Raw genomic sequence first — 49,085 nt, 5'->3', positions numbered from 1 at the left:
GTACGGAGACACGGTGTGCCGTGGCTGCAAGCGCTTCCACCACGAAGTGATCAACTGGAACGGCTACGACGACGCGCAGAAGCGCGCGGTATGGCTGCGCCTTGAGCAGTTGCTGGTGCAGGTGATGATGGCCAAGCTGGAGGTGTTCGACAAAGGCTTGCTGCGCCAGCAGCTGGAACAGCGCTCCATCCGCTTTGTCGAGCAGCAGTCGGCGTATTGCTGGGCGTACCAGTTGATTGCCCGTGGGGCGCGGATGATCCGGGACCTTGAGGCCTATGGCATGGTCTTGCTGCCAGAGTTCCGTGACTGGGAACTGCCGCAATTGCGCGATGCCATCGACCGCGAATTCTTCCTGCTTTCAGAAGCGCATTACCAGCGCTACATCGCGCCAAGTTTCCTGCGTGATGCCTTGCAGTCGGGGCAAGGCTGAAACTATTTGATAAAGCTGCTGGCCTCTTCGCGGGCAAGCCGGCTCCGACAGCATTACCACTGCTCTTGATGGCGTGATGTACCTGTGGGAGCGGGCTTGCCCGCGAAGAGGCCAGTGAAGCGACCGAATCAGTCGCCGGTGTATTCACACCCGCTGGTGCAGGTTTCGTGGATGCGCACCTTCGACAGCTCTGGCATCAGCGGTTTGACCTGCTCCCAGATCCACTTGGCGATCACTTCACTGGTGGGGTTTTCCAGGCCCGGGATGTCGTTCAGGTAGTTGTGGTCCAGCTTGTCATAGATTGGCTTGAAGATCGCCTTGACCTCGGCGAAGTCGCGAATCCAGCCGGTGTGCGGGTCCAGCGGGCCGGTCAGGTGCAGGCCGACCTTGAACGAATGGCCATGCAGGCGGCCGCATTTGTGCCCTTCAGGGACGTGGGGCAGGCGGTGAGCCGATTCGAATGTAAATTCCTTGAAGATTTCCACTGGTGGACCTGTATAGCTGGTGGGATAAGGGCTTGAGCGGAAATTGGTGTTTCAATGTACTGCTCAATGTACTGATTGGTCGTCGCTGGGGTCGAAAGAGGTCATCCACTGGGTGATATCCGACTGGCGCCAGGCAACCGAATTGGGGCCTATCTTAACCTGTTTTGGGAAGGTGCCTTCACGGATTCTGCGATAGACGGTGTTCCGGCCAATGCCGGTCACGTGCAGCACCTCGTCGAGGCGCAGGAAGCGGTCGATGTTTTCTGCGGGTCGCATGGGTGTCTCCTTTATAGAAGGGTCAGGCCGTGAAGTGGTGCCCGACCTTGGCCGCCCGGGCGGCTTCCTCGGTGCGGAACATGAGCTGGGTTTTGCCGGGGCGGCCTTCCGATTCGTACTCGGCCTCTACCCACCAGTGGCCGAACTTGCGGTACGGCTCGCCGAGGATCTTCGTGACGTAGCAGTCGATCAGGTTCATGGATGGTCTCCTGGCTCAGTCCCAGCTGAGCTTCTCGGGCGTTGGCGGGATTGTTTCGAGGCTGGCAAGGTCGAGCAGGGTGAAGTACCCGCCGTCCTGAGGTCTCCACCCAATGGTGTCGATGTAGATCACGTTTCCTAGCGATGCCGGACTGGGAAGGGGCGTATGGCCAACCACTACGGCGCGAACTCCATCAATCGGTTCGTTATCGCGAAGCTCAATGCGGCTGCGCGACCACATGCAGGTGTTCTGTGTCAGGCGCAGTTGCTTGGCTGTTTCTGGAGATTCCAGTGCGGTCCGCAACTGGCCCCAGGACGGGAATGGGCAGTCAGCGTGCACGACACCGACCAGGCCGCCAGGTGTCTCCACTTCGATGGCGATTGGCAATTCGCGGAACTGGGCGGCGAACTCTCGCTGTTCATCCCATGGCAGCCCAGCGAACCAAGAGCCACCGTTGTATACCCAGTTGTCCACGTCGCAGGTATCGAACCGGCAGACGTAGTCGTCGTGGTTGCCGCGCACTGTGTGGAACCATGGCTTGGCCAGCCAACTGAGCACGTCGCGGCACTCCGGTCCACGGTCTACCAGGTCGCCCACGCTGAACAGCCGGTCAACTACTGGGTTGAAGCCGGCTGCGTCCAGCGCGGCCTGCAGCCGTGTGAAGTGCCCGTGAATGTCGCCGACCGCGAAATCGCGGCCAGCAGTGTTTGCGGCGAAGCGCTTGATGCGCACCACCTCGATGGTTTCGAGCATGTCAGCTCCTACAGGGAATTGAGGTCAGGCCGTAGCCTTGGCGATGGTCTGCTCGAAGCGCGCGGCCAGTTCGGCGTTGACCTCGGCCTTGGCCAGGCTGTCCTCGGTGCCCTTGGCGCGGTGAAGGGTCTCGTACTTGCGCAGCTGGGCGGCGGCATCGATCAGGTCGGCCAGTAGCAGCGGCGCACAACAGATGAAATTTGCCATTTCTTTCGATAGGTAAAAGTCGGAGACCGAGTTGCCAGCACTGTCCTTAACTTGAAACGTCGTAGGCTCTGATAGAAATCCCTGATGGGCTTCAATTTTCCAGGGCAATAGATTTAGTGAGCTCATATAAATACCTGTACGCCCGCGCATGTCGGCGGGCTTGAGTAGTAGAGGGAGGGGTTACAGTAGGTGGGCGCCGGCTTCGAGCAGGCCGTCGCGCTCTTGGCGAAGATTGTCCCGCTCTGTGGCCAAGCGCTGGATCTCGCGGTGTAGGTATTGTGCGATGGTTTCGCCGCATCGAAGATCGCCGGGAATGGCGCGGCCTTTCAGAGCGGCCTCCAGTTCGTACAGGGTGAATTGCTCGATCATTGCTCCACCTGCTTGCGGTAGCCGGCGTCGTAGAGCCTCAGCCCCATATTGATCTGCCCGGGTGTTGGGGATTCATGACCGGCATCCAGGCACATTTGTCGCGCAGCGCGCTGGCGTTCTTCCGCCGCCCTTTGTTCAGGAGAGCTGAGCGGCCGGAAATCGTACTCGCTGAGATGGCCGCAGTTTTCTTCGCCGCCATCGCGGTAGGTGACCAGAAACAGCTGTGCGCCCATGGCGGTGATGGTCACTTCCTGAAATCCAGGCCGAGCCCAATCTTCTGTGGAGCGTTTGTTCTTCATTTCGATCTTCTGGCCAATTGGCGGCAGGCCTTCGCCATCCCAGCGCGCCGGCCGCGGCGTGATGTACTGCACCTGGCCCCGGGTGAAGTTGTGCCGCGTCTCGCCCGCGCCACCGCCATATGGATAAGCGCGATCCTCGGCGCCGACCACAGCGTACTGGTCCATGTTGATCCACGCCTCGGTGATGCCGTGATGGGCGACTAGGCCATGGCCGTCTGCCCATTCTGGCGCTTTGCTCCAGTCGATCTTGCTCACAGCTGATACCTCTTATCAATCCAGCGCTCAGGCGCCAGAGCGGGTGTAGGTTCGGGTTGGGTTTCATGCGGGGAGAGCTGGCGCTCGTTGCCGGCCTGGTTCGGGCCACGCAACATCCAGTCAGGTATGCAGCTGAGTCCGCCAGCGTTGCCTGCGGCATATTTCCAGCAGGTAACTGATCGCTTGTCGTCGTGGAGCACATCTATGCTCGGCGTGAGCTGCTCCGCGCTGGCGCCGGTGGCCAGCAGCAGGAGGCAGAGGGCGAGGCGGGTCATCATGGCCACTCCTTACTGGTCCGCTCGCATTGGGCAGCCAGCTTCAGCAGGTTGATTGTGGTGGGCCGGAATCCATCAATGTTGGGGTATCCCTCAAAGCGATGGCCGTTTGGGTAGGTCTCGAATGGCCCGTGCCAGCACCAGTTCATCTGCCAGTCCTCCCAGACGGTGTAGGCGTCCTGTCCTTCGCCCCAATAGTCCACGCCGCCGCCCACGCTCAGAACGTGTCGCACACAGGAGCCCTGGTCATACGCCAGCTCCGTCGGCTCCTGATCACGCCAGGCCTTGCGGTACACCGAGGGCAACAACTCGACCAGGCGCTTGCTGAGCTTCTTTTCGATGCGGGCTTTCATGGCCACCCTTTTCTTGGGCATGACGATTCCTTGGCCGCCATATCGCGGCAGTGAGTTGTACAAGATTATGTTTTCGTACAAGAAATTCGGCCGGTTGTCCGATTCAGCGCGCTTTTCAGAACATTGTTTTTGCGGTCGAGACAACCGGGGCTAAGGTGGGTTGACACAAGCTGATTAGACGAAAGTCGTAGGAGGCCGACATGAGGATTCGCGGTGAAGTTTTCTGGGGGTGGGCTGATCCAACGCTTCACCACCGTGCTCACGACGAAACCCTCAGCGATGGAACGCACATTGATGTTCAGGTGCGCCTGTCGCGAACGGGTAACACGCAGATGTTCATTGGGGTGTATGCCGAGAGTGGCATGGCCCTTCACGAAGAGGCGTTTGATTCCCGGCCCGGTGAATCCATGACAAGGGCTTTGGCCTGGGGAGTAGGGCGAGCTCGCCGAATTGCTACAGACACTCTCCCAAAATTCGACAAGGTCGCCTGCTCGGGATAGGGGAGATTGGCTGCAACGGGGTGGAGTACAGATGTGCTCCGTAGCGGTCTAGCCTTGCGCGCGCATGAAGGCCGCCATGTCGCCCATCTGGTCGACGATGAAGCGTTCTTCTTCTGCTGCGGCTGCGTTGAACCTTTCTCGGCGCCTCTTGCAGAGCAGGCAATCGACTTTGGCCCAGTCGCCTGATACCTCGCTGGTCTCGCCCAGCCAGGTACCGCAGGGCGCCTGCTCAATGTCTTCCAGGTCGGTGAATGGTGCGAAGTGCGTCTTCACGTTGCCTCCGGCTCTGCGCTGGCGGAAAGGAAGGTCTCAAGGTGTCGCCGCACGCGCAGAACATGATCGCTATCCGAGAAGCCGCCAGTTGCAACCTCAAGGAAGTCGCGCAGCAGCGCATCCCGCTCGGCTATATGCTGAACTGCCGCCTTTACACGTGATGGAATGTCGGCGTGACTGTAGCGGGTCTTCGGTGGCTCTGGCCCCCTGAGTGCGATTGCAGTTTCGCTAAGTAGCAATCCTTGTTGCTCGACTAGTGCGACGAGCTCTGCGTTTTCTTCCCGCAGCCGCTCAACCTCGGCGGTATCGACAGTCGGCCCAACTGGAATCATCGGCAGCCCAGTCGCCGCCGCATCCCGCTCTGCCTCTTCTTTGGTCCACCAGAAGGCAGTACCAACCATCCAGGCTATAGGTTCGGGGTGGGGCTGCGGGGCTGGCTGGTCGAATTGTTTGAATGCTACCCAGAGGCCCTGGACGTACTTATCTGCATAGCCTTCGCGGTCGTCGCCACGGGCGAGCCAGGTGCCGTCCAGGTAGCCGAGCACAGGATGCTTGGTGCTGAGAACCCATTTCTGGAATCGCTCACGGCGCCCTTGTGGGTGCTGGACTGCAAGTTCGGTGTTTCTGGATCGGTTTTCTGTGGGCATGGGGATACTCCGTGATTAAGCGGCTGGCGATTGATCCAGCAGGAAGTCCATCTGTGCGGCGCCTTCAATCCAGGCTGTGTCCAGACGCTGGCGGGCGAGGGCGGCGTATTCAGGATTCAGCTCGCAGATCACCGACTGCCGGCCTTCCTGCATAGCGACCAGCGACGTGGTGCCGGCACCACCGAAGGGGTCCAGCACCAGCCCGCCGCGCGGGGCGCTGGCAAGGATGCACGGACGGATCAGCTCGGGCGGGAACGTGGCGAAGTGAGCGCCTTTGAACCCGTTGGTGGCCACTGACCATACGCTCCGCTTATTGCGGGTGGTGTCGTAGTCGATGTCTTCACGATCTGCGCGGTGTTGGCCGGTCTGGCCGTGGTCGCCGTCGGAGTACTTCGTCTCGCGGGCGAAGCTGTTGCGCTTGCTTCCCACCGTCCGAGGCTTTGGTTTGCTGCCGTGACCCCAGCCCACGCCGTTGTTTCGCGGTACCGTGTTTCCGGAAACCGTTCGGTTGCCGCCGGCTGAGTTGTCGAATGTCGAGCCTTGGCAGTAGGCGCCGCCACGAAAGGTGTTCGCCGAGCCCTTGCCCGTCAGGTTGGCCGGCTCCCTGATCGCTTCCTGATCGAAGAAGTACTTCGGCCCCTTGCTCAGTAGGAACAGATATTCGTGGGCCTTGGTGCACCGATCACGCACGCTTTCAGGCATCGGATTCGGCTTGTGCCAGATGATGTCCTGCCGGAGATACCAGCCGTCATCCTGCAGCGCAAAGGCCAGGCGCCATGGCATGCCCATCAGGTCCTTCGGCTTGAATCCGCCATGATTTGGCTTCTTCGCCTTGCGTGCGCTGGCAGCAACCTGGCGGGCACTGAGCGATGAAACGCCCAGGCCCATATCGTCGCGGCCGTGTGCGCCCCAGCTGCCGGCGTAGCTGTCGCCCATGTTCACCCACAGCGTTCCATCGTCGCGCAGCACACGGCGCACCTCGCGGAACACCTGCACCAGATTTTCGATGAATTCGCGCGGGGAGGCCTCCAGGCCGATCTGGCCGTCGACGCCATAGTCTCGCAGACCGAAGTAGGGTGGGCTGGTGATGCAGGTGTGCGCGGACTGATCTGGCAGCGTCCGCATCATTTCGATGCAGTCGCCGACCAGTATTCGGTGCTGCTGGGTCATGGCTTGCTCCATGCGTGTAGGCGCCGCCCTCGCCGGGGAGGCGTTATCGTTGAATAGGGGAAGGCGCTGGCGGGCAGCGCGGAGTGATATGCTTCGCCGCTTACCAAACAGGGAGAGCGGTAATGGGGTTGCGCGAAAGGCTTCGAGCGTTCCAGCTATGGTTTAACCCGAAGCGCAGACGGTGGGCTGGCGTTGCGCTGATCGCACTTGGCGTGGCCGGGATGTTTCTCAACCCAGAAAGCCGGTGGACCCTGGTGTTAGGAACTGGGATCTACTGGTTCTTCACAGCGTTGCCACCTGTCCTCGGCGGAAAGTGTTAAGGCTCTGGCGGGCAGCGCCTGAGGGTCAGGCGGCGTATCGAGTACGTAATGCGGCGGCGATACGAGGGTCCGACTGCATTTCGGCGTAGGCAATTGCAATCCGGTGCTTGTGCTCTCGCCATGACTGGTGCGCTTCGGAGGCGCTGGCGTGATAGCCGAGAAATTCGTGACGACCAGTGAAAGGGTTCCTGCACTGAGCCACGAACCTCTGCCGCGCCTTGTGCCAGGAAACTCCGATTGGCAGGTCTCCACGTATCGCCCGGCTATCGACCATGAATCTGTTCAGGTCGGGCGGGATAAACGCGCAAGTATCCAGTGAATACACCTTGTTGCCTGGAAAAAGCAGATCTTTGTCCAGGTGCTTGCCTTCATAGTCTTGTGCGGACATCCAGGCCCTGAAGGACGAAAAGATGAGCCAATCGCTGGATGCCGAGCAGTCGTGATAGGTGGGGTTTCTGTTCTGAAACTTCTCGCTATAGCAGCGCTCCAGCATTCCGGTCCATGTCTTGTAGAACGGGCAGGTCCATACAGATCGCCGGCGTCCGCCTACCGTTTCGGTAAGGCAGACCTGATAGTCGGCGTCGTTTGCTCCGACGCCATAAACCAGATTCAGGGCTTTGCTCATCGCACTCTCCTGATTTGTGTTGGCAGCGTCATGCCTCCGAGGGGCCGGATGCGGCATGGTGGCAATTTGGTTTGGGATGGGGTATTACGGGTGACCGGCATTGGGGCCGGCTACAGAGCGGAGTCAGGTATGTCGGTCAAAATCAACCGAAGCGGTTTAGACAAACTGATGAAAAATGCAAAGGAGCTGCAAGCCACTAAGCAGGTGAAGCTTGTGGATTTGATGAATCCGACTTTCATAGCTGCCCACAGCAATTTTGAAGATCTTGGCGCGCTGTTCGCAGCCTCCGGATTCAAAGTCGATTCCGCTGAAGATTTCGCCGCGATCCCTGACGCTGAATGGGACGCCTTCATATCGGAAAACACAGACTTCGATAATTGGTTGGAAATGCAGAAGGCTGCGCATGCAGAATTTGCCAAGTCAATTCTCAACAAAGGACTGTGATCAAAAAACAGGCCTGATTACCTCGTCGCCCGGGTCTTGCTGAATCATCAGCATGCTCTTCCGGTCGAAGGCCAGTGCCAAGCGTGGCGATATGCTGATCTCATGCCGCGGCGGGGTGAGAAACTTCGCCGCGTGCAGCCTGCCCAGCGCATGGATGCCGTGGATCAGCGCCTCAATCATCTGGCTGCAGGTGGCGTCTGCCCAGCCGCAGATGGCGCGCAGGTGCTGTCCGGTTCGCTTCCTGGCTGACAACCGAAGTGGCTCAGTCCGCGCCACAGATCGGTGAGCATCGATTTCGTGGCGCGCGATCCTGAACAGCGCGTGATGCCCGAGCGCTTCGATGTGATGAATCATCAGCGTCATCGCCTCGCCCTGTTCCTCGATCCCGGCCCACTCCATCAGTTCCAGCAGGGCCTGTTTAGTCCCTGGTCGAACCTTCAAGCGCAGGTCTTCTTCCTTTAGGCGCTCGGCCTTGGCCCTGCGCTTCTCGTCACGCTGCTGCTGCGTCAGAGCCATCATCGCCTCCATTGCGCACAAAGCGGGTGCCCGGGGCGTACTCCAGCAGGTCACACACCCGATTGATGATCTTGAGAGCCGCGTCGAACACCTTGGCGTCGTCCGGCTCGCGGGCCAGGCGCTTCATGTTCGGCTGGTGCTCAAGGCAGACCTTGTCCACTAGGCGCCGGGCCAGCCTGCGCAGATGGTCGGCGCTGTCGTGGAAGCGCAGGCTCAGCGCGAAGGCCAGAGCCACTTCATCCGCACGGTACTGGCCGCCGCTGCGGGTGTTGTATAGCTTCTTGACCGGCCGATTCATCCAGGCCGGCAGGGTTACGACTCCAGAGGGGGCTTTCTGCATTTCGGTGCTCCGTGAGGCCGCTGGGCGGCAGGTGGAAATGTTCTTGCCGCCTGCGCTGGCGGACCAGGTTGTTGATCCGCCTCATGCCGCGCGCGCCGTTTCGATCTGCTCGGTGACCTCGACCAGTTGCTGGGTCAGGTTCTCGATGGTGGCGGCGCCGCGCACACGTTCGGTGCGGCCCCATTGGCAGCTGCGGTTGAACAGCAACTGCAGGTGCTGCTCCAGTTCCTTCCGGCGCTGGAGGAGGTCGGCGGTGGCGGTGAGTGGCATGTTTATGCTGCTCCTTGCATCAGGCGGTACTCGCGATGCAGTTGTGCGTGGCACCTCGCGCAAAGCCAGACCACTGACAAAGGGTCTTCGTATTGGGCGTGATGTCCTTGGATGTTGGTGGTACTGAAGCAGTCGGGCGCCATGCAGCATGGTGATTTCCATAGGTCGCCACGCTTCACTGCGTTTTCTACCTGCAAATGAGCATCGCGCTTAGCCCGGTTGCGCTCGATGTAGGCAAGCTTTGCCGCGTTCGATCGTTTACGGCCAGAATCGCTTGCTGCGTAACGAGCACGAGCGTCCGCCCGCTTAGGGTTTTGAAGACGGCTGCGCTCGTACTCACGGTAATGCTCGCGATTCTGCGCATAGTTCAAGCGCACCTTGGCCTTTACGCAGTCTTTGCAGACTGCGCGCCTAGGATAGAAATCGCTGACCGCTTTCTGAGCGCCGCACTGGTTGCAGTGCTTCATGGCGCCTCCGATTGGAGTTAGAAGGGGATATCGGAATCGAAGCTATCGTCTGGATCTGGCTGCGGCTGGTTGCTCTGCCGAGGATCCCGGCGCTGTTGCTGCCGTTGCTGTTGAGGCTGGCGCTGTTGCTGCTGCCCGCCGCCCTGGCTGTCCGGCCGACCGCCCAGCAGCTGCATAGTGCCGTTGATGTCGACGTGCACCTCAGTGCTGTACCGCTTGATGCCGTCCTTTTCCCATTCGCGGGTCTTGAGCTTGCCCTCGATGTAGCACTGGGAACCCTTGCGCAGATACTCGCCAGCGATTTCGGCGACCTTGCCAAACAGCACCACCCGGTGCCATTCGGTCTTCTCGACCTTCTGCCCGGTCTGCTTGTCTGTCCAGGCCTCGCTGGTGGCAAGGCTCAGGTTGGTGACCGCGTTGCCATTGGGCAAGTAGCGGACCTCGGGGTCCTGGCCGCAGGTGCCGACCAGGATGACTTTGTTTACTCCGCGGGCCATGTTGTCTCCTAGCGCTGCAGTGCTTTGCGAACGAACGGGTCGAGGTCAGGTTGGTTGAGCAGCCAGCGGCGATAGTCGGCCGGCAGATCGCTGAACTTGGTGCCGCGGTGCTTGCCGAAGCCGATCACGGTCGGGATGCGGGCGTCTTCGGAGATACTCCAGAGTTCTTCCCAGTCGGCCACCGGGCGGCCCAGTTCGGTAGTTAGGGCATCGAGAATCTTGACCAACAGCAGTCGGCAATTCTTCACATCATCCAGGGCGGCGTGTGCATTGCGGAGCAGGCCCGGAGCTTGCTCCCGGTAGTGCAGGTAGATCATCGCCGATTGGGAGTGGCTGTCGGCGTCGGGCCACAGTCGGCGGCTCAGGGCTGCGGTGCAGATGCGCTTGAGCTCTGGCTTGCCGATGACGCCCCAGTCGTAGTCGACGTTGTGACCAATCAGATACTCAACCTCGGCAGGCAGCGCGAATTCGGTGTGGTCTGGGCAATCCACCAACTCCTCATCAAGGATGTGGCTGGTGGCCAAGGCGCCGAGCTCAATCGGCTTGCCCGGTTTGTAGCGCTGCAGGAATTCGCTGGCCACTGGCAAGCCCGGGATGGCTGCCAGTTGCAGCCAGGCTGCCTCAACCAGTTGAGGCTCGTTGAAACCTGTGGTTTCGCTGTCGAAGATGAAGGCATTCATGCCGATTGCTCCTGAGGTGTGAGTTCGTACTTGCGCTGGTCCTTCGCGGCGTTCAGCTGCGCAAGTAGGTGAGGGGACTGCTCGAGGACGCGATAGGCTGCCGAGAACACGCTCTGTAGCTCCTGCATCGTCTCTGTGATCGGGATCTTCGACAGGGCGTCGTCGAGTGCCGCAGCCTGGAGATCAGCTTGAGACTTGCCATCGTTCAGCCAGGCCAGAAGGCGCCGGCCGGTATCCGGACTGACAACCTCCGGCTGATCGAAGAGGCGGGTACGGTCCTTGGTGGCCACGGCAACATTGCCGTCGTGGAGGAGGTCGAGCACCACGGTGAACTCGTAGTCAGAGCCGTCACGCTGCTCCGACTTCATGCCAAGCTTGAGGATTTTCTTGCCTTCGCCCTGGACCGTCTCGGTTTTGCTGCGCATCGTGCAGATGATGTGCAGCGGGCTGGTCAGTATGGTGTCGACCAGCTTGCGGTGGCGCGGCGTCGTCTCGTTCCAGGCCGACCAGGTGTTGCCCTTGTAGCGCTGCTTGGCGATCGTGTCGTTGATCTCCAGGCAACCGCCGGAGCCGACCCACTCATGCGAGTAGCTATCGATGATCAGCGTGGAGTAGCCGCCAGCCTCCGCAGCCTTGATGGCCTCGATGTACCGCTCCGGCGAGTACGGCGCGCTCAGCCCCATGACGTCGAAGTCGGTCAAGTCGGCATACAGCGAGGCGCTTTCGTGCTCGGTGTCGATGACTGCAATCGGGCCGCCCAGGCCGATGGCCAGTTGCAGCGCGGAATAGGTCTTGCCAGATCCAGATGGGCCGGTAAGTGCTAGCCGTAGCCTTGCCTGCTTACGTTCGGCTTTCTTGAACATTGGGATGCCCTCAGTTCGGTTGGTTGTCCCACTGCCGCTCAATGCGAGCGGCCTCTTCTTCGTACTCTTTTCGCTCGTCGCCCTGGTACCGCTCAGGCGAGAACGATCCGACCGTCATCCAGTCGAGCTGGGCGGCCAGGCGGGGTGTTGTGTTCATGGTTACCTCAGGATGTGATGCAGCCGGCGTAAGCGCTGGCGAGCATCCAGATCGTGCAAAGGGATAGGGTGATGAAGCTTCCGCGCCAGAGAGCCCAGCGCCGAGCTTGCTGGCGGCTCATGGCCGCACACGGATGGCGATGCGGCGACCTTTCATGGTGACGCCAAGGCTGCGCGTCAGGCTTTGTACCGACGTTTCGCGTGGCAGACCGACGGCCTCGTTGAATGGGATGCCGAAGCTGATCACTGCAAGCGTGCGCTCAATCTGCTCCAGTTGCTCATCGATCAAGGACTTCACAGGTGCAGTGCTCATGCGACTCTCCCGCTTGTGGTCATCCACTGCTGGTGATCAGCGATAACGAAGCGGTTCAGCCGCTCCTTGTAGTGGCGCTGCTCGGGCAGGTCTATCGCGCCGGTGAGGCCAGCCAGATCGATAGCGGTCTCCAGTTCAGCCCTGAGCACGTCGGTGAAGCGATCGCGAGCCCATTCGAGGCGCGATTCAATGAAGTCCACAACGTCTTGCCTGGTCTTCCTGTTCATGCTGTCCTCCGGGCGGCGCCTGAGCCGCACATGGCTTCCATCTTGTCGAGAGCAGCGGCGATCACGCGTCGGCTGCTCGCCTTGCGGTGTTCTTCCTGCTCGAGGAGCATTGCGAGCCATGCCTGATTGTTCTCGGCAGCCTGCTCGGGAGTGACTCCTTCAGCCCAGTGCACCTCATACTCGCCGGACATTCGACGATCCAAGGCGCGACCCTGGGCGCTGTCCGCGTACAGTTCATGCTCGCGACTCATGGCCGCTCCAGGTGGTGGGTTACTCGGTGGGTGGGGTGAGGTGTGGCTGCCAGTGCGTCACGCGATGCTCGAAGCGCGAGCCATCCCCGTAGCGCCAGTCGATGCCATTCCAGAAGAGGAAGCGGGCGCCGTTGAAGGCGCTTTGCGCTTTTCGCGCTGGTGTGTAGGCGATTACCCAAGCCTTTCCGCCACCCTTGGGCAGCTCAGGCATGTGCTCAGAGCACTTGATCCAGCCTTTGCCCTGCGCCTTAATCGCGGACATGGCGACCGCATGGCCGGCCACCGCCTTGTGCTCTGTCACAGCGGTTACGCTCACGACCGTGAGAGATGTTCCGCCTTTGGCAGTCCACGATCCGTCAGGGTTCTGCTTCACGTCGATAGGGGTGCTCATGGATTCACCCTGGCGACGAGCATGGCGTCGGCCAGCTTGTAGGCCGCGCTGGCGGTTTCGTTCTCGCAACCACCCACGCCCAGCAGGCACGGAGCGCCTGCGGTTGATATGAGGCCCTGCAACGCCTTGGCCGCGAAGTAATCTCGGATGGTCAGGCCGAAGCAGGTGCCGTGGCCGCCGTAGTCGCTGGCCTGGACTGGAAACGCTGGCTGCTCGCCCTGCGCGGCAGGCTGGCACTCGTAGCAAATTCCGCCGACCTGCTCGGATTCTTCGATGCAGCTCGAACAGCGCAGGCAATGGCCTACGCCAGATGGTTCTGGTGGCTGGTACATGGGGTGTCCTCATGACCGCATTGGCCAGGAGCCAGGCGCGGGTGACCAAACCCACCGTGAAAGGTGGCCTGGCGCCTGCCAATGCGGTCGATGTGAAGGGAAGGGGGCGAAACGCGAAAGCCCGAGGATTGCCCGGGCTTTCATCAAAGGTGTTGCTCTCTGAGGCAGTGCCGAGCTGGAAGGCCTCGGCGCGCTGTCATACCTGGCAATCTACCTACTGCGCCTGCGGTTCTTTGGTGCAGGCCCTGCACAGGGCTTATTGGCATGCCTGTGGTCTTCGGTAATGCAGCAGCTGACGGGTTACCGGCCCGGCAGGATGTATGGGTTCTCCATGGTTCGCACGCTGGAATCGCAGCGGCACTCAAGAAGGGGATGCGGGATACATCGGGGTGTGATCTGGCCGGCTCGGTGCCGGGGTCATTTTTTCGACTCAGCATTACCTGGTCGCCGCTGGTGCTACCCCGACATACGTCAGGCGGGCTGACCACTTCCAGTTGTGCGCTTGCCTGCGCTTTCAGATCACACCCCGATGCAGCCTGGTGAGTGGGTGAGGGCATCGGATAGCTTTGTGTTTCCTGGAATCAGTGGTTAAGCCTCAAGTTTTTAACATTAAGGCCGACCTACTAACTGCCAATCACTCAAAGGATTCTGAAACATGGGATTTCTCGACATTGTTGCCGGCCTCGGAAAAGCGGCAGGCAAGGCAATGAACGATTCGATGATCAAGAACACATTGTCGATGTGGGACAAGGTCAGAAGCGCTCCAGAATCACGGCTCATGGATTACTACGAGCAGAACAATACTCGTGAGAAGAACAACAGCATGAATCGAGCTATGGCTCTGGCAGCAATGGCCGGCTCGTATCAAGCTCGTCAACTCCTCGAGAAAGACGAGAGCGCCCGCCGCTCTCTTCGGAACATCCGAGAAAAAATCTCGCTGGAGAACTCGTCTTCGGCTGAACGTCTGCGCAATGCGATTGATCAGCTGCTAGGTTGAGCGCGTGATGCGCTGAGTTTAAGTTTGATTTGGGCAGCTGTGGTCATGCGTATGTGATGCCGGCTGCCCCTCGTTGAACCCCTGTCTAGCTTGGGCTAAAGGCTGGCCGCGTATTTTTCTCAGGGTGGTTGATTAATCGACGCTGATTTTTCCGCAGCCGGGCTTCTGGATGGTCTTCAGCATCTCGCGCTGCAACTCACCGATCGCCCAGGCCGCCGCTACAACGGCCACGTCGCGGCACATGGCGCCCTTCACGTCGAAGCCTTCAACGCTGATGCCTTCCTTGGTGATGGTCACGCGCCCGAATTTACGGATCTTCAACTCATCGTCAGTTGCGTACATGCTGCCCTCCAGGGCGGTTGATTTCCCAGATACCACTCATGGAATGGCACCTGGTGAAATCCCGGCCTCGCTACTGGCGACAGGCCGGGGTATTGCGTCAGCGATGTCATAGCCATTTTCCCGCCGCTGATTGCAGGTCAGGCTTCGTCGTCGGTGTGGGCTTCGAGCTTCCTCCTCATGGCGGCAATCAGTGCCTATTCGCCATGGATCGCAGGTCCTTACAACATGCACGCTGCAGCTCTGTGTGCCCGGGTGATTAGGGCAGGGTGCATGAGGTCCGGCGCCCCTCAATGCCGAAGCTCGGGGCGCTAATTCAAATCGGTGTTTCTCCCTTCTGCCGCCGGGATCGCGGGGCGCATTGCTTGCCGGGTCGTTCGCGCGGTTCGAGCCTTTCGCTCTCGATCAGCCGTACAGGTTGTTCCTGTCGTGGGCGGGCTATCTGACCCGTCTGATCGCCGGTCGCCGGTAGAGGCAATGCGGTCTGTTGGTGTTTCGGTGTTGCGCTGGCTTGTTAAAGAGCGGTCGGCTTGAGGGCCTGTCGAGGGGCTGTGTGGCGCCTCGATGGAATGAACGATAAGCCAATGCCTAACTCTTGTAAATAGGTAATGCCTAACTTTTTTCATGGGTGCCTAATCCGCTCTCCGGGCTTGCATCGTTCGATAGCTCGGGTAAGCTCTGCCTAATACTGGATGTATGTACAGTCAACGGAGGAAGGTATGGCCAAGCAGAAGAATTCGACCCCACAAGCGCGCCAAGAGATGACCGCCCTTGAGCGGCTGGGCCTGCGGGTTTCGTCGATGATCAACCACCCGATCGCGCAGTCGCAGCGCTGGGTGACAATCCATCGCCTGGACACGGACGGAGACATGGAATGGGAGGAGGTGATGGGGCTGCTGGCCGAGACGCCAGAGCTGGGCCTAACGTTCAACGACGATGGGAGCGTGACGGTTCGGTGGGAGCCGCAGAGCGCAGACGATTGCGATGATCTGGTTGCGGATAGGGCTTGGGAGGAGGAAAGGCTGGAGGAAGAGGCGCCTTTCTGACAGCTGTAAAAAAGCCCGCGCTTGGCGGGCTTTATCGGGCCAGATGCGGTTAGCCCTCTGCAGGTTTTTCTTTCGGTTCTGGCTCCAAAGACTTCTTCATTGCGCTCACGGTCGTTTGTGTGAGCCCCTTGTCAGGGCCAAAAGCAGATTTTACGGCATCATCGGCGGCCACCATTTTTTTGACTTTATCGGTGCTGCCCTCAATTGCCTCTAGCTGCTTGTGAAGCACCTCAAGCAATTCGTTGCTGGCGCGCTTGTACCTTTTCAGTGCCCAGTCCAGAGCTACAGACGAGTCGGCCTCATCAAGCTCCTTTTTTGCAGCATCAGTTGACTCCCTAGCATTGCTCTCATCCATCATGAGGCGGGTGTCAGCTTCAGCCGCACGCACGATGGCCTTGCACTGCTCAATGAAAGCAATCGCCAGGTCGCGATCAGATGGCGCGTAATTCCACTGGCGAGCCTCAAGGCCTGATATCGACTGATCAAGCGACTCCATAACTGAAGTGGAGCGCTTGAAGTATTCGGCAAAGGTGATCCCGTCCTCTTTCCGAGCGTTCAACTGGCGCTCTGTCTGCGTAGAAGATTGCTGGATGGACTGGACGGCCGCAGTCGTTTCCAAGCCACTCTGATATTTGTTCCAGCCAAACCAACCACCACCTGCGATCAAAACGGCGAGCACGCCTGCGATTACTGCTTTCATCCAAAAAAACTCTGCCCGTGAATTAAGTCGCCATCCTACCACTCTGGCCATCCGCCATCACGCAGGCATGAAAAAGCCCGCCGAAGCGGGCTCTGTAAGTGATAGCTAAAGCAGAAATTGTAAGTTAGGCAGCCATCGCCTTGATGTCATGCACAAGCTGGGACGCCGTCTTGAAAACCAGAACGCTTGCGCTTTCAGCCAGCGCGGATGCTGCCTTCCCCAGGTCTTGCGGATTGGCAGATTCCAAGATAACCAGCCGTCGCGCCTGTGGCGATGCATTCTTGAGATCAACCATTTTCCCAAGGGTGCTGTATACCGAAAGCCAGTGTGGCTTGTCGTCCTGGGCGCTCACCGTCTGGATTATTTGTGGATTCCCAGATTCAACATCGAGCGCGAACTGGAACTTCAGACTGTGGCCGCTAGCTCCCTGGACCTCGAAGTCACGCTTGACCCTCTTTGGGAATCCCGCGCGGAGCGCTTTCGAGACAATTCGCTCAAACTTCGAAATAGGAACCGGGCGCCAAGCATCACAAGCTTGGCTTATCTGGCTGGCAGCCTCGATGAACCTGGCCATGTAGTAGGGGACATCTTGCTGGGAGCAGGATGCGTGTAGCTCTCCGCTGTCCGAAAGCGCAACATGACAATCCGCCGCAATCGCTGCCAGCTTGGCTGCTTTGTTTGCATTGGGGCTTACGCCCATTGTCATGGCGTGGAAAAGGGTGTCGGCGTTATCCGTAATGCGTACCCGACCCTGGCCTATGTCTTGGACATAGGCACCGATCAAGGTTCCGTCGAACGATAGGGAAATCGGGCTTTCCAGGTAGACGAGACCGCTGTTGATATGCGTGCACGTCAAGCCGAAAGCCTCACTCATCTGTGTGCAGTTCATATCAACCTCATTTGCGGTTCATCGTCGTCCGTCGGCAGATTCAGGGGCGGCGCCCCAGTGATATTGGCACGAGCAAGAAAGACCTGCCACAGACTTGAGACGGGCTGCGCTTCCAAGGGCTCGCTGTAGCCATAGGAGGCTTCCGCTACCGGGATGTGCATGTGAGGGTGAGAGACTTTCTTCATGAAATGCTCCCTCCCTATGCCCACCTTGTTCATGTGGTTTGCTTGGCCGTTCTCGTCTACGCCAAAAACTCTTGCGTTGTTGACGAGCAAAGTCATGTAGACCTTGTCCGGAACGTCTTGGATCAAGCTCGCTTTGTAGTCGAGCTGCAAAAATAAGCCTTCTGGCCGGATGCTTCCAACCCGAAGCGCTGTTCTGAATTTGAATGTTGCTGGCCACAGATTTACAGACGTGCGCACCCACTCAATCGAATCGCCGGCGTCCCAATGCTTCTCTGCTTCAAGGCCGGCCATGGCCTCCTCGTAGGATATTTTTGATGGCTTAGCCATTCATGTACTGCTCCGCGTAAGCATTCCTTGGCCCTCATGCGGGCAAGCCATTTCAAGGCTGAGTTCTGTCAGCCGTCCTTTTGTCGCGCGATCTGTCCCACCTTTACCTCATCCCCATACCCCTCCAACCGATCCTCCCCAGCCCGGCGGATCCTCACTCTGGCACCTCGCAAGGTGTCTTTACCCGGACAATTAGCCCCAGGTGGGTTTCCTCTGCATATCCGGCAAGCCTTTCCTCGGCGTCCTGAAAGGACCGGCACATCCTCAGTACGGCTTGAGCATCTGGGTCATTCCCGGACAGGCTGATGCGCTCAGCAATCCGTTTCAGCTCGACCGCCGACCATTTCAGGTCAGAGGCCAGGCCCTGGAGGTCGCGGCGTAGTTCTTGGTTGGGCTTGGTTAGGGGCATGGCTATACCAGATGTGCGTTCCAGACCAGCAGCACCCTGGCCTGGATGTAGGTCATGTCCCGTCGGATCAGTCGATCCTTGTGCCGCGGGTTGTCCGAAATCATCTCGTAGTGCTCCTCATCAGCCACCTGCAGGCGCTTGATGTAGAGCAGGTCATCCCAGACGAATAGGTAAACCCCATCCCCCACGAAGTCCCGGACGTTGATGTTCACGATCAGCGGGTCGCGGTGCTTGATGGTGGGCTCCATCGACTGGCCCCAGCCTGTGACCACCTTCAGGTGGTAATGCTCTTCGAACTCGACGCCGATTTCCCGCAGGTGACTGGGGCTGACGCGAATGTCCTTGAGCATTTCCGGGTAATCGTGCGGGAGCTGGCCGCCACCCATTGCAGCGCGGATATCGTAGTGGGCGATCCGGACTTCATCTCCGACCAGGCCAGGGCGGGTGAAGTCTACGGTAATCACATTTCCCTCATCGGTCGCTTCGGCGGCTGCAATTAACTGCGCGCGCGCAGAATCCGACAAGTTCTTGCCTTGCTTGGCGAGCATGGCGCGAACCATGTCGGCAGCTGAGGTTGGCGCCGGCTCTGCGACAGGCTCCGAAGTGACGTCCTGGATGCTCTCGTAGGAGAAGCCAGGGCGCAGCCCCCAGTGCTCAGGGCCCACCACGTCAGAAAAGTAAGCGATCACGTCCATCAGCTTGGACTTATCGATCCGGCCGTTTTTCACCCAGCCCTGTACCGACGGAGGCTTCACCTGGAAGTCGTCTGCGAGCTGTTTCTTGGATACGCCTTTGGCGATCCGCGCAGCATCAATGGCTGCACCTAATTCTGGTCCGGTAAGCATTGCCTAATTAGGCCTATCGCCAGCGCGGTTAGGCAATGGCTTGTACGAAATAAGGTAATGCCTTATATTCATCGGTAAATCTCCAGGAGAGAACTCATGAAATCAGCAGAAGCAGCCAAAGAAGCATCCCGCGTGCTGGGCAGCCAGGCGGAATTGGCGCGCCGGCTGAATGTTGCGGCACCAACCGTCAACCAATGGTGTTCAGGAGAGCGCACGGTCCCAGCCAAGCGCGCGCTACAGATTGAGGCGCTTACGAATGGCGCTGTGAATCGTGCCGACCTGTGTCCTTCGTTCCCGTGGAGCCAGATCGACAGCAATCCGACCCACGCGCTTTCCGCCGCTTAATCACTTTCAACCACAAAGGAACCAACCGTGTCGTACTTCGACCCCGACCACCTGCACAACAAGCCCACCAAGGTTCGCTTGGATGAGGCTGCCGACGATCTGCTCTCGGCCATGGCTCGATTCAAGCGCACCCAAAAGGCCGTTCTCGCCAGGGAAATTCTGGAGCGCGGTCTCGACCAGATGATGCAAGAGCTTAACGCGAAGACTGACGTGGCCTGAAGTGGCCGAGGAGGCCCTGTGCCAGAAAGCAAAGAGCTGGGAATCCAGCTCGACGGGAAGGGCAATTCGGATCTGGCGTATCTCGCCAGGCAGAAGGGCTTAACCCCTGAGCAACTGGCGGCACGAATCATCAATGAGGCTCTCGACCGCATGACGAGAACAGAGCCTGGCCGAAGCAACGTTCGGTCGTTTCGCAAGGGCTAATAAGCCCCTGAGGGACTCATGAGGAACTGCCGTTGAAAGAACTATCACCCAAAACGCAGACGCAAAAAAACCGGGTGGCCGCCCGGTTTCTTGTACTGCATTCGTAACGCTTGTGTGAGGTCATCATATATGCATCAGACCATCCAAAGCAATACCGTGGCTCTCGCGCCACAAAATGCGAACCACGATTTCGTGGCGCGGACAGTAAATCTGTTCAATTTCGAGGGGTTCGACGTTCGCGTCGTGCTGGTTGATGGTGAACCATGGTTCTCCGCCAGCGACGTTGCCGCGCGCCTTGGCTACGCGAATCCTCAGAAAGCAGTGCGCGACCATTGCAAAAGCCCGCGCCCGGTGGGGGTGAACGATTCGTTCACCCTTGGGCCTTCGGCAAACATCATCCCTGAACGTGACGTTTACCGGCTGGTCATGCGCTCCAAGATGCCTCAGGCCGAGCGCTTCGAGGAATGGGTGGTTGGCGAGGTTCTGCCCAGCATTCGCAAAACCGGTGGCTACAGCGCGCCGGCCAAGCCAGCCGACCTCAGCAAGCTGGAAATCCTCCAGATGGCCCTGGAGTCGGAGAAAGCCCGCGTCCTGCTCACCGTCCAAGTCGAGGCTCAGGCCAAGAAGATCGACCACCTGGAGAACCTGTTCAAAGAGGGCATGAGCCACGTCCAGTTCTGCAAGGGCCTGAATGGGGTCAACGTGATGCAGGTTGGCCACTTCCTCGAAGGGCGCAACTGGCTCTACAACGAGAGCAAGTCCGGCACCCGGTACCGCGTCGCCGCCTACGCCCGCGACAAGTACATGACCGAGCACCAGCAGGAGATCACCCCGCACGGGAAAGAGGCGTTCATCAGCTATACGCCGATCCTGCTGCGCAAGGGCGCCGCACGCCTGTACGAGCTCTACCTGGCCGGCGAGCTGCCCATGAAGAAGAACTGGGACGGCCTGCACACCCACGACAAGGCTGTGCGGGGTGCAGCATGACTCCTGAGGATATCCAAAAAATTCGCCAGATTTTCGAAAGCATCTGCGCAGAAAAGATGGAGTTCTTGCATCGAGCGCACAGGGCCGAGAGGGCATCGGTTATCTGGAAAGCTTTTGCGCTCACAGGCTGGTCGATTTTAGGAATGTCTCTGTTGCTTGGAGTACTGCCATGAGCATGGAATTGATGGTCAAGGCCATGAAGACCAAGGTCGGCAATCCGCTGCGCAAGCTGGTGCTCATCAAGCTGGCCGACAACGCGAGCGACCAGGGCGAGTGCTGGCCGTCGTATCAACACATCGCCGACCAGTGCGAGATCGACCGGAGCACCGTTCGCAAGCATATCAAGCACTTGGAGGCTCAAGGCTTGGTGCGTATCGAAAACCGCGAAGGGCCGAAGGGAAACAGCTCGAACCTGTACCGCATAACCCTGTGCCGACCTGTAGGCCCAAACAGCACCCCTGTAGGCCCAGAAAGCACAGGTGTAGGCCCACAGCCTACAGGGGGTGTAGGCCCAGAAAGCACCAGAACCAGTCACTCTTTTGAATCAGTCACTGAACCAGTAGAGCAGACGGTCGCTGCCGCTCCCTCGGCGAAGAAGAAGGCTCCGAAGTTTGATCCGATAACCTGCAAGCCAACCAACGTCAGCGAGCAGACCTGGGCCGACTGGTGCCAGCACCGCAAAGAGATCCGCAAGCCACTGACCGCCACCACCTGCGAGAAGCAGGCCAAGACGCTGGCCGGCCACCACGCGCCCGACGCTGTGATCAACCAGTCGATCAGCAACGGCTGGACCGGCCTGTTCCCGGAGAAGGTGTTGCCAGGTACTCAGGCGAACGGCAGTAGCCGCCACCACGGCTTCAACGACAAGGACTACACCAGCGGCCTCAAGCGCCGGGAGGATGGCAGCTATGCGCTCTGAGAAAGTCACCCCGATCAACCAGTCATCCCTTGTTGATCGCATCCAGCCAGCCGAGTGCGAGAAGCACGGCGCCTTCGAGCAGAAGGTAACCATGCTGCTGGGCAAGGCTCTGCGCAGCCACTGCCCTGAATGCGCTCGCATTGCCAAGGAAGAGCGAGAGGCCCGCGCAGAGGCCGAGCAGGCCCTGAACGTGCGCCTGGCGATCTCCCGCAAGCTGGGAGACTCGCTGATCCCGAAACGCTTCGCGGATCGCTCCCTGGCGAACTACAGGGCAGAACACAAGGGCCAGGCCGAGGCGCTGCGCTTCTGCCGGCACTACGTGAAGACCTTCGACCAGATCGCCGAGAACGGGCGCTGCATGGTGCTGCTGGGCAAGCCAGGCACCGGCAAGACCCACCTGGGCGCCGGCATGGCCAACGACTTGATGCGCAACACCTCGCACTCGGCCGTGTACCGCACTGTCGGCTCGATCCTGCAGGCGATCCGTGCGACCTACGACCGTTCCAGCGAGGCGACCGAGGCAAGCATCCTCGCCAGCCTGATCGAGCCATCCCTTCTGGTACTGGACGAGGTAGGCGTGAGCAAGGAGCAGCCGAGCGACTTCGAGCTGACCACCCTGTTCGCGATCATCAACGGCCGTTATGAGCAGGTGAAGCCCACGGTGGTCATTTCCAACCTGGACGGCAGCCAGCTGCCAATGGCCATGGGCGAGCGCTGCGTCGATCGCCTGCGCGAGGGCGGAATGATCGTTGTCCCGTTCGAGTGGGAATCGCACCGCGGCAAGGAGGCCATCTGATGCGCGCTCTCAAGGAGTTCATCTGGGCGGCGGCCATGGTCTCGGCTCTTCTGGCTGGCTACTGGTTCGCAACGGATATGGGCCGAACCTTTGCCCTGGTCTGCGTGCGTATCGTTGGCGAGCAGCGCGGGCTGGAAGCGGCGCTTGAGGAGTGCAAATGACCCCTGCACAAGAAATCACAGTCGCCCAGCTCAAGAGCCAGGGCTTTGCGCAGATCGTGGAAGGCCGGGAAATCGTCCGCATGACCAAGGGCGCCGACCGTCGCGTCGTCATGGCCGATGGCAGCCAGAAGCGTGGGTATCACGTTGAATTTGAGCGCGCCGGGCAGCCGGCCGGGGAGGGGGTGTGATGCGTACCTATCTGAAAGCTGTGCTGATGATCGTCCTAGCTCCGTCGGTGATCGTTCTGGGTTCCGTGATGGCCTATCTGTGGTGCGAGTTCGCCATGTCGCTGGATCTACCAAAGCCTGTGCGCTTCGGGATCTATATCACGCCGGTGGTGCTGCTCGCCGCGATCCCGGTCACCTGGGTGCTGAACCGGATTGAGGGGCGCAAGTGATGACCATGACAGATCGAGAAATGCTGGAGCTGGCCGCAAAGGCTGCTGGCTACGTTGTGCGCTGGTACGACGACAGTCTGGCTTACGGGCCGACCTTCGGGATTGAGGTGGAGCCTGGCAACCCATCCGGGTTCGAGCCTTGGAGCCCTCTTGAAAACGACGGCGATGCGCTGCGCCTCGCTGCGGATCTCTGCATAAACATCGAATGGTTCCCCGGGCAGAAGTTTGTTCAGGCCTGCCGGTTCGGGATTGGCGAGATTATCGGATGGGTTGATGAGCGTGGAAGGTCTGGATCGCTTCGGCGAGCAATCACCGTAGCTGCCGCAAAGATCGGCAAAGCCATGCAGGAGAAGCACTGATGGGCACCAACAAGATGCGCGAGCAGTTCGAACAGTGGGAGTGTGATGCTCCCCAGGGCCCGCAGACCGACCCAATGTGGCTCATTTACGACGCGGGGTCGAACACCTACGGTCTCGACAAAATCCAGGATCGGTGGGAGGTGTGGCAGGCCTCCCGCGAAACAGTTGTGGTTGAGCTGCCAAAGCCTCACTACGAGTTTGAAGGAGATGAAGCGCCAGAAATGTTCGCTTCGCAGGTTGTCGCCGCAATCAAGGCTCAAGGCCTGAAGGTGGCGCCATGACCGAAAAGATCAGCGTCAACAGCCAGGCCAAGCTTTCCGAGGCCGTGACCATGCTCACCCGCCTGTTCCGCGAGAAGAAGTTCGTCGTGGTCACCATGCGCCCTGGCAAAGACCGCACCCTGGACCAGAACGCCCTGTGGTTCGCCATGTACGACCGCGTCGCCAAGAGCACCGAGATGGGCGACATCGAGGATGTCCGCCGGTACTGCAAGCTGCACTTCGGCGTGCCGATCATGCGTGCCGGCTGTGCCGAGTTCCGCGCCGGCTGGGCGGAGTCGTTCATCCACCTGCCGTATGAGGTGAAGCTTCGCCTGATGGGGCCGTGCGCGATGTTCGGGCCGGATGGCTTCCCGGTGACCCGGCTGTTCGACCGGGCCCAGGGCTGCGAGTACACAGACCGCATCGTGGCCGAGTTCGCGCCGCAGGGCGTGGTGTTCAGCGACCTGCTGAGCGAGGAGGCGGTATGAATAGCCAGGAAGCAAATCTCAAGCGGAACAAGGACCAAGGCATTTTCGCAGCTCCCGGCTGGCGAGGGCTGTATGGCCATGGCCTGACGCGGCGCGGGGTGCAGTGCGTGGTTCTCGCCGCAACAGGAAAGAGTGGAAAGCAGATCGCTCGTGAGCTCGGCATTTCGCCGGGAACGGTCACCAGCAGGATGGCGGACGCCCGCCTGCACCTGGGAGCCTCCAACCGTACAGAATTGGTCGCTAAGGCAGTGGCGGCAGGAATCATCTACGCATCGGAGGCCGAGCCATGCGCGTAGTCAGCAAGAAGGTGCGCGAGAGCGCCCGCGGCCAGGACTGCACGGTCAATGATCAGGAAGAAAGATGGCGTCCGGTTCTGGGCTTTGTAGGCCTCTACGAGGTTAGCAACCTGGGCCGCGTCCGCTCGATCAGCAGATACGTGAAGTTCGGTCGTGGCGAAAAGTTGATTGAAGGCCGGATCCTAGCTCAAAGCATGAGCGCAGGGTATCCAGCGGTTTGCCTCTGCGATGGTCCCGATCAATCCAAAAGGAACATCCACCGGCTGGTCGCAGAGGCTTTCGTTCCAGGTGAGGGTGAGGTTGTCAGGCACCTTGACGGGGATCAAATGAACTCAAGGGCTGAGAACTTGGCCTGGGGCTCTCACAAAGACAATGAGGCAGACAAGGTTAGGCACGGCACAAAGCTTGAGGGGGTATCCCACCCGAACGCCAAGGTAACGCCGGATCAGGTTCGTCAGATCCGCAGGCTTTACGCTCAAAAGAACTCCCAGCTGGATATCGCCAGAGTGACAGGAGTTAACCGCGGCACTGTTGGAAAGATCGTTCGCGGAGAAGCGTGGGGGAGCGTCGTATGAAAATCGCCAGCAAGAAAATCAGAGAAAGCGCTAGGGGACAGGATTGTACGGTCAGGTTGATAGGCACCTGCAACTTCAACCCGGAAACCACCGTGCTGGCCCACCTGCCGTGCGGGCAGAAGGGCATGGGCATGAAGGGCTTCGACACCGTGGCCGTCTACGCCTGCAGCGCGTGCCACGACGTGCTCGACGGCCGCGGGAAGGGAGAGGTGGACTGGTCCGACATGCCTCGGGCAATCGCTGAGACTCATGAGGCCCTGATTCGGGCCGGCATTTTGACCATCAAGGGGGCCGCATGACGGAACTGACACTGCCGTGGCCACCGGCCGCATGCAGCCCGAACGCACGGGTGCACTGGACCAGAAAGAGCAAGGCGGCCAAGTCCTACCGGGCAGCCTGCCACCTGCTGGCGAAGCAGTCCGGCATCCAGGCGCCGGAAGGTGATGCACTGCTCATGCTTGAGTTCGTGCCACCAGATCGCCGCCGGCGTGACGACGACAACCTGCTGGCGATGTTCAAGGCTGGCCGTGACGGCCTGGCTGATGCACTGGGCATCGACGACAACGTGTTCGCAACGCAGATCAGGGTGAGCAAGGAAACGACCAAGGGCGGCGCCGTGCGCGTCCGTATCCAGCCGCGGGAGAAAGCAGCATGACACCAGCATGGGGATTCCTGATTTTGGCCGCCCTCATGGTGGTGGGTGGTGTTGCGTTGTCCTGGGCTGGCGCAGTGCGCCGCAAGAGGTATGCAGAAGAGTTCCTGGTGCGCCGGGCGGAGAAGAGGGCAAAGGCATGCAACTGAACAGCGCGCGTCAGGCGTGGCACGACTGCCTGTACACGGCCTGGGATAGCCAGGGTTCATTCATCGAACAGCTCGGCCTGCTGGGCACCATGGTGCAGACCACGGAGAAGCAGCGCAAGGCGAGCCATGCGGTGCACCAGGCCCTGGCCGGTGGTGTGCAATCGGCGATCGACAAGCTGAAGCCGCACGTCAAGGCATTCGGACACTTCATGTACGCACCGCGCCTAGACGTGGATGACAAGGAAACGGCGGAGGAGGTCGTATTCCTCATGGTGCAGCAGCGCTCTCCACGCATGACCGCTGTCAAGCGCGATAAGCTGGAGTACGTGGTGAAGGGGGTCATGGCCCGGTACCGGTACATGCACCAAGGCGGACAGTCGGCCAACGACGATCCGCTGGAGTCGCCAGAGGGTTTCCGTGCATGGATGGTGGCGCACTACGACGTGAAGCTTGAGTCGACCAACTGGGAGAGGGATTGGGCCGGATTCGTCCGCCTGGCCTTCGATTGCTGTGAGGATCTGGACAAGGAGGCACTCAGCCCGGTTGCCGCCGCAATCTACGAAATGAAAAGGGCCGCTTGAGGCCCTATTGCGTTCCCGTTCGGCTGGTGATACCGTATCGCCATTGTTACAGTTTTGCCTTCGGCAAACACCAATCAAAAGCCCGGCCAAGTGCTGGGCTTTTTTGTGCTCGCAAGAAACGCAATTGCAGCCGGGGCAGGCCCTCATGGGACAGCCTGGACACTGCTAGCCGGTAGTGTGGTGATACGGAAAACACCGGCAGCCCGCGCATCCATTCCCTCACTGTGCTGATGGATGGCGCGAGACTTGACCGGCGAGACTGGTGCATCAGGGTGCCAGCGCTGGAAGGGTCTTCGGCGGACAGGTGGGGAAAGACCCACGCAAAGCGGGTAGCGCAGGTCGCTAGACAGCCCTCCAAGCTGACGATCGGGGTTCGATTCCCCGTATCCGCTCCAATTTCGTTATGTGCTGCTCCGCACGTTTGCCCTGGCCCTCTATAGGGCCTCAACCGGGCCTTTTATTCCAAGGACACCCCTTATGGCCGAACCAACAAGCGCCGCTGCCAGCGTAGTGCTGGGCAAGTACGGGTTGGTGATGGCTGCATTCATCGGCTCGATCCTCTCACTGGGATTCCTGAAGGACCTAACCCGATTCCAGGCCGCCACTGCGGTCGCCACCGGATTCGGCTTCTCGGTCTACCTGACCCAGCCCGTTACCGCCTGGCTCGCACCAAAGCTGGAGCTTGCGGTTACTGATGACCTGCTGTGCGGGGTAGCGTTCGTGCTTGGCCTTACCGCCATGAACATCATCCCCGCGATCAAGGCTGCCATGGGGTCGTTCGTCACGGCGCGAGGTGCCTGATATGAACAACATCCTGGTTTCAGTGCTGACGGCCCTGGACGTGTTCCTGTGCGTCATGGTCGTGCTCGCTGCCTGCGATTACCTGCGCAAGGTCCGCCCAGTGGATCAGCCACTGCTGAGCATCGCCTTCTACCTGGTGGCCATCGGTGGGTTCGGCGCATTCGTCACCGCCTTGCAAGGTCATTGGGTCAACCCCTTCGGTGTGGTGCTGCATGCCGGGGTAGTTGCTTATGCCTGGGCCCGCCGCGGCCACGTCTTCACATAAGCCGCGCCACAAATTCGACATGCGCCGTTTCGTGGCGCGAGGAGTCCTCATGCCTGCGCCGTCCACGTTCCACCACGCAGGAGACGGCCGTGGCCCGCGGCGGGTATTCGTCAATGGGATAGAGGTAGAGCGCGCTATCTGGTGCGACACCGCTGCCGGGGTGTGCGTCTATGCGCCTTTGCCGATCAAGCCGAAGCGGCCGGCATGTGAAGAGGTCTACACCCGCAGGCTGCGCGGGATCGTCACGGTGCGGCAGGCATGAACCGGCCAATGCCGCCGGCCGACCTGCTCGAATCGCCATTCCTGATCCTCAGGCCTGCTCCAGAACTGTGGGAGTGGGTACAGCGAGAGATCCTTGCCACCACTGGCAGCATCCACAACGAAGAGCATGCCCATCTGATCGATGCGAGCATCGGTGTCATGTGGGCGTCTTCCAGTTTCGCGAAGAAGGGCAGGTCGGTGCTGGGGCAGGCTGAGCAACTGATGATCCGGGCTGGTGGATGGCAGAAGGCAAGACAAGAGCAGCAGATGCGGGACTGGTTCGGCGAAGAGCCTGAGTTCCTCATTACCCTGGCTGGTGACTACTGCGCCCAGTGTACCGAGGCCGAGTTCTGCGCCCTGGTCGAGCACGAGCTCTATCACATCGGCCACAAGGTCGATAAGTACGGCGCACCGGCATTCGGTGATGACGGCATGCCCAAGCTTGAGATGCGTGGCCATGACGTCGAAGAGTTCGTCGGGGTGGTTCGCCGGTACGGCCCGAGCCACGACGTACAGCAGCTGATCGACGCTGCAAGCCGGCCGCCCGAGGTGGCCAAGATCAACATTTCGAGGGCCTGCGGAACCTGTCTGCTCAAGTTGGCCTGATGTGAGACAGGCATGAGACGGAATCCAATCTATGGCAGCCCTGAAAAGCGATGTGAAAGCCTTCATCGTTCAGGCTTTGGCGTGCTTCGATACGCCTACCCAGGTCTCACAAGCCGTTAAGCAAGAATTCAACATCGACGTGACCCGGCAGCAGGTGGAGCAGCACGACCCAACCAAGCGTGCTGGGGCCAACCTGGCAGCCAAGTGGCGGATCCTGTTCGAAGACACCCGCAAGCGCTTCCGTGAGGAAACGGCGGAGATCCCCATTGCCAACCGCGCTTTCCGCCTGCGCGGCCTTGGGCGAATGGCTGAGAAGGCTGAGACCATGCGCAACCTTGCGCTGACTGCCCAGCTGTACGAGCAGGCAGCCAAGGAATGCGGCGACATGTACGTCAACCGCAAGATCGAACCCGACAAGCCCCTGGGCTCCCAGGCGGATCAGCCGCACGCCGTTGCTGAGTACAAGCTGGAGCCAGACGAAGGTGTCCCGACTACCCCGTACCTATGACCCGCCGGTGAAGCTGACGCCGAAGCAGGCGAACATTTACGTCTGGGGCTTCCAGCCTGAGGCGCGCTTCCGTGATGCGGTATGCGGGCGTCGATTCGGCAAGACCTTCCTCGGTAAGGCTGAGATGCGCCGCGCGGCCCGGCTGGCTGCGGAGTGGGGCGTAAGTGTCGAGGACGAGATCTGGTATGGCGCGCCGACGTTCAAGCAGGCCAAACGGGTGTTCTGGCGCCGGCTGAAGCAAGCCATCCCCGAAGCGTGGCGCGCTACCCGGCCAAATGAGACTGAGTGCTCGATCACCCTCAAGTCCGGCCACATCATGCGCGTGGTCGGCCTGGACAACTACGATAACTTGCGGGGCTCCGGCCTGTTCTTTGTCCTGGTGGACGAATGGGCGGACTGCCCTTGGGCGGCCTGGGAAGAAGTGCTCAGGCCAATGCTCTCGACTTGTCAGTACACGATCCCCCAGACCGGGGAGTCGAGAAAGGGCGGGCATGCGCTGCGGATCGGCACGCCGAAAGGCTTCAATCACTGCTACGACACCTACCGTGACGGGCAGCCGGGCGGCGAGCCTGATCACAAGAGCTGGCAGTATACCTCGCTGCAGGGCGGTAACGTCCCGGCCGATGAGTTGGACGCCGCCCGGCGCAAGATGGACCCGCGCACGTTCCGCCAGGAATACGAGGCTGGGTTCGAGAACTACGCAGGGGTGGTCTACTACACCTTCGACCGAGCCGAGTGTCGTACGAGCGAGCGCATTAAGCCGGGCGAGGCCGTGCACATCGGCATGGACTTCAACGTCATGAAGATGGCCGCGGTCGTGTATGTGGTCCGGGACGGCCTGCCGCTGGCACTGGACGAGTTCCATTCGGTGCGGGATACGCCCGAGATGATCGAGAAGATTAAGGTACGCTTCTCCGGCCATAGCGTGTCCGTGTACCCCGACGCCAGCGGCCAGAACACCAGTAGCAAGAACGCCAGCGAATCGGACCTGTCCCTGCTCAAGAAGGCGGGCTTCACCGTGGTGGTCGACTCGCAGAACCCCGGCGTGAAAGACCGGATCAACGCGGTCAACTCCATGTTCCTCAACACCTACGGTGAGCGGCGCCTGAAGGTCAACATCGACCAATGCCCGCAGCTCACTCAGTGCCTGGAGCGGCAGACCTACACCGATAAGGGTGAGCCGGACAAGGACCCCAAGAAGGGGCACGACCACATGAACGACGCCGCGGGCTATTTCATCGCCAAGCGGTTCCCGATCAAGACTCAGTCCGCCGGCACCCGCCGCATCGGAGGTTTGGCGTAATGCCTGTTCAATCCACCAACCCAGACTACGACGCTCACATCGAAGAGTGGCGGATGATGGACGACGCCCTAGAGGGCGAGGGCGCCATCAAGCGCAACCCGCGGAACCTGCCCAAACCTAGCGGCATGGTCGAGGCCGAGAAGCTGGACGACCAGGGTAACGCCTACCTCTACCGCAACTACACTGACCGGGCCCAGTACGAACACTGGGTGCGCGATTCCCTGCGCTCGATGATGGGCTTGGTCTCGCGGCTAATTCCCGAGGTGACACTGCCCGCCGGGCTAAAGGGGCTGGAGGATAACGCTACGGCCGATGGCTTCGGCCTGACCCAGCTGTTCCTGCGGATCGTCCGCCAGACCATTTCCCATGGCCGGGTGCCGCTGGTGGTCAACATCGATGATGCTGGCCAGCCGTACTTCGCCACCTACGCGGTGCGCAATGCCATCAACTGGGACACCGCCGACCAAGGTGGTCGCCAGGACCTTGTACTGTCGGTGTTCCGCGAGTTCAGGCGAAAGGAGCAGGACCGTTACAGCCACGAGTGCGAGACGGTCTACCGCGAGTTCTACATGGACGGCGCGGTCTGCCGCACAGGCGTGCGCAATGAGGCCGGCGAGCTGATCGAAGATGACCGCCCGCTGGGCACTGTCGACGGCAGCAACAACCTGGTGCGCGGGCTGGACTACATCCCGGTCATTTACTGCGGCTCCACCGACAACTCGCCGGACGTGGACGAGATCCCGCTGCTGACCATGGCCCGCGCCGCGCTGAAGTCCTACCAGCTCAGCGCCGACTACTTCACCGCGCTGCACCAGACCAGCCACCCGCAGCCGTGGGTGTCCGGCCTGGACGAGAGCGTGGAGCTCAGTGTCACTGGCCCGTCGGCAGCCTGGGATCTCGGGCCGAACGGTCAATGCGGCTATCTGGAGTTCCAGGGAGCCGGCATTCAGGCCGTCCGCACGGCGATGGAAGACCAGAAGAACGCAGCCCTTGAGGCTGGCGCCAAGGTCATGGACGTGTCCGGCACGGAATCGGGCGAGGCCCGCAAGACCCGGCAGAATGACCAGCACGCCACATTGCACAGCATCGTCATCACCGCAGCTGCTGGCATTGAGCAGGCTCTGCGATACGCCGCTGAGTGGACTGGGTACAAACCGGATGAGGTTGTCTTCACGGTTAAGCCCGAGTTCGTGATCCCAGAGGTCGACGCTCAGGTGCTGGCCGAGCTGCAGAAGAGCGTCATGGCCGGCACCATCAGTGCCGAGACCTATTGGCAGTACCTCACTACCGGCAAGCTGCCTGAGCACCCCTACGGCAAAGAGGCCGAACTGATCGGCGACGACCACGGAGCGGGTGGCATCAACCTGGACAAAGACGATGGCGAGGAAACCGGAGCAAATGGCGGACGAGAAGCTGCTGGAGCAGGTGAGCCGCCACTCGGTGCTGCTTGAGCGGCTGAAGGCCGGCGAGGTCAAGAAGTTCGAGACCTACCTGCGCAGAGCTGATGCTCATGTCCGCGACCAGCTCACCCGCAAGGAGCTGACCACCTACAGTCGAGGCCGGCTTGAGGAGTTCCTTGGGCGGGTGGGTGGCAAGCTGCTGGAGATCTACACGGCCTTCAGCGATCGGATGCAGTCCGACTTGGTGGACATCGCGCAGTACGAGGCTGCGTTCGAGGGGCGCAGCCTGGCGAAGGCGCTGCTGATCGACGCGGTCATGCCGTCGGATTCCCTGATCCGGGCTGCGATCAACACGCAGCCCCTGCAGGTGGCTGGGGTGGACGGCGGCAAGCTGCTCAAGCCATTCCTGAACGGATGGACCCGCACTGAAGCGGACAGGGTCGCCAACGCCATCCGGATGGGTGTCGTGCAGGGCCAGACCAACGCCGAGATCACCCAGGCAATTCGCGGCACCGCGGCGCAGAATTTCACCGATGGCGTGCTGGCGGTCACGAACCGGAGCGCCCGGGCAGTCGTCCAGACCGCAGTCCAGCATGTGGCCACCACCGCTCGCATGGAAACGTTCAAGGCGAATGCTGAGGTAGTGCCTGGCTATCGGATCGTAGCCACCCTGGACCGGAAGACCAGCGTGCAGTGCAGGAGCCTGGATGGCAGGGAGTACGAGATGGGCAAGGGGCCAGTGCCGCCGCTCCACATCCACTGCCGGACCACCATCACACCGATTACCAGGTTGTCGGCGCTGTTCGGGCAAGGCGCTACGCGGGCAGCCGTCGGTGCAGGCGGTGGCGGGCAGGTCTCGGCAAGCCTGAGCTATTACCAGTGGCTCAAAACGCAGCCTGCGGCGTTCCAAGACGCTGCGCTGGGGCCGGTGCGCGGCAAGCTATTCCGCGAAGGCGGGCTGACTGCCGAGCGCTTCGCCGCGCTGCAGTTGGACAAGAACTTCAAGCCGCTGACGCTCGAGCAGCTCAAGGAGCTGGAGCCTCTGGCGTTCGTCCGAGCAGGTCTGTAAACAACTGGATGCACTGCTTGTCACCAGCTATAACATCTCCGTCTTGACGGAGAGAAAACATGGCATCGAGAACGATTGAGCTTAGGACCAACGCTGAGCGGAATTACATTCTGATTTCCTCCATCATCGACTGGTTCGAACCGTGCATCATCGGCGGGTCCGCCAAATCACAGCCGGCTAACAGGAAGGCTTTCGTCATTTACGGTGATGTAGCGACAGTCGAAGACGAGATTGAGGGAAGTCGCTTTTTCCGTCGGAGAGAAAAGGACGTGGTAACCGCCTTCCTTGACAAGTTTGCTCTAAAGCCAGGTGATCCAATCGTGGTGGAACGATTGGCGCCATATACCTACCGATTTATGCCTGGTTGACCAGGTGATCAAACAACCCGCTTAGGCGGGTTTTTTTATGCCCGCGAGGCGGGCCAATCAATCCCAAGGGGATAGCCACATGCCTTTTGACTTCGACCCGGCCGCCCACGGTCTCACCCTCGACGAAACCCAAACCGCCGCGCTCAAGGCAGCGCTGGGCGGCGAGGTGCAGAAATTCCTGGATGGCGAGGTCTCGGGCCTCAAGTCCAAAAACACCGAGCTGATCGGCTCCAACAAGACCATCAAGGCTGAGCTGGACAAGCTGAAAGGTCAGTTCGACGGCCTGGACATCGAGGCGGTCAAGGGCCTGCTGGCCAAGGCCGGCCAGGACGAAGAAACCAAGCTGATCGCTGAGGGCAAGCTCGACGAAGTCATCAGCCGCCGCACCGAGCGCCTGCGCACCGACCTCGACAAGCAGGTCAAGGCCGCCAATGAGCGCGCCGACAAGGCTGAAGCCTTTGCTGCCAAGTACAGTGACAAGGTGTTGGCTGACTCCATTCGCGCTGCCGCCATCAAGGCCGGCGCGCTGCCAGAGGCCGCCGAGGACATCATCCTCCGCGCCCGTGGCACCTTCAAACTGAGCGAAGACGGCGAGCCTATCGCCACTGATCGTGCCGGCGAAGTCGTGTACGGGAAGGACGGCAAAACGCCGCTGTCTCCCCTCGAATGGGCGGAATCGCTGCGCGAAACCGCTACCCACCTGTGGCCAAGGGCTCAGGGTGCCGGGCAGACCGGCGACAACGGTGGCAAGGCCACGAAGAAATGGGGCGAGTACACCGAGACCGAGCGTGCTGCGATGGCTCGTGACAACCCCGACGCATTCAAAAAACTCCAAGCCACCCGAGGAACCTAATCCATGGCATCTACCCAACTGTCGGACATCTTCGTTGCCGACTACTACGGCACTCTGGAGCCGGTAAATTCCCCAGAAAAGACTGCCGTCTATGAGTCGGGCATCATCACCCGCTCCGCGACTCTGGACGGTATCGCGAAGAACGGCCAAGGCACTTCCGAAATCAGCTACTGGCAGGATCTCGACGCCGACGAGGCGCCGAACATCTCCAACGATGATCCAGACGATCTGGGTGAGGTTGGCAAGGCAGAGCAGGGCAGCATGCGTGCCCGGACCCTGTATCTCAACAAGGGTTACGGCGTTTCAGACTTGACCGCGGAGCTGGCCAACTCCGAGCCAATGCAGCACATCCGCAACCGCTTCGGCACCTACTGGACCCGTCAGTGGCAACGCTACCTGATGGGCGCGGCCCGCGGTGTGATTGCGTCCAACATCGCCAACAATGGCGGCGACATGGTGAAGGACGCTGGCGCATCAATCAGCGCAAACGCCTTCCAAGACGCTGCCTTCACCGCCGGTGACGCCGCCGATATGTTCGCCGCTATCGGCGTGCACTCGGTCGTGATGAACCAGATGGTGAAGCAGGACATGATCGAGTACCTGCGCGACTCTCAAGGCAAGATCATCCTGGCGACCTATCTGGGCAAGCCGGTGTTCATGGATGACGGCCTGATCTACGCCCCAGGCCAGTACCTGTCGCTGTTCTTCGGCCAGGGCGCATTCGGCTATGGCGAGGGTAGCCCGCACATGCCGGTCGAAATGCAGCGCAAACCGGATGGCGGCAACGGCGGCGGCGCCGAGGTGCTGTGGGAGCGCAAGACCTACATCCTGCAACCGGCCGGCTTCAGCTGGAAAGGCAGCAACAGCCAGAACCTCAGCCCGACTGCCACTCAGTACGCCAGCGCTGCGAACTGGGAGCGCGTCTTCGACCGCAAGCAGGTTCCGTTCGCCGCGGTCATCAGCGGCACCGCCACCCCTTGACCCCATGATGCGGGGCGCCGGCCTGGCGCCCTGCGCAGGAGATCAGCATGAAAGTTATCTACACCAACACCCCCGGCAGCGAGCGCGGCACCTGCTATCGCCGTCTGGACCAGTTCTTTGGCGTGATCGACGGCGCTACCTCGGTGTCCGTGCAGGGCGATGCTCCGCACATCGGCGAGGCCTACCAGCGGCAGGGCATCAGCGTCAGCGAGATCGAGGAAGGGCTGCGCCTGGACGGCCCAACCATCGCTCAGTGGGTGGCGGAGGGCTACAAGGCGTCCGCCTACCCGCCGGACGGCTACGCCCCGGTCAGCAGCCAGGCCGAGATCGACAAGGCGATCGAGGACGAGGGCGGTGGCGACGATGAAACCGATCCGCACAAAATGAAGGTCCCGCAGTTGAAGGCCTGGCTGACGGCCCAGGGCATCGCCTTTGAGTCCTCGCTCAACAAGCCCGAGTTGCAGGCCCTGATCCCGAAGGAATAAGCCATGACCGACTTCATCACCGTCGCTGACGTCGACCAGGCGCTCGGGCAGGACTGGGCAGGCGACGGTGATGCGGTCCTCGCGGTCTCCATGGCCAACGCCTGGCTCACGGCCAAGATCAAGCGCCTGGTGCCGGATCCGGTACCAGATGCAATCGTGACTGCTGGCGCGCAGGTGGCCAAGCTGGCTGCGGCCGGCAAGCTCTACAAAGACACCCAGCGCGAGGTGCAGAGCAAGACGGTGTCGGCCCAGGTTGGCACCTCGACCAGCAAAACCTACGTCGCGGGGTCTGTAGATCGCTCCGCTGGCGAGAACTTCGCCCTGGACCTCATTGCTCCTTGGATCCGGCGCTCTGGCACCGTGATGCTGAAGCGAGTGTGAGAGATCAGTTTCTTGAGGTTTGCCCGAGTTCCTGGTCAAACCAACGCTCGGCTTCGTCTACAGCAGGCATCACGCTCCTGAAATCCAGGTAGTGACCAAATCCCCGGTTGCCAAGCCACTCCTTGAAGTCTGTAAAGCTTGGATGCCAGTCGGGCGACCGGGGCTGGCCGCTTGCCCAGTCGTGGGCGAGTTGGCGTATAGCGGCTTCGCATTCAGATTTTTTCATGTCGTTTGTCTCCGTAGGAATAGGCAGGAGTGTATTTCACATGGGCATGCGCGATGAACTCCAGGCCGAACTGGCGGAGGCGTTCGACGATCCAGATGGTCTGGCCGATGCGGTGAAGCCAGTTGCAGGGAGCCGCACTGTGAAGGGCGGATATGACCCCGAGATTGGTGGCACCGTCCCGGCCTCGACCATCCATTACACCGGGCGCGGCGTCTTCGGCAGCTACCTAGCCAAGGAAATCGACGGTTCGCGTATCCAGACCGAGGACGTGAAGCTGCTGGTGCTCCAGAACGAGCTGTTCGAAGAGCAGGCTGGTCTGGTCACTGAAGCCCCGGCCTCGCCCAAAATCGGCGACCAAATCAGCGGCTACCGAACGCTTAACGTGTCCGAAGACCCAGCCCAAGCCACCTGGACCATTCAGCTGAGGAAATGACCATGCCGCGCGGCTCACACATGACCCAGCGATACGGCGGGCTTGAGGGCGGATTCGCCGAGAGCATCCGGGCGTTCGCCGAGCTGGCCGAGCAGGCTCTGGACGCTACCTTCCGCGAGATCGTGATCGAGATCGGCAGCAGCGTAATCCGCATGTCGCCGGTCGGCAACCCGGAGCTGTGGGCGGCCAACGTAGCACACCGGACCAAGGCCACCAGGGCAGCCGATGACTACGACTTCAAGGTCGCGGTGCGCAACACCCTGATCAACTTGAATCAGGACAACTTCACAAAGGCCGGCAAGCTGCGCAAGGGCGTGAAGTATGCCAAGCCACTCACCAAGACCGAGCGCGAGCAGAACTTCGCCACCAATGGCCTGGTAGCAGGTCAGGGCTACGTCGGCGGGCGTTTCCGAGGCAACTGGCAGTTCTCTATCGATTCGCCGGCAACCGAAGAGCTCGACCGAATCGACCCGTCGGGTAGCGAAGCCATCACCGCGCTCATTACCCAGGTGCAGGCGCTGACCATCGGCCAGACGGCGTACATCGTGAACAACTTGGCATATGCCGTGCCGTTGGAGTACGGCCATTCAACCCAGGCGCCGGCCGGCATGGTCAGGGTGACCCTGGCCAACTTCCAGCGCATCGTCGAAGAAGCCATCAGGAACAACAGCGTATGAGCCAAGCACGAGCCAGGCAGGCCATCGAGATCAAGCTGATGGCTTGGGCTGCGGCGCGCCCGATCCGGGTCGCGAACTTCGAGCAGGGGTTCGAGGCCGGGCCCGACGAAATCTACCTGCAGGCCTTTCAACTGCCGGCGGGCACCACCTGCCGCTATCTGGGCAGTGATGCCTACGAGTACACCGGCGTTTATCAGCTGAGCATCGTCTGCCCGGCGGGCCAGCCACTGGCTACCGCCGAGAGCCTGGTAGGTGAGCTTTCGAGCCTCTTCCAGCTGGACTCGGCGCTCAGCCGCAACGGCTTCGAGGGCCTGGTCACCGAACCAGTTGACCAGGGCTCAACCATCACCGAGTCGGCGACCTACACGGTCCCGGCCAGCTTCACCTACCGCGGTGTCGCGGACCAACCGCCCGCTGGGGCATAACCAACCGCCGCCTGGCGGGCTATCAAGAGGAAACAACCCATGGCCGCACGCTTCCCGCTGCCGAACGGCTCCGTGCTGGAAATCGCCAGCGTACTCGCCGCTGCTGTAGCCTTCACTGCTCTGACCAATGCTGCGCCGCCTGTGGCCAGCGCGGCAGGACACACCATCAAGAACGGCGATGTGCTTGTAGTCAGCTCTGGTTGGTCGCTGATTAACGACCGTGCTGTCCGCGCGGCCAGTGTTGCCGCCGACAAGTTCTCGCTTGCTGGCCTGAACACCACCAACACTGACAAGTACACCGACGGTGCAGGCCTGGGCTCTGTGATCCCAGTGACCAACTGGGCCCAGATTTCGAAGGTGACTGCCTTCACTTCCTCCGGCGGCGAGCAGCAGTACCTCACTGTCGGGTATCTGGAGGACGACGACGATCGCCAGTTCCCCACCAACCGCAACCCCATCACGCTGTCGATCACCGTCGAGGATCAGCCTGCCGCAGCCTACGTTGGGCTGGTTGAGGCCTATGGCGACAGTAAGGAACTGACTGTGGTGCGTCTCAAGCTGCCAAATGGCGACCAGATCCTCTATCCGGGCTACGTGAGCATCACCACCACCCCAACGATGGAACGTAACAACCTCATGACCCGTACCATCAGCATCGCGCTGTCGGGTCGTCCCGTCCGTTACCTGGCCGGCGCGTAAGGAGCCCCCATGGCGAAGATCAAAATTGCGCAGAACCCTACCTTTACCGCGGTAGTGCAGGTCCCGCGCATCGGCGGCGACCCGGCCCCCGTGGAGTTCGAGTTTCGCTACATGGATCGCGTCACCTTGGCCGGGATGTTCGATCGCTGGAACAAGGCCCGGGACGCTTGGGCAGAAAAGGCCAAGAACAATGGCGCGACCTGGGAAGAGGTCACCGCCGGCGAGATCGCCCTCCAGGCTGAACAGCTGGGCGAGATCGTCACCGGTTGGGATCTGGAGGACGAATTCAGTCAGGAGGCGATCCTTGACCTGGTCCGCACCTGTACCGGCGCCCCAAAGGCAGTAATCGATGCCTTCCAGGCCGCCTACAGCCCGGCCCGCTTGGGAAACTGAGGGCGGTGGCCCGGGCCTGTTATGAGCGGGGGCCATCCGCGGAGCAACTCGCCACGCTGGGACTGACCCTGGCAGACATCCCTGAAGAGGAAGTGGGGGTCTGGCCAGACGCTTGGCCTGCCTTTCGGCTTTTCGACGCAATGGGCACGCAGTGGCGGGTTGGGCCGGGCGGTCCGTCCGGCCTGGACTATGCCGCCATCCCCGCAACGGCCGCAATGCTCGGCATCAAACGCCGAGACCTCACCGACATTTTTCCCGATCTCCGCGTCATGGAGTTCGAGGCACTGGCCGTCATGGCCGAATCGATGGAGTAGATCATGACCACCATTGCCTCTCTCGGTCTTCAGATCGACTCCGGTGATGCCGTCGAGGCCAAGGACAACCTCGACCAGCTGACGGACGCCGGCAAGCGCAGCGAGGAGTCGGCTGGGCGAACTGGGCGCGCCTGGGAGACTGCCCTGGGCAGCCTGCAAGGTGACACCCGCCAGATCGTCCAGGAGCTGCAGTCACTCAACGCCAAGCAGGCCGAGCTGGCGCAGCAGATGGCCACCGTGGGGCGCGCCGTTACCAGCGCTTCCACGGCGTTCAGCAGCGCCGCCGCCAACATGGGGGCGTTCCGGACCGAGGCCGCGCAGGCGGGCAAGGTGCAGGAGGCACTCACCAGCGCCACGGATGCCGGCGCCCAGGCCGGCCGGCGCGCCGCCGAATCCGCCGACGAGCAGCAGGCCAGGATTCTAGCCGTGGCCAAGGCCTCGCTGGAAGCCAGCCAGTACGTGCAGTCGCTGAACCGGGCGACCGAGCAGAGCGCCGAGGTCACCGCCCAGGCGAATGCCGTGCTGTCGGACAGTGCCAGTCGTCAGGCGGCCATCAACAGCCGGGCCCAAGCCCTCATCGCCACAGAGGAGCGCCAGGCGGAAGCGGCGAAGAAGGCTGCCAGCGCGCATCGGGAGGAAGGGCAGGCCCTTGAGGAACTCCTGGGCAAGATCGACCCGACCGTCGCAGCAATGAGCCGCCTGGACCAGATGGAGCAGAAGCTGAAGGGCTTCCGCACCAGTGGCGCGCTCGATGCGGGGACCTTCGGCGAGTACCAGGCGAAAATCGACCAGGCGCGCACCGCATTGGGCGGCGCCGATGTTGCGCTGAATAAGACTGGTATGTCGGCCAAGGCCACGGCTGCGGCATTGCGCGGCGTGCCGGCGCAGTTCACCGACATCGTGGTGTCCCTGCAGGGTGGCCAGGCGCCGCTCACTGTGCTGCTGCAACAGGGTGGCCAGCTCAAGGATATGTTCGGGGGCGTAGGTCCGGCCGTCCAAGCCCTGGGCGGTTATGTCATGGGGTTAGTCAACCCATTCACGGTCGCGGCTGCAGCGGTGGGCGTGCTCGGCTATGCCTATTACTCAGGCAGCGAAGAGGCGGTCCGTTTCCAGAAAGCGCTGATCACCACCGGCAACGCGGCCGGCACGACGTCGGACCGGCTTTCTGGCATGGCGCGCGAGGTCGCCGCGACTGTCGGTACCACCGGCGCCGCGGCCGAGGTACTCACCCAGCTGGCCGGCAGTGGCAAGATCGCCGCTGGCAGCTTCGTCGAGATCACCGAAGCCGCTTTGGAGTGGCGCTCGGCGACCGGCAAGGCAGTCGAGGAGACCGTTGCCGAGTTCGTGAAGATCGGCAAAGACCCGGTGGCCGCCGCCAAAGACCTCAACGAGCAGTACAACTTCCTGACCGCGGCGACATACTCGCAGATCGTTGCGCTGAAGGAGCAGGGCGACACCATCGGGGCCGCCAAGCTGCTCACCGACACCTACGTCGATACCATCAAAAACCGCAGCAAGGAGGTCACCGAGAATCTGTCGATCTGGGAGCGCGGCTGGAAAGCGCTGCGTGGTGAGGTTGCTGCCACGGTCGACTCGGTCAAGAACATTGGCCGGGATCAGGATATTGCGAGTCGGATCGTTGACATGCAACGCCAGGTCGCTGCGGCACAGAGCGCTGTGAATGCTGATGCGGACGACAGTGACGCTCAGAAGAAGCTCACCAACGCCAACCTTGAGCTGAAGGGGCTTATCCAGCAGCGGGACACGCTTGCAGCGATAGCCAGCGCCCGCGCCTTGGACGCCCAGCAGCAACAGGCGGCGGTGCTTGCAATCGGCAAGATCGACGCCTTGGAGAAGTCCGCCAGGACCAACGCTGAAAAGCGGGCGGATGCACTAAAGGAGTACAACAAATCTCTGGATGCGATTCGCAAGGTCAACCCGAATGATGAGCGGCTTAAGCCTGAGACTATCGCCCGGGTGCAGGCCGACATCGCCAAGCAGTTCAAGGATTCTGCAGGGCGCACCACGTCGGTTGACCTCTCCGGATTCAACGACCAGAAGAACGCGCTGAGCGCCATCCTGGGCGAGTACAAGAATCATCAGAAGGAACTGGAGGCGGCGCAGAAGGCCGGGCTTATCTCACAGGAGTCGTATGCCGCCCAACGCGCTGCGATCATCGAGCAGCAGAGGGCCGAGGTCACGAACGCCTACGAGGCAGAGATCAAGGCGCTGGAGGAGGCCAAGGGGCGAAGCAGTACCAGCACCCAACAGCGAATCCAGCTCGACCAGAAAATCGCCGATGCCCGCGCGGCCATGGTTAAGGCACAGAAGGACGCCGATACCGAGCTTTCGGTGCTGGCGACCAATGAGCAGGGCCGGTTGGCCAAGCAGGCGAGGGCAGTGCAGGCCTACACCGACGCCCTCGACCAGCAGGTCCTGGCGCTGAGACAGCAGGGGCAGCGCTCCGCCGACAGCCTTGGGCTCGGTGATCGCCAGCGCGGCTTGCAGGATCAGCAGAACGGCATCACTGATCGGATGAACCAGCAGCGCCTGGACCTGGCCAACCAGTACGGTGACGGCTCCCGTGGCATGAGCCTCGATGAGTACAACCAGAAGCTGGCGGCTCTGAGCAAGACCGAGAAGAACCTGCAGGAAACTACCATCGCCAACTACGACCAGATGACGGCTGCCCAAGGCGACTGGCGCAAGGGTGCGTCGTCGGCATTCCAGAACTACCTGGAGCAGGCCCGGGATGTTGCCGGGCAGACGAGATCCCTGTTCACCAACGCCTTCAGCTCGATGGAGGACGCGGTCGTGAATTTCGCCATAACGGGCAAGTTCTCGTTCGCCGACTTCACCAAGTCGGTGCTGGCCGATATGGCTCGCATCGCAACACAGCAGGCTGCTTCTGGCCTACTGGGTAGCTTGGTGAGCTGGGGTGCCACTGCGGCCTCCGCCTACTTCGGTGGAGGCACTGGTAACGGTATGGAGGCTGGGTCTGCAGGCGCGGTGTCGTCCAACCTGGGAGCATCCCAGGCCGGGTACTCGTCCGCGTATGGATTCTCTGACGGTGGCTACACAGGAGATGGTGGCAAGTATGAACCTGCTGGCATTGTTCATGCCGGTGAGTTCGTACTGCGTCGCGAAGTTGTCAGCCAGCCAGGAATGCTCGATTACCTGCAAACCCTGAACAGTCGCGGCTACGCAGATGGTGGGTTGGTGACGCCGACGGCGGTACCCCGCCAGATCTCCAGCGCTAGTGGTGGGGCTTCGTACAGTTTCCCGGTATCGGTTCAGGTCGATGCGTCTGGGCAGTCATCCTCAGGGGGTCAGTCGTCTCAGGACCTGGCTGCCGTCGGACAGGGCATCCAGGCTGCCACCAAGGCTGAAGTCGAGAAGGCCATCGCCGCCGGGCTACGGCAGGGTGGTTCGATCTGGCGCGCAATTAACAGGAGGGGCTGATGGCCATCGAAACGTTCACTTGGCCAACACAGCGCGGAGAGACGCCAGATATTACCTACCGGGTCCGTGCATCCAAGTTTGGTGGCGGGTACCGGCAGGTGGTGGGTGACGGCCCCAACAACAAAGAGGACAGCTACCCGATCACCGTAACCGGCACGAAGGCACAGGTCCGCAAGATCATGGAGTTCTTCGACCGGCACGGCGGCGCCAAGGCCTTCCTTTGGTCTACGCCGCTCGGTGATCTGGGCCTGTTCACCTGCGCAGACCCTAAGCCCACCCCTGTGGGCGGCGGTCGGTTCAAAATATCAGCCACCTTTGAGCGGGCTTTCCACCCGTAAGGAATGTCCATGTCACTGATCAAAGACATCCAGACCCTGGAACCCGGCAACGAGGTCCTGCTGTTCGAACTGGACGGCTCGGATTTCGGAGCCGACATGCTCAGGTTCCACGGGCATGCGATTCCGCACACGGCCGAGGAGCTGACCGCCGCTGGTGCAAACGCCGACCAGCTGCCGGCCAAATCGATCTGGTGGCAGGGTAACGAGTACGGCGCCTGGCCGATGCAGATCGATGGCATCGAAGCGAACTCGGACGGTACCGCCGTGCGCCCCACGCTGACCGTGGGCAACGTCAACGGCCGGATCACAGCCCTGTGCCTGGCCTTCGACAACCTGCTCGAGTTCAAGCTGACCATGCGCCACACGATGGCGCGTTACCTGGATGCGGTGAATTTTCCGGCAGGCAACCCGGAGGCCGACCCCACCGAGGAAGCCATCGAGGTCTGGTACATCGACCAGAAGGTGTCCGAGAACGGCACTACTGTTTCTTGGGAGCTGGCCAGCCCGGGCGATGTGGGCGGGGAGACGATTGGCCGGCAGATGACCCAGCTATGCCACTGGGCAATGACTGCCGGATACCGTGGTCCGAACTGCGGATACACCGGCCCTTACTATGACCTGGACGGCAACCCCACGGACGATCCGGCCAAGGACCAATGCAACGGCTGCCTCGACTCAGGCTGTACCGTTCGCTTCGGCCAGGGCAACCGGCTGCCATTTGGCGGCTTCCCGGCTGTTTCCCTCATCGCACGGAGCTGACCATGCGCAAACACATCCTCGCCGCCGTGCAAGCGCACGCTGCGGCGGAGTACCCGCGCGAGTGCTGCGGGCTGATCATCGCTGTTGGCCGCTCCCACAGGTATATGCCGTGTGAAAACGCCGCCGCCGACCCTGCTGAAGAGTTCCGGATTTCGCCGGAGCAGTATGCTGAAGCGGAGGACCAGGGCGATGTAATCGGCATCGTGCACTCCCACCCGGACGCAACTAGCAAGCCGTCGCCACGCGACCTTGCCATGTGCGAAGCCACGGGTCTGCCCTGGTACATCCTGTCGTGGCCGGAAGGCGACCTGCGAAGCGTCACGCCAACCGGTCACACACCACTGCTTGGGCGTCCTTTCGTGCACGGCGCCTGGGATTGCTGGCAGGTCTGCGCGGACTGGTACAAGCGCGAGTGGGGGTTGGAATTCCCGACCTATGCCCGGGAGGACGGGTGGTGGGAGCAGGCAGATGGCCCAAGCCTTTATGAACAGGCATACGAGGCCGCTGGCTTCTACCAAGTCGGCCAGCCACAACGCGGCGACATGGTCGTCATGGCAGTGGGACGCACCGCGCACCCGAACCATGCCGGCATCTACCTGGGCGCCGACGCACAGCTGCCCGAGGAGCACGCCCAAGTCTTCGGGCCTGGCCCCTTCATGCTGCACCACCTGCTCGGCAGGCCATCAGAAATCATCGTGTTCGGCGGCCCCTGGCTCGACCGGGCGCGCCTCGTATTGCGTCATCAAGACGCGAAATGAAGCGGCTGAGCCGCAGGAGTGAATATGCACAGCAATGATCCGTATAAGCCAGTCATCGCCTGGCGTGGGCATCTCCGCAAAGTCCCTGATCGCGAACCAGTTGAGCTCGATGTTCAGGACGGGCGCGCTGAGTATGTGCTCAGCGGCCCTTATAGCCTCAGTGAAGGCAGTCGAATTGAGGTAGTTAACGGAGAATTGCTGTTTAGCGGGACGGCACTCGATTGAGGTGCCCGAACAGCCTGGCCAAGTCACCGAGCGCATGGATGTATTGCAGCTCGTGAGCCTGGATCAAAGCGACTTCCTTGCCAGTCGAAACCAGTGCGTCTCGAACTTGATCGAATTTCATTTCAGCCAAGAAGGCGTGAATGCCGCGTGCCTCCTCGACGCCGGTCAGTGATATTTCTGCAGCTTTCGCTACGACCTCTTCATCACGGGTGATGAGAAAATACGGGAAAATTGTCTGCATTGAGCTTCCTAGGCATTGATTCCCAGTCCATGGGCTTTCCGGCAACGGACCGGGGCGGCTCATTGGAGGCATAACGCTACTACGGCAACAGGCAGTCGGGTTACTGGCTTTCTATCCAAGCTGGATGCCCGACCAGTTTCTGAAACCTTCGCGGTCTATGCTTGCTCAAAGCATTGAGCAAATGCCGCCAGCGAAGGATCAAGGACATGGACTACTCCAGCATGGCTGAATCGTTGGAAAAGATGCTGCGGGAAGGTGCAAAGGAGGAAAGCCAGTCGAATGACGAGCCACAGACTAAGAAATCCGATTCCGAGGTCGAGGTGATCCCTCAGTCTTCGGAAGTAGCTCTCAGTATAGGAAGGGGGTGTTCTGTAGTCGCAGTGTTTTGCCTTTTCTGTTCCGGGGGAGCATCGGCAATCACCCAGTCAAGCTCGATGCCTATGGCTTTTGAGAGATGCGAAGAGGCCAGCACTCAAATCATCGCTCAGTTGAACTCCCCGCCAAGGCATGTAGAGCAGTTGGTGAATGTGCCAGGCGCAAGAGTGACGCGAGTTTCTCTTGAGGACTCAACTGTCTTGATCACCTGTGACGCTGAGGAAAAAAGGGTTCTGATAGAAAGGTCGAATGAGCGGCCAACGCCTTAAAGCATTTTGGTGCTGATCTCTCGCAATGCCCAGCCTCGCGCTGGGCTTTTGTACTCATCATTGAGATAAATCCTGTCTATGCTCCTGTGGTGTCTATGTTCTATTTCTGGCGGGGGTAGGGGTATGAGGCATCCATTAAATCTCTTATTCGCATTAGCACTGGTTGGGTGCTCAGGCAAAGTTATTTTCTATGATAAATTGACTGACGCATGCAGAGGCGAGTTCTGTGAGGGCATTCCCTTCTACCGCTTGGTGCCTGAGCCTAGTTACTATATTCACGACCGAATACTCGATAAAAATGGTGTTATGACCCATTACGCAGGAGGCATGAGCAAAGTGCCCCTGTGTACAGTAACCTATATTACTGAGTGGAATATGGTTCCCCAAGGCCATCAAAGCCTTATTCGGTACGAGCCGAAGCCATTTGAGAGTTCACAGTTCTCAGTCGATTTAAGAGAGAACGGCACCCTTGCCAAGGTGGGCACCGCGTCTACTCCCGGTACGCAGACCGCAACTAGCGCGCTAAATAGTTTCATCTCGACTGTAAGGCTGGCAACGGGCGGCTCAGCAACGATGGCGCTTGGTCAAGCCCCCACAATTAGACTTCCGAGTGACCCTCCTTGCACTGATGGAAAGATATCGATAGAGGTCATTGGAAAAGCCAATCCGGCTGAGCCGCCGGCAGGCAAGCCAACACCTTCTCCGGCGTGTCGCGATCGTGTTACCCCAGACTGTGTATGATAGCTATGCGATTGTTTGGGTTCTGGCATGGCTGAATGGTAAATTTCTTCCTTCATCAAGGAGGGATCACATGCGAATTCTGATCGGTGCGGTGGGGCTGGCGTTGCTGGCTGGGTGTGCTTCGATGAATGAAAAGCGTGCTGACGGGCCGGCTTATGCCGCTAACAGTTTGAAGTCCGTAGATCAGGTCGCAGAGTGCGTATTGTTCTCTTGGCAGAATCAATCGCTGATGGGCGCCCACTATGCTGCTGCCATCCAGCCATTGGCGGGAGGAGGGAAGACAGTAATCAGCGCTGGTGAGGTTGAGTTTGCTGATTTCCAAGCATTGCACGATAAAACCAATGTAAACCTTTACTTCCAGACCGGTCTGATGGACTGGAGGAAAAGTCGACGAATTGAGGCAGTTAAGAGCTGCCTCTGAACAAGCCGCCTCCGGGCGGTTTTTTCTTGCCTGGAGAAACGTATGCCCGGCTCAGCGATTCAGTACACCCCCATGACAACCATTAAGCTGTCCGGCTCATTGGCACGGAAGTTCGGTCGCACCCACCGGCGGCAGCTCGACAGCGGGGATACCTGGGAGGCTTTTAAAGCTCTGGCAGCCACCCTGGCTGGGTTCGAAGATGAGATTCGCCGCCTTGATGGGATGGGGTTGCGCTTTGCGGTATTCCGGAATCGGCACAATGTCGGGGCTGACGAGTTTAGTCGTGGCGGCGTCCGCGAGTTACGCCTGGTTCCAGTAATCGGTGGAAGCAAGCGGGGCGGGTTACTGCAGACGGTTGTAGGTATCGCGCTCATCGCTGCCGCGACGATTGCTACAGGTGGATTTGGCGCAGCGTTCGCGGCTGGTGCAGGTGGTTGGGGCGTTGCGGCTGCGGTTGGTGCATCCATGGCCATCGGCGGCGTCATCCAGATGCTCAGCCCTCAGCCAAAGGGGTTATCCACCAGCGCCGCGCCCGAAAACAGACCGTCCTACGCCTTCGGCAGTGCGAACAACACCACCGCCAGCGGCAACCCTGTCCCTATCTGCATCGGCGACCGCCGCTGGGGCGGGGCGATTATCTCTGCCTCCATCGAGGCGCAAGATAAGGTCTAGTCAGTTGACTGCCTTGCACTTTTTCAGTACTTTTCAGCTACGTTGTACAAGTTGCATGAGATCGGCGCCTAACGGCGCTTTTTTATGCCTGTAGAAATGCCAAAGCCCCGGACGTGAAAGCGTGTCGGGGCTTTTTTGTGCCCGCGAATCCCCTCGGGGATACCGGTGCAGGCTAGGTCAGATCAACCGAAAAGGGACGGTTTTGCTCCGCCTACGCCCCTGCCTGCACCGCCTTCTTCAGGCGGAAGGAGCTACCCATGAACAACAACGTCATTCCGTTCCACTATGAAGGCCAGGCCGTTCGCTTCAATAGCGAGGGCTGGGTCAACGCTACCGATGTGGCCAAGCGATTTGGCAAGCGTCCAGTGGATTGGCTCAAGCAGGAAGATACCAAGCTGTACATGCAGGTGATGGCGGATGCTTTGGGCTTAGACACCAAAGTGACTCAGGGTCACTTTGGTCTGGTGCGTACTGCTCGCGGCGGCAAATCTCCGGGGACATGGCTCCATCCGAAGCTGGCGGTCGTGTTTGCGCGATGGCTAGATATGAAGTTCTCAGTCTGGTGCGACCTGCACATTGACGCTCTGCTGCGCGGTGAGCTGAATGAAAAGCAGCAGTTCGATCGTGCTTGCCGCGCGCTGGACGATGGACAGCAGGTCGCCAGCCTAAGTGGACGCGAACTGGCTCGATGGAAGGGGCGCAAACCCGCTCTGGTTCATCAGGTCGAGTACTGGCGCGAACAACTTCAGATGACGTTAGGACTCGATGCGGCCTGAGCGCCGCTCGACATAGCAACCGCCTCCGGGCGGTTTTTTATTGCCCGGAGGAAAGCATGGGCCCAGCAGATCAACTGGATATCACTGGCGCCAAGGGCGGCAGCAGCAAGCCGAAAACGCCTGTCGAGGCTCCTGACAGCCTACAGTCGACCAACATCGGCAAGATTCTAATTGCCGTGGGCGAGGGTGAGTTCGACGGCGCTCCCACTGACCGTGACATCTTCCTCGACAATACCCCGATCGTTGATACCAGCGGCAATGTGAATTTCCCCGGGGTGAAGTGGGAGTGGCGACCAGGTTCGGTCGAGCAGGACTACATCCAAGGCATCCCGGCGATCGAGAACGAGACCACCGTTAATGTGGAGCTGCGTAGCGACAATCCATTTGCCCGTGCTCTGAGCAACACCCAGCTCTCGGCTGTGCGCGTGCGAATGGTCTGGCCGCGCCTGGCGCAGCAGGACAGCAGTGGCAATACCAATGGCTACCGCATTGAATACGCCATCGATATCGCTACCGATGGTGGCGCCTATGTCGAGGCACACTTGGGGGCGGTGGACGGCAAGACCACCAATGGCTACCAGCGCTCGGTGCGCGTGAACCTGCCAAAAGCAACGTCCGGCTGGATGCTGCGCGTGCGTCGCATCACTCCGAATGCCAACAGCGGCACTGTGGCCGACACGATGACCATCGCTGGCTACACCGAGATCATCGACCAGAAGCTGCGCTACCCGAATACCGCGCTGCTGTACATCGAGTTCGATGCTCAGCAGTTCCAGAACATCCCGGCCGTGACAGTGAAGTGCAAGGCTAAGCGCTGGCCTGTGCCGAGCAACTACGATCCTATTGCGCGTACTTATACCGGCGCATGGGACGGCACCTTCAAGCAGGCTTGGACCAACAATCCTGCGTTCGTCACCTATGGCGTGTGCGTGGAAGATCGCTTCGGTCTGGGCAAGCGCATCAAGTCGTGGATGGTCGACAAGTGGGAGATGTACCGCATCGCGCAGTACTGCGACCAGCAGGTTCCGAATGGGCAGGGTGGTCAGGAGCCACGCTTCCTGTGCGACATGAACTTGCAGGGCCGCGCCGAGGCCTGGACTCTGCTGCGCGATCTGTCGGCAATCTACCGGGGCATGGTGTACTGGGCCCACGGCTCCCTGTTCATGCAGGCGGACATGCCGCGCGCCCAGGACATCGACTACGTGTTCACCCGGGCGAACGTCATCGATGGTGAGTTCGTCTACGGCGGTGCCGAGCGCAATACGCACTACAGCCGCGCCCTGGTCAGCTAC

Annotated in this window: 83 protein-coding genes and 1 tRNA gene (2 of these 84 cut by a window edge); 50 read left to right on the top strand and 34 right to left on the bottom strand. The window is 60.6% G+C overall.

The genetic code is table 11. The features are described 5' to 3' along the window. On the top strand, nt 1–430 hold the 3' portion of the coding sequence (locus tag APH36_RS09055; protein WP_177337094.1) for a DUF1289 domain-containing protein. It extends 50 nt beyond the left edge of the window; the window shows 430 of its 480 coding nt (coding positions 51–480); the start codon falls outside the window, past its left edge; its stop codon occupies nt 428–430. A 128-nt stretch (nt 431–558) separates the two neighbouring features. Here the strand turns inward: APH36_RS09055 and queD are convergent, their stop codons facing one another. From queD to APH36_RS09015, 9 genes are all read right to left on the bottom strand, one after another. Next, on the bottom strand, nt 559–915 hold the full coding sequence (queD, locus tag APH36_RS09050; RefSeq protein WP_060498355.1) for a 6-carboxytetrahydropterin synthase QueD: 357 nt from the start codon (nt 913–915) through the stop codon (nt 559–561). A 63-nt stretch (nt 916–978) separates the two neighbouring features. Continuing rightward, a complete protein-coding gene (locus tag APH36_RS09045) occupies nt 979–1,191 on the bottom strand; it encodes an AlpA family transcriptional regulator (RefSeq protein WP_054572450.1) in 213 nt (70 codons plus the stop codon). Between the two features lie 22 nt (nt 1,192–1,213). Next, a complete protein-coding gene (locus APH36_RS32070) occupies nt 1,214–1,390 on the bottom strand; it encodes a hypothetical protein (protein WP_177337093.1) in 177 nt (58 codons plus the stop codon). A gap of 15 nt (nt 1,391–1,405) precedes the next feature. Continuing rightward, entirely contained in the window at nt 1,406–2,143 is a 738-nt protein-coding gene (locus tag APH36_RS09040) for a metallophosphoesterase (RefSeq protein ID WP_060498354.1), read from the bottom strand. A 24-nt stretch (nt 2,144–2,167) separates the two neighbouring features. After that, entirely contained in the window at nt 2,168–2,350 is a 183-nt protein-coding gene (locus APH36_RS09035) for a hypothetical protein (protein WP_060498353.1), read from the bottom strand. Nucleotides 2,351–2,530: 180 nt separating this feature from the next. Continuing rightward, nucleotides 2,531–2,719, bottom strand: a complete 189-nt coding sequence (locus tag APH36_RS09030) for a hypothetical protein (protein WP_060498352.1) — start codon at nt 2,717–2,719, stop codon at nt 2,531–2,533. Then, nucleotides 2,716–3,273 (bottom strand): hypothetical protein, encoded by a 558-nt coding sequence (locus tag APH36_RS09025; protein ID WP_060498351.1) that lies wholly within the window; start codon nt 3,271–3,273, stop codon nt 2,716–2,718. Before APH36_RS09025 ends, APH36_RS09030 begins: the two co-directional genes overlap by 4 nt. Beyond that, on the bottom strand, nt 3,270–3,548 hold the full coding sequence (locus APH36_RS09020; protein ID WP_060498412.1) for a hypothetical protein: 279 nt from the start codon (nt 3,546–3,548) through the stop codon (nt 3,270–3,272). Before APH36_RS09020 ends, APH36_RS09025 begins: the two co-directional genes overlap by 4 nt. After that, the gene (locus APH36_RS09015) at nt 3,548–3,901 is read right to left on the bottom strand and encodes a hypothetical protein (RefSeq protein ID WP_060498413.1); all 354 of its coding nucleotides are present in this window, start codon (nt 3,899–3,901) and stop codon (nt 3,548–3,550) included. The genes APH36_RS09020 and APH36_RS09015 overlap by 1 nt, the downstream gene beginning before the upstream one ends. Before the next feature lie 200 nt (nt 3,902–4,101). Between APH36_RS09015 and APH36_RS32610 the strand changes: the two genes are divergently transcribed. Continuing rightward, nucleotides 4,102–4,401, top strand: a complete 300-nt coding sequence (locus tag APH36_RS32610; RefSeq protein WP_060498350.1) for a hypothetical protein — start codon at nt 4,102–4,104, stop codon at nt 4,399–4,401. A 48-nt stretch (nt 4,402–4,449) separates the two neighbouring features. Here the strand turns inward: APH36_RS32610 and APH36_RS09005 are convergent, their stop codons facing one another. The 4 genes from APH36_RS09005 to APH36_RS08985 form a co-directional block, all read right to left on the bottom strand. Next, nucleotides 4,450–4,674 (bottom strand): hypothetical protein, encoded by a 225-nt coding sequence (locus APH36_RS09005; protein WP_060498349.1) that lies wholly within the window; start codon nt 4,672–4,674, stop codon nt 4,450–4,452. Beyond that, complete coding sequence (locus tag APH36_RS31590; protein WP_060498348.1) at nt 4,671–5,321, bottom strand: hypothetical protein; 651 nt, start codon at nt 5,319–5,321, stop codon at nt 4,671–4,673. Before APH36_RS31590 ends, APH36_RS09005 begins: the two co-directional genes overlap by 4 nt. A gap of 15 nt (nt 5,322–5,336) precedes the next feature. Then, the gene (locus APH36_RS08995) at nt 5,337–6,491 is read right to left on the bottom strand and encodes a site-specific DNA-methyltransferase (RefSeq protein ID WP_060498347.1); all 1,155 of its coding nucleotides are present in this window, start codon (nt 6,489–6,491) and stop codon (nt 5,337–5,339) included. A gap of 345 nt (nt 6,492–6,836) precedes the next feature. Then, the gene (locus APH36_RS08985) at nt 6,837–7,436 is read right to left on the bottom strand and encodes an AP2 domain-containing protein (protein ID WP_060498345.1); all 600 of its coding nucleotides are present in this window, start codon (nt 7,434–7,436) and stop codon (nt 6,837–6,839) included. A gap of 129 nt (nt 7,437–7,565) precedes the next feature. Between APH36_RS08985 and APH36_RS08980 the strand changes: the two genes are divergently transcribed. Further along, entirely contained in the window at nt 7,566–7,880 is a 315-nt protein-coding gene (locus tag APH36_RS08980) for a hypothetical protein (RefSeq protein ID WP_060498344.1), read from the top strand. Here the strand turns inward: APH36_RS08980 and APH36_RS08975 are convergent, their stop codons facing one another. From APH36_RS08975 to APH36_RS08920, 13 genes are all read right to left on the bottom strand, one after another. Then, complete coding sequence (locus tag APH36_RS08975) at nt 7,881–8,396, bottom strand: hypothetical protein (protein ID WP_060498343.1); 516 nt, start codon at nt 8,394–8,396, stop codon at nt 7,881–7,883. After that, the gene (locus tag APH36_RS08970) at nt 8,371–8,736 is read right to left on the bottom strand and encodes a hypothetical protein (RefSeq protein WP_060498342.1); all 366 of its coding nucleotides are present in this window, start codon (nt 8,734–8,736) and stop codon (nt 8,371–8,373) included. The genes APH36_RS08975 and APH36_RS08970 overlap by 26 nt, the downstream gene beginning before the upstream one ends. Nucleotides 8,737–8,817: 81 nt before the next feature. Beyond that, a complete protein-coding gene (locus tag APH36_RS08965) occupies nt 8,818–9,006 on the bottom strand; it encodes a hypothetical protein (protein WP_060498341.1) in 189 nt (62 codons plus the stop codon). Nucleotides 9,007–9,008: 2 nt separating this feature from the next. Continuing rightward, nucleotides 9,009–9,473 carry a hypothetical protein gene (locus APH36_RS08960; protein WP_060498340.1) on the bottom strand — a complete coding sequence of 155 codons (465 nt, stop codon included), beginning with the start codon at nt 9,471–9,473 and terminating at the stop codon, nt 9,009–9,011. A 17-nt stretch (nt 9,474–9,490) separates the two neighbouring features. Then, nucleotides 9,491–9,970, bottom strand: coding sequence for a single-stranded DNA-binding protein (locus APH36_RS08955; RefSeq protein ID WP_060498339.1), 480 nt, complete (start codon nt 9,968–9,970; stop codon nt 9,491–9,493). Nucleotides 9,971–9,978: 8 nt separating this feature from the next. Continuing rightward, nucleotides 9,979–10,650 carry a 3'-5' exonuclease gene (locus APH36_RS08950; RefSeq protein WP_060498338.1) on the bottom strand — a complete coding sequence of 224 codons (672 nt, stop codon included), beginning with the start codon at nt 10,648–10,650 and terminating at the stop codon, nt 9,979–9,981. After that, nucleotides 10,647–11,513: an ATP-binding protein gene (locus APH36_RS08945; RefSeq protein ID WP_060498337.1), complete on the bottom strand. Its 867-nt coding sequence runs from the start codon at nt 11,511–11,513 to the stop codon at nt 10,647–10,649. The genes APH36_RS08950 and APH36_RS08945 overlap by 4 nt, the downstream gene beginning before the upstream one ends. 10 nt (nt 11,514–11,523) lie before the next feature. After that, on the bottom strand, nt 11,524–11,670 hold the full coding sequence (locus APH36_RS31585) for a hypothetical protein (protein ID WP_156342108.1): 147 nt from the start codon (nt 11,668–11,670) through the stop codon (nt 11,524–11,526). A 117-nt stretch (nt 11,671–11,787) separates the two neighbouring features. Beyond that, a complete protein-coding gene (locus APH36_RS08940) occupies nt 11,788–11,982 on the bottom strand; it encodes a hypothetical protein (RefSeq protein ID WP_027907151.1) in 195 nt (64 codons plus the stop codon). Then, nucleotides 11,979–12,209, bottom strand: a complete 231-nt coding sequence (locus APH36_RS08935; protein WP_060498336.1) for a hypothetical protein — start codon at nt 12,207–12,209, stop codon at nt 11,979–11,981. Before APH36_RS08935 ends, APH36_RS08940 begins: the two co-directional genes overlap by 4 nt. Continuing rightward, nucleotides 12,206–12,460, bottom strand: coding sequence for a hypothetical protein (locus APH36_RS08930; RefSeq protein WP_060498335.1), 255 nt, complete (start codon nt 12,458–12,460; stop codon nt 12,206–12,208). Before APH36_RS08930 ends, APH36_RS08935 begins: the two co-directional genes overlap by 4 nt. A 19-nt stretch (nt 12,461–12,479) precedes the next feature. Next, a complete protein-coding gene (locus tag APH36_RS08925) occupies nt 12,480–12,851 on the bottom strand; it encodes a DUF551 domain-containing protein (protein WP_060498334.1) in 372 nt (123 codons plus the stop codon). Further along, entirely contained in the window at nt 12,848–13,183 is a 336-nt protein-coding gene (locus APH36_RS08920) for a hypothetical protein (RefSeq protein ID WP_156342106.1), read from the bottom strand. Before APH36_RS08920 ends, APH36_RS08925 begins: the two co-directional genes overlap by 4 nt. Before the next feature lie 655 nt (nt 13,184–13,838). Between APH36_RS08920 and APH36_RS08915 the strand changes: the two genes are divergently transcribed. Further along, a complete protein-coding gene (locus APH36_RS08915; RefSeq protein WP_060498333.1) occupies nt 13,839–14,180 on the top strand; it encodes a hypothetical protein in 342 nt (113 codons plus the stop codon). A 132-nt stretch (nt 14,181–14,312) separates the two neighbouring features. Here APH36_RS08915 and APH36_RS08910 read toward each other — a convergent pair whose 3' ends face one another. Next, the gene (locus APH36_RS08910) at nt 14,313–14,522 is read right to left on the bottom strand and encodes a hypothetical protein (protein WP_060498332.1); all 210 of its coding nucleotides are present in this window, start codon (nt 14,520–14,522) and stop codon (nt 14,313–14,315) included. Nucleotides 14,523–15,238: 716 nt separating this feature from the next. Between APH36_RS08910 and APH36_RS08905 the strand changes: the two genes are divergently transcribed. After that, nucleotides 15,239–15,565, top strand: coding sequence for a DUF1654 domain-containing protein (locus tag APH36_RS08905; RefSeq protein WP_060498331.1), 327 nt, complete (start codon nt 15,239–15,241; stop codon nt 15,563–15,565). Between the two features lie 49 nt (nt 15,566–15,614). Here the strand turns inward: APH36_RS08905 and APH36_RS08900 are convergent, their stop codons facing one another. The 5 genes from APH36_RS08900 to APH36_RS08880 form a co-directional block, all read right to left on the bottom strand. Next, a complete protein-coding gene (locus APH36_RS08900) occupies nt 15,615–16,265 on the bottom strand; it encodes a hypothetical protein (RefSeq protein WP_060498330.1) in 651 nt (216 codons plus the stop codon). 124 nt (nt 16,266–16,389) lie between these two features. Then, entirely contained in the window at nt 16,390–17,154 is a 765-nt protein-coding gene (locus APH36_RS08895; protein ID WP_060498329.1) for a DUF1828 domain-containing protein, read from the bottom strand. Further along, on the bottom strand, nt 17,151–17,666 hold the full coding sequence (locus APH36_RS08890) for a hypothetical protein (protein WP_060498328.1): 516 nt from the start codon (nt 17,664–17,666) through the stop codon (nt 17,151–17,153). Before APH36_RS08890 ends, APH36_RS08895 begins: the two co-directional genes overlap by 4 nt. Nucleotides 17,667–17,820: 154 nt before the next feature. Beyond that, the gene (locus APH36_RS32605) at nt 17,821–18,075 is read right to left on the bottom strand and encodes a hypothetical protein (protein ID WP_038409498.1); all 255 of its coding nucleotides are present in this window, start codon (nt 18,073–18,075) and stop codon (nt 17,821–17,823) included. Nucleotides 18,076–18,077: 2 nt separating this feature from the next. Then, the gene (locus APH36_RS08880; protein WP_060498327.1) at nt 18,078–18,920 is read right to left on the bottom strand and encodes a S24 family peptidase; all 843 of its coding nucleotides are present in this window, start codon (nt 18,918–18,920) and stop codon (nt 18,078–18,080) included. A 96-nt stretch (nt 18,921–19,016) separates the two neighbouring features. On the opposite strand from APH36_RS08880, the gene APH36_RS08875 reads away from it, so the two are divergent. The 30 genes from APH36_RS08875 (at nt 19,017) to APH36_RS08735 (ending at nt 35,589) form a co-directional block, all read left to right on the top strand. Next, on the top strand, nt 19,017–19,265 hold the full coding sequence (locus tag APH36_RS08875; RefSeq protein ID WP_016486618.1) for a Cro/CI family transcriptional regulator: 249 nt from the start codon (nt 19,017–19,019) through the stop codon (nt 19,263–19,265). Nucleotides 19,266–19,292: 27 nt separating this feature from the next. Further along, entirely contained in the window at nt 19,293–19,484 is a 192-nt protein-coding gene (locus tag APH36_RS08870) for a hypothetical protein (RefSeq protein ID WP_012053015.1), read from the top strand. A gap of 333 nt (nt 19,485–19,817) precedes the next feature. Then, nucleotides 19,818–20,675, top strand: a complete 858-nt coding sequence (locus APH36_RS08860; RefSeq protein WP_060498326.1) for a BRO family protein — start codon at nt 19,818–19,820, stop codon at nt 20,673–20,675. 169 nt (nt 20,676–20,844) lie between these two features. Further along, nucleotides 20,845–21,594: a helix-turn-helix domain-containing protein gene (locus APH36_RS08855; protein ID WP_060498325.1), complete on the top strand. Its 750-nt coding sequence runs from the start codon at nt 20,845–20,847 to the stop codon at nt 21,592–21,594. Next, nucleotides 21,584–22,390, top strand: a complete 807-nt coding sequence (locus APH36_RS08850) for an ATP-binding protein (protein WP_060498324.1) — start codon at nt 21,584–21,586, stop codon at nt 22,388–22,390. Before APH36_RS08855 ends, APH36_RS08850 begins: the two co-directional genes overlap by 11 nt. Beyond that, nucleotides 22,390–22,551: a hypothetical protein gene (locus tag APH36_RS31580; protein ID WP_156342104.1), complete on the top strand. Its 162-nt coding sequence runs from the start codon at nt 22,390–22,392 to the stop codon at nt 22,549–22,551. The genes APH36_RS08850 and APH36_RS31580 overlap by 1 nt, the downstream gene beginning before the upstream one ends. After that, nucleotides 22,548–22,739 carry a hypothetical protein gene (locus APH36_RS08845; protein WP_060498323.1) on the top strand — a complete coding sequence of 64 codons (192 nt, stop codon included), beginning with the start codon at nt 22,548–22,550 and terminating at the stop codon, nt 22,737–22,739. Before APH36_RS31580 ends, APH36_RS08845 begins: the two co-directional genes overlap by 4 nt. Next, on the top strand, nt 22,739–22,948 hold the full coding sequence (locus APH36_RS08840) for a hypothetical protein (RefSeq protein WP_060498322.1): 210 nt from the start codon (nt 22,739–22,741) through the stop codon (nt 22,946–22,948). Before APH36_RS08845 ends, APH36_RS08840 begins: the two co-directional genes overlap by 1 nt. Beyond that, nucleotides 22,948–23,307 carry a hypothetical protein gene (locus tag APH36_RS08835; protein WP_060498321.1) on the top strand — a complete coding sequence of 120 codons (360 nt, stop codon included), beginning with the start codon at nt 22,948–22,950 and terminating at the stop codon, nt 23,305–23,307. The genes APH36_RS08840 and APH36_RS08835 overlap by 1 nt, the downstream gene beginning before the upstream one ends. Continuing rightward, nucleotides 23,307–23,588 carry a hypothetical protein gene (locus APH36_RS08830; protein WP_060498320.1) on the top strand — a complete coding sequence of 94 codons (282 nt, stop codon included), beginning with the start codon at nt 23,307–23,309 and terminating at the stop codon, nt 23,586–23,588. Before APH36_RS08835 ends, APH36_RS08830 begins: the two co-directional genes overlap by 1 nt. Then, the gene (locus tag APH36_RS08825; RefSeq protein ID WP_060498319.1) at nt 23,585–24,055 is read left to right on the top strand and encodes a hypothetical protein; all 471 of its coding nucleotides are present in this window, start codon (nt 23,585–23,587) and stop codon (nt 24,053–24,055) included. Before APH36_RS08830 ends, APH36_RS08825 begins: the two co-directional genes overlap by 4 nt. Continuing rightward, the gene (locus tag APH36_RS08820) at nt 24,052–24,351 is read left to right on the top strand and encodes a response regulator transcription factor (protein ID WP_060498318.1); all 300 of its coding nucleotides are present in this window, start codon (nt 24,052–24,054) and stop codon (nt 24,349–24,351) included. Before APH36_RS08825 ends, APH36_RS08820 begins: the two co-directional genes overlap by 4 nt. Next, nucleotides 24,342–24,926 carry an NUMOD4 domain-containing protein gene (locus APH36_RS08815; RefSeq protein WP_060498317.1) on the top strand — a complete coding sequence of 195 codons (585 nt, stop codon included), beginning with the start codon at nt 24,342–24,344 and terminating at the stop codon, nt 24,924–24,926. The genes APH36_RS08820 and APH36_RS08815 overlap by 10 nt, the downstream gene beginning before the upstream one ends. Next, a complete protein-coding gene (locus APH36_RS08810; RefSeq protein ID WP_060498316.1) occupies nt 24,923–25,225 on the top strand; it encodes a nuclease domain-containing protein in 303 nt (100 codons plus the stop codon). The genes APH36_RS08815 and APH36_RS08810 overlap by 4 nt, the downstream gene beginning before the upstream one ends. Beyond that, nucleotides 25,222–25,581, top strand: coding sequence for an endodeoxyribonuclease RusA (locus APH36_RS08805; protein WP_060498315.1), 360 nt, complete (start codon nt 25,222–25,224; stop codon nt 25,579–25,581). The genes APH36_RS08810 and APH36_RS08805 overlap by 4 nt, the downstream gene beginning before the upstream one ends. 136 nt (nt 25,582–25,717) lie before the next feature. Then, on the top strand, nt 25,718–26,308 hold the full coding sequence (locus APH36_RS08800) for a hypothetical protein (RefSeq protein ID WP_060498314.1): 591 nt from the start codon (nt 25,718–25,720) through the stop codon (nt 26,306–26,308). Nucleotides 26,309–26,633: 325 nt separating this feature from the next. Next, nucleotides 26,634–26,703, top strand: a tRNA-OTHER gene (locus APH36_RS31575). Between the two features lie 82 nt (nt 26,704–26,785). Beyond that, complete coding sequence (locus APH36_RS08795) at nt 26,786–27,109, top strand: hypothetical protein (RefSeq protein WP_012273046.1); 324 nt, start codon at nt 26,786–26,788, stop codon at nt 27,107–27,109. Between the two features lies 1 nt (nt 27,110). Then, nucleotides 27,111–27,374, top strand: a complete 264-nt coding sequence (locus tag APH36_RS08790) for a hypothetical protein (RefSeq protein WP_060498313.1) — start codon at nt 27,111–27,113, stop codon at nt 27,372–27,374. Nucleotides 27,375–27,423: 49 nt separating this feature from the next. Further along, nucleotides 27,424–27,636 carry a hypothetical protein gene (locus tag APH36_RS08785; protein WP_060498312.1) on the top strand — a complete coding sequence of 71 codons (213 nt, stop codon included), beginning with the start codon at nt 27,424–27,426 and terminating at the stop codon, nt 27,634–27,636. Then, nucleotides 27,633–28,241, top strand: coding sequence for a putative metallopeptidase (locus tag APH36_RS08780; RefSeq protein ID WP_256219150.1), 609 nt, complete (start codon nt 27,633–27,635; stop codon nt 28,239–28,241). Before APH36_RS08785 ends, APH36_RS08780 begins: the two co-directional genes overlap by 4 nt. 31 nt (nt 28,242–28,272) lie before the next feature. Further along, nucleotides 28,273–28,749: a DUF2280 domain-containing protein gene (locus tag APH36_RS08775; RefSeq protein WP_060498310.1), complete on the top strand. Its 477-nt coding sequence runs from the start codon at nt 28,273–28,275 to the stop codon at nt 28,747–28,749. Then, nucleotides 28,724–30,052 carry a terminase gene (locus tag APH36_RS08770; RefSeq protein WP_060498309.1) on the top strand — a complete coding sequence of 443 codons (1,329 nt, stop codon included), beginning with the start codon at nt 28,724–28,726 and terminating at the stop codon, nt 30,050–30,052. The genes APH36_RS08775 and APH36_RS08770 overlap by 26 nt, the downstream gene beginning before the upstream one ends. Continuing rightward, entirely contained in the window at nt 30,052–31,503 is a 1,452-nt protein-coding gene (locus APH36_RS08765) for a DUF4055 domain-containing protein (protein ID WP_060498308.1), read from the top strand. The genes APH36_RS08770 and APH36_RS08765 overlap by 1 nt, the downstream gene beginning before the upstream one ends. Next, nucleotides 31,451–32,521 (top strand): minor capsid protein, encoded by a 1,071-nt coding sequence (locus APH36_RS08760; RefSeq protein WP_047934276.1) that lies wholly within the window; start codon nt 31,451–31,453, stop codon nt 32,519–32,521. Before APH36_RS08765 ends, APH36_RS08760 begins: the two co-directional genes overlap by 53 nt. 59 nt (nt 32,522–32,580) lie before the next feature. Continuing rightward, complete coding sequence (locus APH36_RS08755; protein WP_047934277.1) at nt 32,581–32,889, top strand: hypothetical protein; 309 nt, start codon at nt 32,581–32,583, stop codon at nt 32,887–32,889. A gap of 79 nt (nt 32,890–32,968) precedes the next feature. Next, nucleotides 32,969–33,742 (top strand): hypothetical protein, encoded by a 774-nt coding sequence (locus APH36_RS08750; RefSeq protein ID WP_047934279.1) that lies wholly within the window; start codon nt 32,969–32,971, stop codon nt 33,740–33,742. A gap of 3 nt (nt 33,743–33,745) precedes the next feature. Then, nucleotides 33,746–34,723, top strand: coding sequence for a major capsid protein (locus APH36_RS08745; protein ID WP_047934281.1), 978 nt, complete (start codon nt 33,746–33,748; stop codon nt 34,721–34,723). A 47-nt stretch (nt 34,724–34,770) separates the two neighbouring features. Then, nucleotides 34,771–35,208, top strand: a complete 438-nt coding sequence (locus APH36_RS08740) for a HeH/LEM domain-containing protein (RefSeq protein ID WP_047934284.1) — start codon at nt 34,771–34,773, stop codon at nt 35,206–35,208. A gap of 3 nt (nt 35,209–35,211) precedes the next feature. Continuing rightward, the gene (locus APH36_RS08735; RefSeq protein WP_060498307.1) at nt 35,212–35,589 is read left to right on the top strand and encodes a hypothetical protein; all 378 of its coding nucleotides are present in this window, start codon (nt 35,212–35,214) and stop codon (nt 35,587–35,589) included. A gap of 4 nt (nt 35,590–35,593) precedes the next feature. On the opposite strand, the gene APH36_RS08730 is transcribed toward APH36_RS08735, so the two are convergent. Further along, nucleotides 35,594–35,815 carry a hypothetical protein gene (locus APH36_RS08730; RefSeq protein WP_060498306.1) on the bottom strand — a complete coding sequence of 74 codons (222 nt, stop codon included), beginning with the start codon at nt 35,813–35,815 and terminating at the stop codon, nt 35,594–35,596. 40 nt (nt 35,816–35,855) lie between these two features. Here APH36_RS08730 and APH36_RS08725 point away from each other — a divergent pair, with 40 nt between their 5' ends. The 10 genes from APH36_RS08725 to APH36_RS08680 are packed head-to-tail and all read left to right on the top strand — an operon-like array spanning nt 35,856 to nt 44,073. Then, nucleotides 35,856–36,248, top strand: a complete 393-nt coding sequence (locus tag APH36_RS08725; protein ID WP_060498305.1) for a hypothetical protein — start codon at nt 35,856–35,858, stop codon at nt 36,246–36,248. A gap of 2 nt (nt 36,249–36,250) precedes the next feature. Further along, nucleotides 36,251–36,925 (top strand): hypothetical protein, encoded by a 675-nt coding sequence (locus APH36_RS08720; protein WP_060498304.1) that lies wholly within the window; start codon nt 36,251–36,253, stop codon nt 36,923–36,925. Then, on the top strand, nt 36,922–37,350 hold the full coding sequence (locus APH36_RS08715; protein ID WP_060498303.1) for a phage tail terminator-like protein: 429 nt from the start codon (nt 36,922–36,924) through the stop codon (nt 37,348–37,350). The genes APH36_RS08720 and APH36_RS08715 overlap by 4 nt, the downstream gene beginning before the upstream one ends. A gap of 39 nt (nt 37,351–37,389) precedes the next feature. Next, a complete protein-coding gene (locus APH36_RS08710) occupies nt 37,390–38,049 on the top strand; it encodes a phage tail protein (protein ID WP_060498302.1) in 660 nt (219 codons plus the stop codon). Between the two features lie 9 nt (nt 38,050–38,058). After that, nucleotides 38,059–38,442, top strand: a complete 384-nt coding sequence (locus APH36_RS08705; RefSeq protein WP_060498301.1) for a phage tail assembly chaperone — start codon at nt 38,059–38,061, stop codon at nt 38,440–38,442. Between the two features lie 5 nt (nt 38,443–38,447). After that, nucleotides 38,448–38,756, top strand: coding sequence for a DUF1799 domain-containing protein (locus tag APH36_RS08700; protein WP_374754786.1), 309 nt, complete (start codon nt 38,448–38,450; stop codon nt 38,754–38,756). Nucleotides 38,757–38,759: 3 nt separating this feature from the next. Further along, on the top strand, nt 38,760–42,218 hold the full coding sequence (locus APH36_RS08695; protein ID WP_060498300.1) for a phage tail tape measure protein: 3,459 nt from the start codon (nt 38,760–38,762) through the stop codon (nt 42,216–42,218). Then, a complete protein-coding gene (locus APH36_RS08690; protein ID WP_024086990.1) occupies nt 42,218–42,556 on the top strand; it encodes a phage tail protein in 339 nt (112 codons plus the stop codon). The genes APH36_RS08695 and APH36_RS08690 overlap by 1 nt, the downstream gene beginning before the upstream one ends. Nucleotides 42,557–42,565: 9 nt before the next feature. Further along, nucleotides 42,566–43,315 carry a phage minor tail protein L gene (locus APH36_RS08685; RefSeq protein ID WP_060498299.1) on the top strand — a complete coding sequence of 250 codons (750 nt, stop codon included), beginning with the start codon at nt 42,566–42,568 and terminating at the stop codon, nt 43,313–43,315. A 2-nt stretch (nt 43,316–43,317) separates the two neighbouring features. Further along, nucleotides 43,318–44,073, top strand: a complete 756-nt coding sequence (locus tag APH36_RS08680) for a C40 family peptidase (protein ID WP_060498298.1) — start codon at nt 43,318–43,320, stop codon at nt 44,071–44,073. Nucleotides 44,074–44,275: 202 nt separating this feature from the next. Here the strand turns inward: APH36_RS08680 and APH36_RS08675 are convergent, their stop codons facing one another. Beyond that, complete coding sequence (locus APH36_RS08675; protein ID WP_023662116.1) at nt 44,276–44,539, bottom strand: hypothetical protein; 264 nt, start codon at nt 44,537–44,539, stop codon at nt 44,276–44,278. A gap of 206 nt (nt 44,540–44,745) precedes the next feature. On the opposite strand from APH36_RS08675, the gene APH36_RS08670 reads away from it, so the two are divergent. The 5 genes from APH36_RS08670 to APH36_RS30655 all read left to right on the top strand — a co-directional run. Beyond that, entirely contained in the window at nt 44,746–45,183 is a 438-nt protein-coding gene (locus APH36_RS08670) for a hypothetical protein (RefSeq protein WP_060498297.1), read from the top strand. 811 nt (nt 45,184–45,994) lie between these two features. Further along, the gene (locus APH36_RS08665; RefSeq protein ID WP_060498296.1) at nt 45,995–46,345 is read left to right on the top strand and encodes a hypothetical protein; all 351 of its coding nucleotides are present in this window, start codon (nt 45,995–45,997) and stop codon (nt 46,343–46,345) included. Between the two features lie 42 nt (nt 46,346–46,387). Next, nucleotides 46,388–47,017, top strand: a complete 630-nt coding sequence (locus tag APH36_RS08660; protein ID WP_060498295.1) for a tail assembly protein — start codon at nt 46,388–46,390, stop codon at nt 47,015–47,017. Between the two features lie 257 nt (nt 47,018–47,274). Beyond that, nucleotides 47,275–47,793 carry a KilA-N domain-containing protein gene (locus APH36_RS08655; RefSeq protein WP_024087007.1) on the top strand — a complete coding sequence of 173 codons (519 nt, stop codon included), beginning with the start codon at nt 47,275–47,277 and terminating at the stop codon, nt 47,791–47,793. 56 nt (nt 47,794–47,849) lie between these two features. Continuing rightward, nucleotides 47,850–49,085: the beginning of a DUF1983 domain-containing protein gene (locus APH36_RS30655; protein ID WP_082426359.1), read on the top strand. Its footprint extends 7,389 nt past the window's final position; the window shows 1,236 of its 8,625 coding nt (coding positions 1–1,236); its start codon is at nt 47,850–47,852; the stop codon falls past the right edge of the window.

It is taken from the genome of Pseudomonas sp. NBRC 111133 (assembly GCF_001320605.1).
Classification (GTDB): domain Bacteria; phylum Pseudomonadota; class Gammaproteobacteria; order Pseudomonadales; family Pseudomonadaceae; genus Aquipseudomonas; species Aquipseudomonas monteilii.
This window is presented reverse-complemented; position numbering and strand designations above follow the sequence as displayed.

Bases quoted from the DNA above. Each gene is read 5' to 3' on its own strand.
- APH36_RS08670 (WP_060498297.1), top strand. From the start codon at position 44,746: ATGGACTACTCCAGCATGGCTGAATCGTTGGAAAAGATGCTGCGGGAA.
- APH36_RS31580 (WP_156342104.1), top strand. From the start codon at position 22,390: ATGCGCGCTCTCAAGGAGTTCATCTGGGCGGCGGCCATGGTCTCGGCT.
- APH36_RS08815 (WP_060498317.1), top strand. From the start codon at position 24,342: ATGCGCGTAGTCAGCAAGAAGGTGCGCGAGAGCGCCCGCGGCCAGGAC.
- APH36_RS08890 (WP_060498328.1), bottom strand. From the start codon at position 17,666: ATGGCTAAGCCATCAAAAATATCCTACGAGGAGGCCATGGCCGGCCTT.
- APH36_RS08840 (WP_060498322.1), top strand. From the start codon at position 22,739: ATGCGTACCTATCTGAAAGCTGTGCTGATGATCGTCCTAGCTCCGTCG.
- APH36_RS09020 (WP_060498412.1), bottom strand. From the start codon at position 3,548: ATGACCCGCCTCGCCCTCTGCCTCCTGCTGCTGGCCACCGGCGCCAGC.
- APH36_RS08705 (WP_060498301.1), top strand. From the start codon at position 38,059: ATGGCGAAGATCAAAATTGCGCAGAACCCTACCTTTACCGCGGTAGTG.
- APH36_RS08680 (WP_060498298.1), top strand. From the start codon at position 43,318: ATGCGCAAACACATCCTCGCCGCCGTGCAAGCGCACGCTGCGGCGGAG.
- APH36_RS08880 (WP_060498327.1), bottom strand. From the start codon at position 18,920: ATGCTTACCGGACCAGAATTAGGTGCAGCCATTGATGCTGCGCGGATC.
- APH36_RS08755 (WP_047934277.1), top strand. From the start codon at position 32,581: ATGGCATCGAGAACGATTGAGCTTAGGACCAACGCTGAGCGGAATTAC.
- APH36_RS08995 (WP_060498347.1), bottom strand. From the start codon at position 6,491: ATGACCCAGCAGCACCGAATACTGGTCGGCGACTGCATCGAAATGATG.
- APH36_RS31590 (WP_060498348.1), bottom strand. From the start codon at position 5,321: ATGCCCACAGAAAACCGATCCAGAAACACCGAACTTGCAGTCCAGCAC.
- APH36_RS09045 (WP_054572450.1), bottom strand. From the start codon at position 1,191: ATGCGACCCGCAGAAAACATCGACCGCTTCCTGCGCCTCGACGAGGTG.
- APH36_RS08675 (WP_023662116.1), bottom strand. From the start codon at position 44,539: ATGCAGACAATTTTCCCGTATTTTCTCATCACCCGTGATGAAGAGGTC.
- APH36_RS08665 (WP_060498296.1), top strand. From the start codon at position 45,995: ATGCGAATTCTGATCGGTGCGGTGGGGCTGGCGTTGCTGGCTGGGTGT.
- APH36_RS08825 (WP_060498319.1), top strand. From the start codon at position 23,585: ATGACCGAAAAGATCAGCGTCAACAGCCAGGCCAAGCTTTCCGAGGCC.
- APH36_RS08765 (WP_060498308.1), top strand. From the start codon at position 30,052: ATGCCTGTTCAATCCACCAACCCAGACTACGACGCTCACATCGAAGAG.
- APH36_RS08785 (WP_060498312.1), top strand. From the start codon at position 27,424: ATGCCTGCGCCGTCCACGTTCCACCACGCAGGAGACGGCCGTGGCCCG.
- APH36_RS09030 (WP_060498352.1), bottom strand. From the start codon at position 2,719: ATGATCGAGCAATTCACCCTGTACGAACTGGAGGCCGCTCTGAAAGGC.
- APH36_RS08685 (WP_060498299.1), top strand. From the start codon at position 42,566: ATGTCACTGATCAAAGACATCCAGACCCTGGAACCCGGCAACGAGGTC.
- APH36_RS32070 (WP_177337093.1), bottom strand. From the start codon at position 1,390: ATGAACCTGATCGACTGCTACGTCACGAAGATCCTCGGCGAGCCGTAC.
- APH36_RS08935 (WP_060498336.1), bottom strand. From the start codon at position 12,209: ATGAACAGGAAGACCAGGCAAGACGTTGTGGACTTCATTGAATCGCGC.
- APH36_RS08860 (WP_060498326.1), top strand. From the start codon at position 19,818: ATGCATCAGACCATCCAAAGCAATACCGTGGCTCTCGCGCCACAAAAT.
- APH36_RS32605 (WP_038409498.1), bottom strand. From the start codon at position 18,075: ATGCCCCTAACCAAGCCCAACCAAGAACTACGCCGCGACCTCCAGGGC.
- APH36_RS08660 (WP_060498295.1), top strand. From the start codon at position 46,388: ATGCCCGGCTCAGCGATTCAGTACACCCCCATGACAACCATTAAGCTG.
- APH36_RS08830 (WP_060498320.1), top strand. From the start codon at position 23,307: ATGGGCACCAACAAGATGCGCGAGCAGTTCGAACAGTGGGAGTGTGAT.
- APH36_RS08945 (WP_060498337.1), bottom strand. From the start codon at position 11,513: ATGTTCAAGAAAGCCGAACGTAAGCAGGCAAGGCTACGGCTAGCACTT.
- APH36_RS08655 (WP_024087007.1), top strand. From the start codon at position 47,275: ATGAACAACAACGTCATTCCGTTCCACTATGAAGGCCAGGCCGTTCGC.
- APH36_RS08760 (WP_047934276.1), top strand. From the start codon at position 31,451: ATGGCGGACGAGAAGCTGCTGGAGCAGGTGAGCCGCCACTCGGTGCTG.
- APH36_RS08745 (WP_047934281.1), top strand. From the start codon at position 33,746: ATGGCATCTACCCAACTGTCGGACATCTTCGTTGCCGACTACTACGGC.
- APH36_RS31585 (WP_156342108.1), bottom strand. From the start codon at position 11,670: ATGAACACAACACCCCGCCTGGCCGCCCAGCTCGACTGGATGACGGTC.
- APH36_RS08795 (WP_012273046.1), top strand. From the start codon at position 26,786: ATGGCCGAACCAACAAGCGCCGCTGCCAGCGTAGTGCTGGGCAAGTAC.
- APH36_RS08915 (WP_060498333.1), top strand. From the start codon at position 13,839: ATGGGATTTCTCGACATTGTTGCCGGCCTCGGAAAAGCGGCAGGCAAG.
- APH36_RS08750 (WP_047934279.1), top strand. From the start codon at position 32,969: ATGCCTTTTGACTTCGACCCGGCCGCCCACGGTCTCACCCTCGACGAA.
- APH36_RS09035 (WP_060498353.1), bottom strand. From the start codon at position 2,350: ATGGCAAATTTCATCTGTTGTGCGCCGCTGCTACTGGCCGACCTGATC.
- APH36_RS08985 (WP_060498345.1), bottom strand. From the start codon at position 7,436: ATGAGCAAAGCCCTGAATCTGGTTTATGGCGTCGGAGCAAACGACGCC.
- APH36_RS08790 (WP_060498313.1), top strand. From the start codon at position 27,111: ATGAACAACATCCTGGTTTCAGTGCTGACGGCCCTGGACGTGTTCCTG.
- APH36_RS08855 (WP_060498325.1), top strand. From the start codon at position 20,845: ATGAGCATGGAATTGATGGTCAAGGCCATGAAGACCAAGGTCGGCAAT.
- APH36_RS08695 (WP_060498300.1), top strand. From the start codon at position 38,760: ATGACCACCATTGCCTCTCTCGGTCTTCAGATCGACTCCGGTGATGCC.
- APH36_RS08845 (WP_060498323.1), top strand. From the start codon at position 22,548: ATGACCCCTGCACAAGAAATCACAGTCGCCCAGCTCAAGAGCCAGGGC.
- APH36_RS09015 (WP_060498413.1), bottom strand. From the start codon at position 3,901: ATGAAAGCCCGCATCGAAAAGAAGCTCAGCAAGCGCCTGGTCGAGTTG.
- APH36_RS08730 (WP_060498306.1), bottom strand. From the start codon at position 35,815: ATGAAAAAATCTGAATGCGAAGCCGCTATACGCCAACTCGCCCACGAC.
- APH36_RS08690 (WP_024086990.1), top strand. From the start codon at position 42,218: ATGGCCATCGAAACGTTCACTTGGCCAACACAGCGCGGAGAGACGCCA.
- APH36_RS08805 (WP_060498315.1), top strand. From the start codon at position 25,222: ATGACGGAACTGACACTGCCGTGGCCACCGGCCGCATGCAGCCCGAAC.
- APH36_RS08715 (WP_060498303.1), top strand. From the start codon at position 36,922: ATGAGCCAAGCACGAGCCAGGCAGGCCATCGAGATCAAGCTGATGGCT.
- APH36_RS08980 (WP_060498344.1), top strand. From the start codon at position 7,566: ATGTCGGTCAAAATCAACCGAAGCGGTTTAGACAAACTGATGAAAAAT.
- APH36_RS32610 (WP_060498350.1), top strand. From the start codon at position 4,102: ATGAGGATTCGCGGTGAAGTTTTCTGGGGGTGGGCTGATCCAACGCTT.
- APH36_RS08775 (WP_060498310.1), top strand. From the start codon at position 28,273: ATGGCAGCCCTGAAAAGCGATGTGAAAGCCTTCATCGTTCAGGCTTTG.
- APH36_RS08740 (WP_047934284.1), top strand. From the start codon at position 34,771: ATGAAAGTTATCTACACCAACACCCCCGGCAGCGAGCGCGGCACCTGC.
- APH36_RS09040 (WP_060498354.1), bottom strand. From the start codon at position 2,143: ATGCTCGAAACCATCGAGGTGGTGCGCATCAAGCGCTTCGCCGCAAAC.
- APH36_RS08850 (WP_060498324.1), top strand. From the start codon at position 21,584: ATGCGCTCTGAGAAAGTCACCCCGATCAACCAGTCATCCCTTGTTGAT.
- APH36_RS08900 (WP_060498330.1), bottom strand. From the start codon at position 16,265: ATGAAAGCAGTAATCGCAGGCGTGCTCGCCGTTTTGATCGCAGGTGGT.
- APH36_RS08780 (WP_256219150.1), top strand. From the start codon at position 27,633: ATGAACCGGCCAATGCCGCCGGCCGACCTGCTCGAATCGCCATTCCTG.
- APH36_RS08725 (WP_060498305.1), top strand. From the start codon at position 35,856: ATGGGCATGCGCGATGAACTCCAGGCCGAACTGGCGGAGGCGTTCGAC.
- APH36_RS08930 (WP_060498335.1), bottom strand. From the start codon at position 12,460: ATGAGTCGCGAGCATGAACTGTACGCGGACAGCGCCCAGGGTCGCGCC.
- APH36_RS08820 (WP_060498318.1), top strand. From the start codon at position 24,052: ATGAATAGCCAGGAAGCAAATCTCAAGCGGAACAAGGACCAAGGCATT.
- APH36_RS08810 (WP_060498316.1), top strand. From the start codon at position 24,923: ATGAAAATCGCCAGCAAGAAAATCAGAGAAAGCGCTAGGGGACAGGAT.
- APH36_RS08735 (WP_060498307.1), top strand. From the start codon at position 35,212: ATGACCGACTTCATCACCGTCGCTGACGTCGACCAGGCGCTCGGGCAG.
- APH36_RS08835 (WP_060498321.1), top strand. From the start codon at position 22,948: ATGACCATGACAGATCGAGAAATGCTGGAGCTGGCCGCAAAGGCTGCT.
- APH36_RS08955 (WP_060498339.1), bottom strand. From the start codon at position 9,970: ATGGCCCGCGGAGTAAACAAAGTCATCCTGGTCGGCACCTGCGGCCAG.
- APH36_RS08970 (WP_060498342.1), bottom strand. From the start codon at position 8,736: ATGCAGAAAGCCCCCTCTGGAGTCGTAACCCTGCCGGCCTGGATGAAT.
- APH36_RS08960 (WP_060498340.1), bottom strand. From the start codon at position 9,473: ATGAAGCACTGCAACCAGTGCGGCGCTCAGAAAGCGGTCAGCGATTTC.
- APH36_RS08720 (WP_060498304.1), top strand. From the start codon at position 36,251: ATGCCGCGCGGCTCACACATGACCCAGCGATACGGCGGGCTTGAGGGC.
- APH36_RS08925 (WP_060498334.1), bottom strand. From the start codon at position 12,851: ATGAGCACCCCTATCGACGTGAAGCAGAACCCTGACGGATCGTGGACT.
- APH36_RS08975 (WP_060498343.1), bottom strand. From the start codon at position 8,396: ATGGCTCTGACGCAGCAGCAGCGTGACGAGAAGCGCAGGGCCAAGGCC.
- APH36_RS08940 (WP_027907151.1), bottom strand. From the start codon at position 11,982: ATGAGCACTGCACCTGTGAAGTCCTTGATCGATGAGCAACTGGAGCAG.
- APH36_RS08965 (WP_060498341.1), bottom strand. From the start codon at position 9,006: ATGCCACTCACCGCCACCGCCGACCTCCTCCAGCGCCGGAAGGAACTG.
- APH36_RS08895 (WP_060498329.1), bottom strand. From the start codon at position 17,154: ATGAACTGCACACAGATGAGTGAGGCTTTCGGCTTGACGTGCACGCAT.
- APH36_RS08920 (WP_156342106.1), bottom strand. From the start codon at position 13,183: ATGTACCAGCCACCAGAACCATCTGGCGTAGGCCATTGCCTGCGCTGT.
- APH36_RS08950 (WP_060498338.1), bottom strand. From the start codon at position 10,650: ATGAATGCCTTCATCTTCGACAGCGAAACCACAGGTTTCAACGAGCCT.
- APH36_RS08710 (WP_060498302.1), top strand. From the start codon at position 37,390: ATGGCCGCACGCTTCCCGCTGCCGAACGGCTCCGTGCTGGAAATCGCC.
- APH36_RS08800 (WP_060498314.1), top strand. From the start codon at position 25,718: ATGCAACTGAACAGCGCGCGTCAGGCGTGGCACGACTGCCTGTACACG.
- APH36_RS08875 (WP_016486618.1), top strand. From the start codon at position 19,017: ATGAAATCAGCAGAAGCAGCCAAAGAAGCATCCCGCGTGCTGGGCAGC.
- APH36_RS08910 (WP_060498332.1), bottom strand. From the start codon at position 14,522: ATGTACGCAACTGACGATGAGTTGAAGATCCGTAAATTCGGGCGCGTG.
- APH36_RS08905 (WP_060498331.1), top strand. From the start codon at position 15,239: ATGGCCAAGCAGAAGAATTCGACCCCACAAGCGCGCCAAGAGATGACC.